This is a genomic window from Psychroserpens sp. AS72, from assembly GCF_038900375.1.
In the GTDB taxonomy this organism is placed as follows: domain Bacteria; phylum Bacteroidota; class Bacteroidia; order Flavobacteriales; family Flavobacteriaceae; genus Psychroserpens.
Genome location: NZ_JBBMRC010000008.1, coordinates 1 through 57,671, shown reverse-complemented (window position 1 = coordinate 57,671; position 57,671 = coordinate 1). Strand labels below are relative to the sequence as shown.

Here is a 57,671-nt window from a genome sequence, read left to right as displayed (position 1 = left end):
TATCGTTTTGAGAATCGTTGTTTGGGTTGAGTATGAGTCCGAAAAAATCTGATTGTCCAAAATCATCTCTACTCGTTAATTGCCTCATTATTTTTGATGGATCATCATATAAATATGCAGCAACGTAAATCGCTTTATCATCATAAGTCATTTTTATAACTGTACGATTTTCTAAAGAATCCTTAACTCCAGCATCTGGTCTAAACTGTGTAAACCCTTTGGCTTCTTGAGCAGTTTGCCAAACAGCATCATCTAAAATGCCATCTATTTTTGGAGGTGTTGTGGTTCGTTCTATTTGTAATTGCTTCTTTTCTTGTGCATAAGATAATGTGCATAGTAAAAAAAAGGCAGCAAAGAATGATTGAAAATTCATTGATTTATTGATTGATGATTAGTGTCTTATTCTAATAAAGACACCAAAAAATTTAGCGTGTTACAGTCAGGTGTTACAAATCTAATTATGAAAGGGCTTAATTTTCATAAACAAACGTTAAAATGAATGTTATTGTTATGGTTTAGTCCATATGAGTGTAAGTTTTGTGTGATTTTTTTTACTTACTTTTATTAATTATAAATTCTAATAGACGATGCCATATAAAAATTTTGAAGAATATAACATGCAAGTCACAGACGATGTGAAAAAGCGTTACCAGCAAATTATTGAAGATTTGGGAGAAGATACAAAGCGAGAAGGCTTGTTGAAAACTCCAGAACGTGCCTCAAAAGCAATGCAGTTTTTAACTCAAGGTTACAATCAAGATGCTGCCAAAATTTTAAAAGGAGCCATGTTTAAGGAATCCTATAACGATATGGTAATTGTTAAAGATATTGAGTTGTATTCGCTTTGTGAGCATCATATTCTTCCTTTCTTCGGAAAAGCGCACATTGCATATATTCCTAACGGACATATTGTAGGTTTAAGTAAGCTACCAAGAATTGTAGATGTTTTTGCTCGCAGACTCCAAGTACAAGAACGATTGACGCATCAAATTTTAGATTGTATTAATGATACGCTAAAACCTGCAGGAGTTGCAGTCGTTATTGAAGCTTCTCATATGTGCATGATGATGCGAGGTGTTCAAAAACAGAACTCTGTAACTACTACATCAGGATTTAGAGGTGCTTTTGAAAACATAGAAACTAGAACCGAATTTTTAAATCTTATCAACGCTAAGTTGTCATAGTTTCAATTTTGGAATGTTTTTTGCTTTATAGTTAATAAATTACAATACAATTTATGACATTAGAGAACACATCAAAAACAAAAAAATTAGCATTTAGTATCTTATTTGACGCTTTAGGTTATGTTTCATTTATTTTCCCACCATTTGATTTTGTTTGGGCACCAGCATCTGCTTGGTTAATGACCAAACTTTATAAAGGTAGAAAAGGAAAAATAGCTGCAACTATCTCATTCGTTGAGGAAGCTTTACCATTTTTTGACGTTATCCCAACATTTACACTTATGTGGTTATATACATTTGTTTTTTCTTCGGAAAAGGTAACGGAAGAGACTATTATTGATGTTAGTTAAATCATTAATCATTTGAATGAATATTAAACCATTAATCTTTATTATTTTATTTTTGAGTTTACAGTGTTATTCTCAGCACTCAGAAAGATTAATAAATCTAACGTCTAATTTAAAGCCATCAGATACTATTCATATTGACTTAAAGTATAGCAATGGAAACCAAAAAGAGATTGGTACTGTCTATGAATATGAATTTGGCGATTATATTTATTCTTATTACTCAGGAAAACGGATAGAATATTATAGAGATGGATCTATTGCTGTAGAGCATAAATATGATGATTTCGGAATTTTACTTTCTTGTAAATATTATTATGGTGATGGTAATTTATGGTTTGAGACTCAAACACTAAAAATTGATTCAAATGCTATAGATTTGAAATCGTTTTTTGAGAAAGAAAAGCACTTGACTATAACTGTTAAAGACAGTGATTTTAGATATGACAATGTGAAATGTGATTATTATCTAAAAAAAGAAGGTCAGAGAATTAATGGTAAAAAAGTTGGTATTTGGAAAACATATAATACAGATGGAAGTATTAAAAAAGTGAGCTCATACTAAAAATTACTTTCCATAAAACCCCTTCCTAATCCAAACAAATACAAAGATCATCATTGAATACCCAATAAAAAACGGGATGATATAATCCTTCCATCCTAAGACCAAAAAGATTGCAATAAGTAATAGTTGAAATCCTAACCCGAAAGTAGAAATAGCAGTCATGAGCCAATTGGGTGTTATTTTTCCTCTGGATGCATTCTTGTCTAGAGCGTAAATAGCGTTGTCAAAGTTTCCGTAGAGAATTTTATAAAGTCTAAATAGAATATTGACATGACTTTGTTTTTCACCTTCTAAAGCTTGAGGTGTTTTGTTTTCAAAAACTCTGCTTGTCGTATCACCATCAAACTGATTTCTTAAAATCACATAGTAGTAATTGTACAACGTGCCTTGAAGTTGTAAACCAATAAACGCCAAAATAGTCATCCATAAATGCAAATCGGTAATATACCAAACAGCCATTAAAATAATAGCATTCAAAATAATATCTGCAACCGAGTCTAAATAACGTCCTACATACGAAGGTGTCTCTTTTATTCTCGCCAATTCACCATCTGCAGCATCTAAAATAGATTTGAAAATTAAAAAGAAAGCAGCGAGCCAGAAATAACCTAAAAGTATACAAGCAACTCCAATTAATCCAGAAATGATAAATGCAATAGTAACGTGAATAGGAGTGAAGCTAGTGTTTTTTAATGATTTAGCGATACGTTTAGCTATAGGTCTTCCATAATCTGAAAGATCAATGAATTTATGCGCTTTGGGTAATTTTGACATGTTTAATCATGAAGACAATAGTGCTGTGGAATATACCAAGTGAGTATTCAAAAAAAGATTCTTCTAATTCTGTTTTGTAAAGATAAGGTTAATAGAATGTTTAATAACACAATCTAAAACACAAAAAATCCCACTAGTTAGTGGGATTTTTTTATAAGTCAAAAAGAATTACAACGTATAATTCAATCCAAAACTAATATTGCGTCCCATATTTAAAATACCATCGGCTTTTAATCTCGATAAATGATTAATGTATTTCTCATCTGTAATATTAGTTGCAGATACAGAAACCTCTAAATCATTTTTAAAGACTTTAATCGTGCCACCAAAACCAGCACTTAATAGATTATAAGCAGCAGTAGGCGTTTCAAAAGCACTCACATTATTTTGATTAAATGTTGAGCTGTACTTTACAAAAGCATAACCTTGCTTAAACCATTCTTTTTCAAATTCAACACGTAGTGTATTGTGTAATGAGTTTGCAGGAATTAATGGTAAATAACTATCATCTTCTAATTGTCCTGTAACGGTTTCAAAGCTCGTTTCAACATGTAACCAATCTAGTGGATGTGGATGGAAATGAAATCCAAATTCTCCACCATACAATCTCGCATTATCTTGTAGATAAACATACACAGGATCTTCATTAATAAAGTTACCATCAGGACTTAAAAAAATATAATCGTTTATGCTATTATAAAAAGCATTAGCGAAAATCTCGACGTGTTCATTTTTATACTCTAAAGCTAAATCAACTTGAAGATTTTGTTCGTTGTTTAAATCTAAGTTTCCAATTTCATAACGGTTGGTTCCTTCGTGTGTTCCGTCTGATGCTAATTCTGCTAAATTTGGTGCTCTAAATCCGCTAGCCAAATTTAAACGTGCTGTCACATTTTTGAAGAGATTTGTTTTCATTCCGAAGGCACCATTAAAGCTATTAAAATCTTTATTAATGCGATCATTTATAGTAATAGACCTATTGTCAAATCGTGCGCCTAATTGTATGTCAATAGTTTCAAAATGAATGTGAGATGTTGCTAAAACACCAATATCATTTGTAGTAGCATTTGGTATTAACAACTCTTCACCATAATTTGTATTAACTTGGTTCATTCCTTGTACACCAACAATAGTCTCAAATTTACCAATATGTGGAAGATGATATTTTGCATCATAATTAAACGTTTTTAACTTCATATGAAGTGCTGCAGCTTCGTCTTCTTCATGTACTTCCTCTTCATGATCGTCGTCTTCATGTTCATCTTCATCACCATGATGATGATCTTCAAATTCCTTTCTGTCATTATACAAATAACCAATCGTTAGGTCTAAACTAGAATTGTTAAAAAACACTGTAGATTTTGAACTAAAAATATGATTTGTCAATTCCTGAAAGGGCTCAAGAGGAGTTCTATTTGTATTTTGATCGCCAATGTCTTCTGGAATTCCTAATTTAGATTGGTTGATATTGTAGCGTAATTCGGTTTTAAATTTATTTTTTTGATATCCAATACCTGCTTTAAAATCTTGTTCTCTAAAACGCGTATTTGTCACTCTGTAATCTTGAGTTTCATAATCTGAATGCTCTGAAACACTTCCTCTAAAAATGTATTTAAAATCTGATCCAGACGATTTATAACCAGCACTAGTATTGTAACCTTGCGTGTTTGTAAAATAGGTGGCTCTTATGTTTCCTTCGGAAGAATTTTCTGCAGAAAAACGTTCAGGATTTAAATACAAAACACCTCCTAAAGCATCACTACCATAGAGTAGGGAAGCAGGTCCTTTGATCACTTCAACGCTTTCAACTCCTGCATCGTTGAGTCCTAAACCATGTTCATCTCCAAATTGCTGATTTTCTAATCGCACGCCTTGTGCATACACCAAAACACGATTAGAACTCAAACCTCTAATTACAGGTTTACCAATGCTCAAACCTGTGCTCACGCTAGAAACTCCTGCGATGTTTGTAATACCTTCGGAAATGTTTACAGCTCCACTTGCTTTCATTTCTTTAATACTTTGTCGCTCCACTTTCATCACGTTTTCACTCTGAAGTTTATGAAAAGGTGTTGAAATAATAATCTGCTCCATTTCAATAGCAGACGGATTTAATTGAATGATTAAAGGTTCTGACACTGGAAATGAAATCGTTTTAGCAAACGTTTCATAACCAACAAACGAAATGACGAGTTTATGATTTCCGGAGGGAATATTATCAATAGAAAATTCTCCATTTTCATTAGAATTTGTGCCTTTTTCTAACTGCGGAAAATAGATATTTACAAAAGCTAGGCTTTCATTTGTTTGAGCATCTGTAATGTTACCTGTTAATGTATGTTGTGCAAAAAGTGGTTGCATTGCCAGTATACCTAGCAATACAAAGTATGTTAAATTTTTCATTTGTATAATTTATAGTTAATAATAAAAACTGCCTATGTGGTTTTTACCAACAGACACTGTGTATTTAACTATAAATTGGAGGACCTCGAAGTGAGAATTGAAGTCTTTGATAATCACTTAGAAATTGATATTGAGATGCTGTTATTTGTTTGATTTTTATAGGAATGTATAATTCATAATTCTCTATAGAAAACGTGTAATGATTTGTAATTTTGAAATTGTAGAAACTACAGTCGGCATCTAAATTGTGTAGATGTGTTTGAGAATAATCTGTACATACGTCATGGTTATGATGACTAAAAGCATGTGTAAATTTTACAACAGTTGGCAATGCTAACGCTACAATTAAAATGAGTGTTGCAATGCTGTAAGTTATATGTTGTTTGTGTTGTTGCATTAATCTAAAAATCGACCGAGTCCAAAACGTCTTAGCATTTTCTTTTCAAATTCCCAGAAAAATTTAAACTGGCCAAAAAGCCAACCAAAACTAACTAAAAGTATTTGATAGAAAATAAGTCCAATGATAATAAATAATACCCAATACAGAATAGGGTTTAAGTTTTCTTTAGTAATTCCTATGGCTCTAATAATTGGTTTACCTACAAATAAGGAAGAGGATCCTGTTACTGCAAAGACTATAAATATTCTAATGATTTCCCAACGAAAGTCTACAACCCATTTATTTTCTAATTTTTTAAAAATAAATAAAACGAGTTTTAAAAGTGCAATAAAAACAATTACTGCAAGGATAATAGTTGCAATAATATGGTATGTTTTTGTAAAGATGAGCGCGAGTTTATAACTACTGTAGCCCAAACCTATAAACCCAAGTAATGGAAATAGTAATTGCCAATTATGTTGAATCTCCCAATTCTTTTTAAATCCTTTTAACATAGAGTAATTTCTCTGCAAAGATAATTTAAATTCTAGGAACAAATGAGGATAATCGTTGCTTATAGGTTAATTGAAAGTAAGTAAAATAGTTAAATAGTTTATAATTAACATCGTAGCCATAATCTATATTAGGATTATAATCTATTCGTAATTCGTAAAGATTAGGATCATATTTTTGTGGCTGTAAAACTCTATTGTTCCATTCTATAACATTAACAGCGTTTCTAGCTTCCATATAGGATTGAGAATAATAGCCTTCTGGTCTAGCCATAGATGCTAGCCATGTATTAAATCCAGGTTCTATAATGGTGATTTCATATTCTATATCATCGTTTGCTATTCGTACAATATCTTCTTCAGGAACGTTTGTTAAATCGGTTTCTGAAGCTGATTGATAAGAGCCACAACTTACAAGAAGTAGTGTTAAGATAAAAAGTTGAGTAATACGTTTCATTGTGCTATTTATGTTTTAAAGTTACAAAAATCATTCCGAAGCAAAAGGGATCAAAATCATTTCTTTGTTATGAATACCTCAAAAGTATAGCGAAAGTAATAGATAGTAAAACTACAATGAGTGAATGCTACGTATCAATGAGTAACGTGTCAATTTAGGATTAGTTGACACCAAAAACCTATGTTATATAAACTAGAGGGCTAACTGTTTTTTAAATGTGAGGATAAACGTTGTGCCTTCATTTAAAGTACTTTCAACATCAATTGTTCCTCCAAGAGTCTCCATTTGAGTTTTAGTAATGTACAATCCTACACCACGAGAATCTTCTCTCTTAGTACCATGAAACGTTTGGTAGATCTCAAAAAGCTGATTTTTGTATTTATTGATATCAATTCCTATTCCATTATCTGAAACCAAAATTTTGAGTTCATTTTTAGTATGAACAGATTGTAACATCACTTTAGAGCTACGATTGTCTGCTCTGTATTTGATTCCATTTAAAATTAAGTTATAAAGAATACTTTCTAAGTAAGATCTATTAACATTAATAAAATCATCTTTCCTAAGAGAATTGTAAATAGCAATTTCATTATGAGAAATATCCATTTCTAAGCTATTGATCACCTTTTCGGCACAATTGTAAAGATTAATACGTTCATTAAGCTCTTTAGAATTTGATTTAGATTTTATACTTATAATGTCATCTAAATCTATAATTGTTGTGGTAAGTGCTCCGGAAATCGTCTTAAGATGATCTACAAGTTCTATTTTTTCTACTTCGGAATGAGCTTCGTCATAAAACTCTAATATATTTTTGAAATTTCCTATATGAGTCTTCAGGTTGTGAGATACAATATGTGTGAAATTATGTAATCTTTCATTTTGACTGGTGATGAGTTGAAGATATCTTTCCGACTGTTCTTCTTTTTTCTTTCTGTAAGTTATATCGGTATGTGTACCAATAATTCGAGTTGGTTTTCCTTTAGAATCTCTTTCAACGACTTTTCCTTTATCTAAAATCCATTTGTAATTACCATCACGACAGAGAATACGATGTTCGTTTCTATAAACTTCTAATGACCCATTTACATGTGCATTAAAATCGTTAAAATAAGTTTCAGAATCATCTGGATGTACTCTGCGATTCCACTCAGTTGGAGAATTTGTTAGGTCATGTTCTTTAAAACCAAGAATCATTTTTGACTCTTTAGAGTAAAAAACTTCATTATTAATGACGTCATAATCCCAAAGACCAACGTTAGTATTTTCTAGGGCAATTTGCCATCTCTTATCATTAATAGAAGCTTTGTTCTCAATGTTATTTTGAGAGTTTAGTTCTTTTGTTTTCCAAAACATGTCGTAGGCTTTTTTATTAAGACACTTCTTTTTTAATGCCGTCACCTTATAACTTGTAAAAATATGGTTTATTTTCTAGGATGAAGATTTAGAAAGACTTTTTTTGATCAAATCCTATAAAACATTAAAAATTACATTTTATAAAACACTCAATAATAAGTGCTTAAAATGTTATGTGACATTATAGGTAGATATGATTCTGGTAGGAGTAAATAATTAATTTTTAAAATTTCCGAAGAAAAAAAATATAAAAAACACATTATTTTTGATGTTAATTGGTAGCAACGATTTTAAATGTTGTCCCTTTTCCTAATTCGCTTTCTACTTTAATTTGACCATTAAAACTTTCTATTTGATTTTTGATAAGATATAAGCCTACACCTTCTGAGTCTGTATTAGGATGAAACGTTTTATAAAGTCCAAAAATGTCTTTTCCAAATTTATCGAGATCAATTCCTGTACCATTATCAGAGACACTTAATTCAATCGTTTTATGGTCAAACCTGCTGTCAATATTTATGATTGGATCTCTATCTGGATGCTTATATTTTAAAGCATTGGTGAGTAGATTTTGAACTATACTTTCAAAATAGGATTTATTGTATTTAATATATAATTTTTCGTTGACGTTATTGTTGATTGTAGCATTAGATTTTTTTATTACAAAATCTAACATATTTAAAATTCGATCAACTTCTTTAGCGATGTATATTTTTTCTATACGTTTATTCTTGTTGGTTTGTACAGATACAATATTACTTAAATCACTTATTGTTTTACTCAATGAATTTGAGAGTGTAAGCATGTGATTAAAGATGTCATTTTTTTCATTCTCATCGGTTTCTTCTTGATAAAAGTCTAGAAGAATTTCGAGATTACCTGTGTGTTGTTTAAGATTATGGGTTACAATATGTGCGAAATTTTTAAGTCGGTTATTTTGTTTTGAAGCAATGGAAAGAGCGTTATTAATTTTCTTCTCATTATTTTTAAGTTCTGTAATGTCTGTATGAGTCCCTATTACTCTTTTGCATTTACCATTGTTTGTCCACTCAACGATTTTTCCTCGATCTCTAATCCATTTGTATTTACCGTTTTCACATCTTACTCTATGAACATTTTCATACATTGTTTTGTGACCATTGAGGTGGTCTTGAAAATCTTGAAAATATTTAATTTTATCATCTGGATGTACACGATTATTCCAGTCTTGAGGATCTTTACCAAAATCGGGATTTGTAACGCCTATTATTTGCATGGAGCCTTCAGAGAAGTATACTTGGTTTTCTTCGGCATTGTATTCCCAAACACCTATGCTTGAGAATTCTAGAGCAAGTTTAGATTTATAGACCTCTTTGAAGTCTGGATTTTTAGAACCATTTAGAAGTCCCATATTAAAAAAAGCCATAACGATATATTTAAGAATATCGTTAGGGACTTCAATTCTTGGTTAACAAAATGTTAGTTAGAGGATTAAATGTAGTTATTTACCTTTAAAGAAGCAAATTATATAGGATTTTTCTATCGCCTTGGGTGAAATTCCATAAGCGCATCTTTAAGATGAGATCTATCAACGTGCATGTAAATCTCAGTTGTGGTAATGCTTTCATGACCAAGCATAAGCTGTATAGCTCTTAAATCGGCACCATTTTCTAAGAGATGTGTAGCAAAAGAGTGTCTAAAGGTGTGTGGAGAAATGATTTTATTTAAATTAATTGCTTTTGCAAGATCTTTTATAATAGTAAAAATCATAGCTCTTGTTAATTGTTTACCTCTATTATTTAAAAACAGAGTGTCTTTATATTCTGGATGAATAGTAATATGTGTTCTTATGTCTTTCCATATATTAATATACTTTTGAGTATTTAAACCAATTGGTACAAAGCGTTGTTTGTCTCCTTTACCAGTTACCTTTATAAATCCTTCATCAAAAAACAAATCTGAAATCTTCAAATTAGTAAGTTCACTAACTCGAAGTCCGCAGCTATAAAGTGTTTCTAATATGGCTCTATTGCGTTCTCCAATTTTAACACCATTATATTCTTTAGTTAAATCAATAGCGCTAATAAGGGCATCAATATCATCAATAGATAGTGTGTCTGGTAATTTTCTACCAATTTTTGGGGACTCAATTTGATCTAAGGGGTTTGTTTTACGGTAATCTTCAAAAACCAGATAATTAAAAAAACTACGTAAGCCAGAGATAAGTCGGGATTGAGATCTAGAATTTAATTGTTTTGAAACATGGTAAACAAAAGCTTGAACTTGTTCGTGATCTATATGAATAGGAGAGACCGAAATGTCATTAGTATCAAGATAGCTAATTAATTTTTCAACATCTAACTCATAGTTTAAGATGGAGTTACTAGATAAGCCTCTTTCAATCTTAAGGTAGTATTTATAATCGTTAAGAGCATTTTGCCATTTCATATATAGAACCAATTAAAGGTCGCAATGTTTTTTGATAAAAATAAGTAAATAACTGGCAATTTTATAGTAATAAAAGCTAGAATTGGAGCATTTAAGAGCAATTTAATGTTAATAACTTTGTTTTTTACACTACTGAAAACATGGTGATTACAGAGTAATGTTCATAAAATTGTTAATAACATATAAAAATATGTTGATAGTCTGAAAAAAAAGCGTTTAGTTTGTACTAATCAATTTTAAAACTTTTTATTATGAAAAAATTAATGTTATTAGCTGCCGTGGCAGTATTTGGATTATCGAGCGCGAATGCTCAAGAAGTTGCTTTTGGAGCATTGGGTGGTTTATCTATTCAGTCGTTAAGTGTTGATCTAGGTGGAGGTTTAGATGCTACAGATTCTGAAACTGGTTTCCACATTGGTGCTTTTGCTGATATTGGAATTTCTGATGAATTTAGTGTACAACCTGAATTGACTTATTCTATTGCAGGAGATTTCTCTATGTTTAGCGTTAATGCTATTGCTAAGTATTCTGTTTCTGAGGAGTTTAATATTCAATTAGGACCTCAAGTAGGTTTTGCAGGTGGAGATGCTTTTGATGCTTTAGGAGATGATGATATTACTTCTTTAAATTTGCAACTAGCTGCAGGTGCTGGTTACGATATTAATGAGAATATTTTTGTTCAAGCACGTTACGGTTTTCAATTAAATGATCACTATACAGGTGATGGTGATTTTAGCTGGCAAGTTAATACTATTAGCTTAGGTGTTGGATATAAATTCTAAACTAATTATAGTATACAATAGAAGAAGGAAACCTAACAGTTTCCTTTTTTATGCGTAAAAAACGACATTATACCGTTGAAAAGCATAATATTATCGATTAAAAGCTAAAATTAAGTGAAATTTTTCTTGCATAGTATTATGATTAGGTATATTTTTGCCGACCAATTAAAATATTAAATCTCAAATTAATTAAACTTAAAATTAAACTTTATTATTATGAAAAAATTATTACTTATGGCTGCAGTAGCAGTTTTCGGATTTTCAAATGTAAATGCTCAAGATGAAAACACAACAGGTGGTTTCGCAGAAGGAGATGTTTATGTTTCAGGTACAGTTGGATTTACTAGCCAATCTCAAGATGAAGCTAAAACTAACAATTTATCTTTCTCTCCAACAGTTGGTTACTTTATCAGTGAAAACATTGCATTAGAATTTAACTTATTAGTTGGTTCTTCTAAACAAGAATTTGGTGGAGCAGAAGATAAGCAGTCTCAATTTGGTGCTGGTTTAGGTGCAACTTATTTCTTTACACCATCTGAACAATTTTCATTCACTTTAGGTGCTGGAGTTGCTTACGTAAGCTCTAAAGAAGAAGAAGCTGGATTTGACGATGATTACAAAGTAAACACTTTAGGTTTTGCTGTTGCTCCAGGTGTTAACTATTTCGTATCTGATTGTATCGCTTTAAGAGCGTCAATTGGTGCATTATCTTACACGAGCTCTAAAGCTGACGTAGATGGAGCTGAAGCTCTTAATACATTCGCATTAAACTTAGATTTATCTGATATCAACTTTGGTATTACTTACAAATTCTAATTATTAGAATTCATAAAATTTTTAAAAACCGAAGCATAACCGCTTCGGTTTTTTTATGCCCAAATTTTAATATCTTTACTCTATGAAGAAACTTATCATCATTAACGGTCCAAATCTTAACCTATTAGGTAAGCGTGAAACTAATATCTACGGAAATATGACGTTCACAGAATTCTTTGACCAAACCATTAAAAAATTCCCTAATGCTAAATTAGAACATTTTCAATCTAATATAGAAGGCGAGTTGATAGATAAAATTCAAGACGTTGGATTTAGTTATGACGGTATTATTCTCAACGCAGCAGCTTATACACATACTTCTGTTGGTATTGGTGATGCTGTCAAAGCTATTACAACTCCAGTGGTAGAAGTTCATATCTCTAATACATTTTCTAGAGAGGAATTTAGACATCAATCTTATATCTCACCAAATGCAAAAGGTGTTATATTAGGTTTTGGCTTACAGAGTTATGAGTTGGCAATCCAAAGTTTTTTGGATGATTAATTAATACATTAATGAGTTAAAAACTAATCATGAAATACGTCGTTACACTTTTTAGTTTGTTTTTCTTTTTTTCTATTCTGAAATGTAACGCGCAATCCAATGTAGACTTCGGAATAAAAGGAGGTCTAAACCTCACGTTTTTTAAAGTCCCTGAAGCCCAATTTGGAAACACTATTCAAACCGAAACAGGTTATTATGGAGGTGTTTATGTCAATTTTGAAATTAATGATGCTGTGTCTCTTCAGCCTGAACTATTATATGTTCAATTAAATGACTTTAAGTTTATTAATGCTCCCATCTATGCAAAATTTCAATTATCAAATAAATTGAGCTTTTTGGCTGGTCCGAGTCTTAACTATTTTTCAGATTTCTTTATCAATAAATTTAAAGTAAGAGGTGATATTTCTACAGCTTATAACATCACAGAAAATTTTGATCTACATTTAAAGTTTGTTGTCGGTTTCACTGAAGTGGCACCAAATGGATTGTTTATAGGAGCTGGTTATAAATTTTAATACCTTAATTAACATTTTCATAAATTAGACTATACTTTTTTTAAAATATTATAATTATTAAAAGCGATCTCTTTTTAGCAAATGAGTCAATTTTTTGATGAATAAAAAACCCTTGTTTTTATTGGTTATACTATAAATTTTGGCTAAAATTTTAACCTTCGTTAAACCAATGTTAAACATGCCAATGCCTATAATTCTCCTTCCTAATTTTACTGTTATTAACCCAAAAATAATAAACAATGAAGAAGGTAATTTTAATTACAACAGCAACATTATTATCATTAATTAGTGCAAATGCACAGTCAGATTCAAGAGAGGTACAACTAGGAGTAAAGGGAGGTGTAAACTTTTCTACAATAACTGGAGATGATCTTGGAGACTTAGATTCTAGAACTAGTTTTAACGCAGGTTTAGTTGCCGAAATACCAATATCTAATCGTTTCTCTTTTCAACCAGAGGTTTTTTATTCAGGACAAGGATTTGATATTAGAGAGGTAGATCAGGATAATGCTTTTGATACAGATGAAAATGTAGAGTATCAATTAGATTACATCCAAGTACCACTTTTATTAAAAGCTTATATAGTAAAAGGTTTAAGTGTAGAGGCAGGACCTCAATTTGGATTTAAAATTCATGAAGAATTTGATTTTCAGCCAAACAGTGATGGAGGCGATATAGAAATAAATTCTGATGACTCCTATGTTAAAGATTTTGATACCAGTGTTGCATTTGGTGCTTCGTATAAGTTTGACAATGGTTTTTTCTTTAACGGTCGTTATAACTTAGGTGTTACAGATATTTTTGATGACGGTACACTGTTTGAAGGTGTAGATGCTAAAAATGATGTTTGGCAATTTGGAATTGGTTTTATGTTTTAAATACAATTCAAAATTTTTGCAAAAAAAAAGTTCCAGATTATTCTGGAACTTTTTTTTGTATTACTATCTTAAATGTTACAAATGTATCACTTCACCATAAGCAGCTGCAACAGCTTCCATAACCGCTTCACTCATTGTTGGGTGAGGGTGAATAGCTTTTAATACTTCATGACCTGTAGTTTCTAGTTTACGACCTAAAACAGCTTCAGCAATCATATCTGTAACTCCAGCACCAATCATATGGCATCCTAACCATTCGCCATATTTAGCATCAAAGATTACTTTAACAAATCCGTCTTTTGCGCCAGAAGCACTCGCTTTTCCTGATGCAGAGAATGGGAATTTTCCGACTTTAATATCTAAGCCTTGTTCTTTTGCTTGTTTTTCGGTCAAGCCTACACTTGCAATTTCTGGAGAACAATAGGTGCAACCTGGCACATTTCCGTAGTCAAGTGCTTCAACATGCTGACCTGCAATTTTTTCTACACATAAAATACCTTCGGCAGAAGCCACGTGAGCTAATGCTTGACCTGGAGTTACATCACCAATAGCGTAGTAACCAGGAATATTTGTTTGGTAGTAATCGTTTACTAAAATTTTGTCTCTATCTACAGCGATACCAACATCTTCTAAACCGATATTCTCGATATTAGATTTGATACCTACAGCAGATAATAAGATGTCTGCTTCAAGAATTTCTTCTCCTTTACTAGTTTTTACAGTCGCTTTAACGCCTTTTCCAGAGGTATCAACATGAGTCACTTCTGCAGATGTCATAACTTTAATTCCGCTTTTCTTAAACGAGCGTTCTAATTGTTTAGATACGTCTTCATCCTCAACAGGAACTATATTTGGTAAATATTCAACAACAGTGACTTCAGTACCTATAGCGTTGTAGAAATATGCAAATTCTACTCCAATAGCACCAGAACCTACAACAATCATTTTCTTTGGTTGTTTGTCTAGTGACATTGCTTCTCTATATCCAATAACCTTTTTTCCATCTTGTGGTAAACTAGGTAATTCTCTAGATCTTGCTCCAGTAGATATTATAACGTGATCTGCACTGTATTCTTTACCGTCAACTTCAACTTTTTTACCAGTTTTTAATGTTCCGAAGCCTTCAATAACATCAATTTTGTTTTTCTTCATTAAAAACTTAACTCCATTACTCATGCCATCTGCAACACCACGACTACGTTTTACAATAGCGTTGAAGTCTTTGTCATATTCTTTAACAGAAAGACCATAGTCTTCTGCATGTTTTAAATATTCAAAAACCTGAGCAGATTTTAGTAAAGCTTTTGTAGGTATACAACCCCAATTTAAACAAATACCACCTAAGTGTTCTTTTTCTATAACTGCAGTTTTAAATCCTAATTGCGAAGCTCTAATTGCTGCTACGTAGCCTCCAGGACCACTACCAAGTACTATAATATCGTATTTACTCATGAGTTTATTTTTGTCATATAATTAAGGCTACGAAGTTACAAAACCAAATTGTAATATTAAAGGTCATCTGTAAAATGTCTTCGACCTTTTTCTTTGCTAAATTTTTTTGTGTTGTAAGTTGAAGATTGTCCTTTAGGAATCGACAATGATTCCCAATGTTTTCCTTTGGTTAATTTGCCTAGAAAAACAAGCTGTCCAATGTGATAAGCATAGTGTGCTAATTGACGATTTATAGCTTCGGTAACCGTGTGACCTTGGTTTCTAATATATATAATATGATCTAAATCTTTACTGGTTAAAGGTGTTATCGCATTAAATAAACAATCCCAACCTTGATTCCAATAGTTGATTAATTCTTCTTTATTCTGAAATGTATCTTTAAATTCATTGTCGCGATGTCTCCATTCTTTTTCGCCATCTTCAGTTAAAAAATTGGTCCAACGACTTAGCATATTGCCTACAATATGTTTTACTATGATAGCAATAGAGTTGGAGTCTTCAGCAAATTCATGTTGCAGTTCTTCAATTGATAATTGAGCAATAGTTTTGTCACCAAGACTTTTATAGTATTCAAATTGTTTTATAACACTAGTTAAATATGAAGTTTCCATGTATTTGAATTTTGTACTATAAAAATAGCGATACAAAATCTATGACACTATAGTTTATGATAGTTAGAAATTATATCGCTATTATATATTTTTAGTCTGAAGTTTATTCCGCAGGAACAAACGTCAAAGCATCACCATTAATACAATGACGTTTACCAGTTGTTTTTCTTGGTCCATCATTAAACACGTGTCCTAAATGTCCACCACAAGTGGCGCAATGTTCTTCATCTCTGCTATAACCTAGTTTGTTATCAGATCCAAAAGCGACATTACCTTTAATCTCACGATCAAAACTTGGCCATCCTGTACCAGAATCAAATTTATGTTCACTTTTAAATAAAGGAGTTTTACAAGCTGCACAATGGAAAGTGCCTTTGCGTTTTTCATTATTTAATTCGCTACTAAATGGACGTTCAGTTCCAGCTTGCCTTAATACATAATAGGCATCGCTAGATAATTCTTTTTTCCATTCGGCATCTGTTTTACTAACAGGAAATTCTTTTTCTTTTTTAGTTTCTGTTTTCTGAGCAGAAGAATTACAACTAAAAAATAAGGCAATTGTTAATATTGTTATTATCTTTTTCATAGAATAAAAATAGGGATTGTTTTAGTTTTTCCTTTTGGTCGTATGAAATTTTAATTCATTACGAAAACGATTTAGTTTTATCATAAGTATAACATTGTGTAAATCAATGTAATTTTTTCACTAATAATTAGTAAGTTTATAGACTAACATAAAAAAAAAGGAATGAGAATAATGCATATTAGCGCAGAATGTTATCCAGTAGCAAAAGTTGGAGGTTTAGCCGATGTAGTAGGAGCTTTGCCAAAATATCAAAATGCTATTGGAGCCATGAGTAGTGTTATTATGCCTTTATACAATAATGCATTTACCAATAAGCATAAATTTATATCAATACATGATTCTCAAATAAGTTTAGGAAATACTAAAGTAGATTTTAGCGTGTTAAAATTAACTGAATCTATTTTAGATTTTGATATACATTTTATTCACATCAATGGATTGCTTTTCAAAGACTATGTGTATTCAGATAATGATACAGATCGTTTTTTAGCTTTTCAAATAGCTGCTTTAGATTGGATTCTAACGTTAAATGACAAACCAGACTTTATACATTGTCACGATCATCATACAGGTTTAATCCCTTTTATGACTCAAGAAAGTTTCAAATATGAATCTTTAAATAAAACACCTACAATTACAACAATCCATAATGCTCAATATCAAGGATGGATGTCCTACGAGAACTTGTACAAATTACCAAGGTTTAATATTGAGAGAGTTGGATTGATAATGTGGGATGGGATGATTAATCCATTAGCAGCAGCAATTAAGTGTGCTTGGCGTGTAACTACTGTATCTCCTAGTTACATGGAAGAATTAAAGCATAATGCTAACGGACTTGAGTTATTATTAAGAGCTGAAAGTGCTAAAGCAATTGGAATTTTAAATGGGATAGATTCTGAAGTTTGGAATCCAGCAACAGATACTTATATCATTGAAAATTATAAAAAAACATCAATAGAAGCTGGTAAAAAAGCAAATAAGAAATGGTTATGTGATCAATTTAATTTGGATGAAAGTAAACCTCTATTTGCATTTATAGGTCGTTTAGTAGGTGAAAAAGGTGCCGAACTTTTACCTTATGCACTAGATTATGCTTTACGTTCAAAAGATATCTCAGTAATTGTTTTAGGATCTGGATCAAAAGATACCGAAAGACAATTATTTGAATTAATACCTAGACATACAGGGAATTATAATGCCTTTATTGGTTATGATGAAAAGCTGTCACACATTATTTATGCTGGAGCAGACTTTTTATTAATGCCTTCTCGTGTTGAGCCTTGTGGATTAAACCAAATGTATTCATTAAGATATGGAACCGTTCCAATTGTAAGACGCATTGGTGGATTAAAAGATACGGTTGTAGATATTGGTGACAATGGTTTTGGTATTTGTCATAATGAAGTTTCAATACAAGATATTGTTGTAGCAATTAGTAGAGGAAAAGATTTTTATAAACACCAAAAAGAATTTAAAGCAAACAGAAAACATATTATGAGCATAGATCATTCTTGGAAGGTCTCTGCTAAAGCATACATAAACTTGTATAATTCAATTAACTAAACTAAACGATAGCTATGATAAACGATAAAGTATTGTCAATTATACTTGGTGGAGGCCAAGGATCTAGATTATATCCTCTAACTGCTAATAGATCCAAGCCAGCAGTACCAATTGCAGGAAAGTATAGGTTAGTAGATATTCCTATTTCTAATTGTATTAATTCTAATATCAAAAGGATATATGTGTTAACACAATTTAATTCTGCATCTTTAAATCAGCATATTAAAAACACCTACCATTTTAGTTTTTTTAGTAGTGCATTTGTTGATGTTTTAGCGGCAGAGCAAACAATGCAAAGCGATAAGTGGTTTCAAGGAACTGCAGATGCTGTAAGACAAAGTATGCATCATTTTTTGGCTCACGATTTCGATTATGCGTTAATACTTTCAGGAGATCAATTATATAATATGGATCTAGAAGATATGATTGCAAAACATAGAGAAAGTAATGCAGAAATAACGATTGCTACCTATCCAGTAAACGCTAAAGATGCTACAGGTTTTGGTCTTTTAAAAACGAATGATGAAAACGTAGTGACATCTTTTATAGAAAAACCAGCATCAGAATTACTGCCAGATTGGACCTCTGAAGTTAGTGATGAAATGAATAAAGAAGGTAGAAATTATCTAGCTTCAATGGGTATTTATATTTTTAATAGAGATCTATTAATAGATTTAATGAAAAATCCAGATACTAATGATTTCGGTAAAGAAATTATTCCTCAATCCATACATAATCATAAAACATTAAGCTATCAATATGAAGGCTATTGGACAGATATTGGTACCATAGAATCCTTTTTTGAAGCTAATTTAGGATTAACAGATGATATCCCTAAATTTAATTTGTATGATGAAAATAGAGTTTATACAAGAGCTAGAATCTTACCTACCTCTAAGATTTCTGGAACAACAATAAACAATTCTGTAATTTCTGATGGTTGTATTATACATGCTGAAAAAATAGAACGATGTGTTATTGGTATTAGATCAAGAATTGGTAAAAATTCGTTAGTTCAAAACACATATATGATGGGTAATGATACCTATGAGTCTCTAGCAGATATGGAAGCTAATCATATTGAAAACCTTTTAGGTATCGGTAATAATTGTTTTATAAACTATTGTATTGTAGATAAAAACTGTAGAATTGGTGATAATGTTAGAATCGAAGGAGGGAAACATTTAGAAGATAAAGAAACAGATAGCTATCTCATTAAAGATGGAATTGTAGTTATAAAAAAAGGTGCTACTATTCCTAAAGGCACAATAATTAAATAAATTTTATTCCCAAACAATAGATGGCAGAAGTTATAGCACACAGTCTTTTTACAGATTTTGATATCAACCTTTTTAAATCTGGAAAGCATTATCGCTTATACGAAAAATTTGGTTCCCACATTACAACCGTCGATGGTGTAGAAGGTGTTTATTTTGCAGTTTGGGCTCCAAGTGCAAAAATGGTTTCTGTGATTGGAGATTTTAATTTTTGGACTGAAGGCCAACATAAGTTGAATGTACGTTGGGATTCTAGCGGAATTTGGGAAGGCTTCATTCCTGGAGCAGGAAAAGGCACTCATTATAAATACAAGATACTTAGCAGTAATAACGATATAAAAACCGAAAAAGCTGATCCTTACGCAAGACGTGCAGAACACAATCCTAGTACAGCGTCAATTGTTTGGGATGACAATTACAAATGGAAAGATACTAAATGGATGAAAAAGCGAAAGAAGCATAATGCTTTAAACGCACCATTTTCTGTCTATGAAGTACATTTAGGTTCTTGGAAAAAGCAAGTTGAAGAGAATCGTTTTATGTCTTATGTAGAACTGGCAGATGAATTAGTCAGTTACGTAAAAGAGATGAACTTTACGCACGTTGAGTTAATGCCAATAATGGAGTTTCCTTATGATCCATCTTGGGGTTATCAGGTTACCGGTTACTTTGCTCCAACATCACGATTTGGTTATCCCGAAGAATTTAAATTATTAGTCGATAAATTACACCAAAACGATATTGGGATTATTCTCGATTGGGTACCATCGCATTTTCCAGAAGATGCTCACGGACTAGGATTTTTTGATGGTTCTGCGCTTTATGAACATCCAGATAGGCGAAAAGGATATCACCAAGATTGGAAGAGTTTAATTTTTAACTACGGAAGAAACGAAGTCAAGTCCTTTTTAATAAGTAATGCCATTTTTTGGTTAGATCAGTACCATGCAGATGGCTTTAGAGTTGATGCAGTTGCCTCTATGCTATTTTTAGATTATAGTAGAGAAGATGGAGAATGGGAACCTAATATGTATGGCGGACGAGAAAATCTAGAAGCCATGTCATTTCTTCGCGAAATGAATGAAGCTGTGTATTCAGCATTTCCAGATGTGCAAACTATTGCTGAAGAATCTACAGCATTCCCAATGGTCTCCAAACCAACATTTCTTGGAGGTCTAGGTTTTGGTATGAAATGGATGATGGGTTGGATGCACGATACGCTTGAGTATTTTGGAAAAGAATCAATTTATAGAAAGTACCATCAAAATGACCTCACATTTTCTATGACCTATACATTTACTGAGAATTTCATGTTGCCTTTAAGTCATGACGAAGTTGTTTATGGTAAAAAATCTATTTTAGGTAGAATGCCAGGAGATGAGTGGCAACGATTTGCAAACTTGAGATTACTCTATAGCTATATGTTTACGCATCCAGGAACAAATGTATTGTTTCAAGGAAGTGAATTTGGGCAAAGTTCAGAATGGAATTTTGAGCAAAGTCTAGATTGGTTTTTATTAGAATATGCACCACACAAAGGTGTTCAAGAGTTATATAAGGATTTAAATACATTTTATAAATCTCAACCAGCATTATATCAAAAACAATTTTCTGCGGAAGGTTTTGAATGGATCGACTACAATGATCACGAAAATTCAATTTTGACATTCATTAGAAAAGGAGATAAGCCAAAAGACGATTTAATAGTGGTTTGTAATATGACACCAAGCCCACAAGAAAAATACCGTATCGGACTTCCGAAGAAAGGAAAACTAAAAGAAGTATTTAACAGTGATCTAAAAAAATATTTTGGGACTGGAGACTACAAAAATAAATTGTTAACGTCTAAAGCTGTGGCACATCATTTTAGAGATAATTCTGTAGAAATTTGTTTACCACCTTTAGGGATGGTGGCTTTTAGGTATGGGAAGTAGAGGTAGTAGAAGTTTGTGTGTTATCAAGCTTTTATCCAGAAAATCAAATTTTTTTTTAGATGAAAATTAAATCACTCATGATAATAGTTATAGTTTTTACTATTTTCAATTCATGTGATAAAACGCAAAATGATAGTAATACTTTTTTCTTAAAAGGAAAAATAGAAGGTCCCAAAACGGAATATATGGTCTTGCGTTATTTTGATAGCTCCAACGTATATGTTGCTGATACATTGCGAATTAAAAACGGATTATTCTCAACAAAAGGGCATGTAATCAACACTCAAAGGGCTTCATTGTCAAGCAATTTATCGGGTAGGTCTATCGAAGACCCTAACAATTTAATGTTTTTTTTAGAACCAAATGAAATTGATATTGTTGTTAAGGAAGGACAATTTGCAAATGCAAAAATTAGTGGCTCAAAAACTCAAATTGAAAAAGAAAATTTAGATAAATCAATAGACCCTCTTCTCAAAAAATTTGAAATTTTAAAACGTAAAAAAGATAGTCTTTACAATTCCAAGAAAGAAACCAGTAACGAAGATTATGAAAAAGAGATTGAAAATTTAAATGCAGAAATGCTGAAAATACAGGACGAGTTAAGAGCAGTGGAACTACGTTATTCAGCTAATAATCCAAAATCATATTTGAGTGCAGATATAATAGACATATACAAAAGAAGAATATCTCTTGACTCTGTTAAAGCATTATACACCAAATTAGACCCAATAATAAAAGAGTCATCCTACGGTTTACGAATCAAAGACCAAATTCGAGTTGTCAATTCCGGAGATGTTGCACCTAATTTTTCTCAAGAGGATGTAAATGGCAATATGTTGGATCTAAATCAATTCAAAAGTAAAACAGTTTTATTAGACTTTGGTGCAAAATGGTGTGTCCCATGTGTGAAAAATCATCCAGAATTAAAGAGAATGTATGATAAATACCATTCAAAAGGTTTTGAAATTATAGGCGTATCGTTAGACATCGATAAAATTATCTGGAAGGAAAACGTATTAAGTGAAAAATTAAACTGGTATCATGTTTATGAAGGAAATTTTAACTTAGGAAAAGAAGGCACTATTACTAGAGCATACTCTGTCGTGCCTGTGCCTGCATATATACTTATTGATAAAAATGGTATTATTGTTGATCGCTATGTTGGAGCTGATAATGATAATAAAAGCCTAACTGATCTGGAGGATAAACTAAATGAATTACTAACTTCGAATTAATTTTTAAATAGAAAATAAAAACGTTTACTAAAAGCATGTATAATTCATAACTCTTCCTGAATCAACTCAAACATTCTATAAATCTTATTTTCTAGACCAATATACCAAAACATTCCCACCACAACCACATCCTCGAAATCGTTATAGTTAACAAATCCTAACAATAACTATTTACAATACTTTTATACGTCCCTTTTTTTCCGTTTTTTTACATGTTTCATGCAAGAGATATAGCTTATGATTGTAAATACAGAATTAGAAAATAAAGGAAATTTAGTTCCTTCAAAAATAATTAACTTTAAAAAGGACGTAGATACACTCTATTTTTCTACAGAAAATGATGTTGTCCTACAACTCACAGTCCTTAGAGATAGTGTGTTGCGTTTTAGATATACAACTACTGGTACGTTTGATAATGATTTTTCATATGCAATCACAAAATACGCAAGCACAGGTTACAACCATTTAGAAATTGAAGAGACTAAAACCAATTATGTCATCACTACAAAAAAGTTGATCTGTCACATTTCCAAAGAAAACCTAGGTGTCAAAATATATGATGCTATTGATAATGTACTGATTAACGAAGATGAAACAGGTTTCCATTGGGAAGAGAGTTACGAGTATGGTGGTGACGTCGTGAAGATGAGTAAAGTGTCTAAAGATGGTGAAAGTTATTATGGACTTGGTGACAAGCCTAGCCACTTAAATTTAAAAGGAAAACGTTTTGAAAATTGGGCAACAGATTCTTATGCCTACGGAAAAGATACAGATCCAATCTATAAGTCCATTCCATTTTATACAGGCTTACACAACAAAAAGGCATACGGTATTTTCTTTGATAACTCGTTTAGATCGTTCTTTGATTTTGCTCATGAACGTCGTAATGTAACGAGTTTTTGGGCACTAGGAGGTGAGATGAATTACTATTTTATCTATGGTCCTAAAATGACCGAAGTTGTAGAAAGCTACACAGATCTTACAGGAAAACCACATTTGTTGCCACCACTTTGGGCTTTAGGGTTTCATCAATGTAAATGGAGTTATTACCCAGAATCTAAAGTAAAGGAAGTCACTTCAAAATTTAGAGATTTAAAAATACCATGTGATGCCATTTATTTAGATATCGATTATATGGAAGGTTTTCGTTGTTTCACTTGGAACAAAGAACATTTTCCAGATCCTAAACGAATGGTGAAAGAATTGGCAGACGACGGATTCAAAACAGTCGCCATCATTGATCCAGGAATTAAGATTGATAAAGAGTATTCTGTTTTTAAAGAAGCTTTAGAAAAAGACTATTTCTGTAAACGTGCAGATGGTCCATATATGAAAGGTAAAGTATGGCCTGGAGAGTGTTATTTCCCAGATTATACAAATCCAGAAGTTAGAGAATGGTGGTCTGGATTATTTAAAGAATTAATAGAAGATATAGGCGTAAAAGGTGTTTGGAATGATATGAACGAACCTGCAGTGATGGAAGTTCCTAATAAAACATTTCCAGATGATGTACGTCATGATTATGATGGGAATCCTTGTAGCCATAGAAAAGCGCATAATATCTACGGAATGCAAATGGCAAGAGCCACGTATCAAGGGCTTAAAAAGTTTGCATATCCTAAACGTCCATTTGTAATTACACGATCTGCATATTCAGGAACACAACGTTATACGTCTACTTGGACAGGAGATAACGTTGCTACTTGGGAACATTTATGGATTGCCAATGTGCAAGCACAACGTATGGCCATGTCTGGATTTAGTTTTGCAGGAAGTGATATTGGTGGTTTTGCAGAGCAGCCACAAGGCGAATTATTTACACGTTGGGTGCAATTAGGAATTTTTCACCCGTTTTTTAGAGTCCATTCTTCTGGAGATCATGGCGATCAGGAACCTTGGACGTTTGGAAAAGAAGTGACAGATATTGTTAGAAAATTTATTGAGATAAGATATCAGCTTTTACCATACTTATACACTGCATTTTGGAAATATGTAGAAGATGGGACTCCAATATTAAATTCGTTGGTGCTTTATGATCAGGATGATGTACAAACACATTACAGAACAGATGAGTTTGTATTTGGTGACCATATTTTAGCATGTCCAATTTTAGAGCAAAATGCAAAAGGAAGACGTATGTACTTTCCAATTGGAAAATGGTATGACATCTGGACAGATCAAGTGATTAATGGTGGACGCGAAATGTGGGTAGACTCAGATTTGGATTCAATGCCAATATTTGTGAAGGAAGGAGCAATCATTCCGAAGTACCCAATACAACAATATGTTGGTGAGAAAAAGATCGAGACGGTTGTTTTAGACGTATATTATAAAGAAGGTAAAGAGCGTTCTCAATTATTTGATGATGCACATGATGGTTATGATTACACTAAAGGACGTTACAGTTTAAGAACATTTAAATTAACTGGTAAACCTAATGAGTTAATTATTCAGCAGCATAAAGAAGGGAAGTTTGATGCCGACTATGAAACGTTTGAAATTAAAATTCATGGATTGCCATTTGAGATTTCTGAAATTCAAGTAGATAACGTCATAATTCCGTTAGAACGTATTGAAACTAATGGAATTTCAATACTGAGAATCAATAAAGAATTTTCAGAATTACACCTAATTGGTACCATATAATTGGCATCAATTTTGTTTAAAATGTGACAAAATTTAATGTATTGTGTCAAAGTTATATAGAATCATTTTGTAAATTTAGCTAACACAATAAAAACCATTGAAAATGAAAATAAAAAATAATATTGTAGCTGTAGGAATCATAGCATTATTTCTTTCCTGTACTACAAATCCATTTACCGGAAATAAAACTTTGGCATTAGTGCCTAATTCCCAATTATTTCCTACTGCTTTCGCTCAATATGATCAGTTTTTAACTGAAAATAATGTGATAACTGGTACTTCTGATGCAGAAATGATAAAGCGTGTAGGACAAAGAATAGCTGTAGCTGCAGAACGTTGGTTAAACGCTAATGGTCATCAAGGTTATTTAGATGATTACAAATGGGAATATAACTTAGTAAATGATAATACGGTTAACGCTTGGTGTATGCCAGGAGGAAAAATAGTTTTTTATACTGGGATTTTACCTATTGCACAAAACGAAACAGGTATTGCAGCAATTATGGGACATGAAGTTGCACACGCATTGGCTAATCATGGTCAACAACGTATGAGTGCTGGTATGTTACAACAAATTGGTGCAGTAGCAGGAAATATTGCTATTAAGGATGAGCAATCTCGTAACTTATTTAATCAAGCTTATGGAGTTGGTAGTCAAGTAGGTGTGATGTTACCGTTCAGTAGAAGTCATGAAACACAGTCTGACGAAATTGGGTTGTATTTAATGGCTATTGCTGGTTATAATCCTTCAGAAGCTGCAGAGTTATGGAAACGTATGAAGGCAAATAGTGGAGGAGAAGCTCCACCTGAGTTTTTAAGCACACATCCATCAAACGATACAAGAATCAATAACTTAACACAATGGGCTCCAAAAGCCAAAGCTGAAGCTAAAAAATTTGGTGTCGATTCATTTAGACCTTTAGGTAACTTTTAATTGAATCACTTGTAAAGCATAAAAATTATAGTAATTTCGAAGCTGTCCAATAATGGGCAGCTTTTTTATTTATTAACTATGGCAAACCTAGAAAAAGGGAGCAAAAAACTTCTGAATGCTTGGGCATTTTACGATTGGGCAAATTCAGTATATACCTTAACTATTGCGTCTTCGATATTCCCTCTTTTTTATGCATCTTTATTTGCAACTAAAGATGAATTAGTAGCAGCTTTTGGTTATGAAATGAAACAAGAGACTTTAATTACTATTGTGACTGCATTTACCTTTTTAGTTGTTGCAATCTTGTCTCCAATTTTATCAGGAATAGCAGATTATGTTGGTAATAAGAAGAATTTTATGAAGTTCTTTTGTTATGTTGGTTCTGCAGGATGTATTGGTTTATATTTCTTTGATAGAAACTACATACATCTGAGTTTGCTGTTTTATTTTATGGGACTTATTGGGTATTGGGGAAGTTTGGTTTTTTACAACTCTTATTTACCAGACATTGCGCATCCAGAGCAACAAGATAGTATTAGTGCTAAGGGTTTTTCTATGGGATATATTGGTAGTGTTTTATTACTTATAGCAAATTTAGCTATGGTCATGAGCCAAGATACTAAAGAAGGCGCTATTGAGATGATGAAATACTCTTTCATAACTGTTGGTGTTTGGTGGGCCTTATTTAGCCAATATACGTTTTATGTGTTACCAAATGGAACTTCACCAGGTCATAAAGTTACTAAGGCTATTCTTTTCAATGGCTTTAGAGAATTGAAATTAGTATGGTTACAATTAAAACAAAACTTAAGGCTTAAACGGTATCTCTATGCCTTTTTTGTGTTTAGTATGGCAGTCCAAACTATTATGCTTATTGCAACATATTTTGGTGAAAAAGAAATTGAGTGGGCTTCAGAATCTGAGAAAACAACAGGATTAATTGGTAGTATTTTACTTATTCAATTGATAGCAATATTAGGAGCATTCTTGACATCTAAAGCGTCATTTAAATTCGGAAATATTAAAACTCTAATTGTCATCAATTTCATTTGGATGTGTATATGTTTTTATGCATTTTACATGAAATTACCTATGCAGTTTTATTTTGCAGCAGCATTAGTTGGTTTAGTAATGGGAGGTGTGCAGTCTTTGGGACGTTCTACCTATTCAAAATTTCTTCCAGAAACAGAGGATACAACTTCCTATTTTAGTTTTTATGATGTGGCAGAAAAAATTGGAATCGTCATTGGTATGCTCATCTTTGCAGTTGTATCAGAATATTGGTCAATGCGCTACGGAATTTTATTTCTTTTCGTTTTCTTCCTAATAGGAATAGTATTATTATTAAGAGTCCCTAAAGAAGCTAATTAAAATTGTATGTTTGTAGGATAAAACTGTAAATTTATGACTATGAAAAAACTCAACCTTATTTTTTGCCTTGTTATTGTAAACTTAACATTTAACTGTTCTAGTGATTCTTCAGATGGAGATGATCCTATTGATTGTACTGAAGCTACGCAAGCTGTAGCAACAGCGCTTTCAGATTTTAATGATGCTAACGAACTCAATTATGCTGATAAATGCAACGCATATAAAACAGCATTACAAAACTTACAACAATCATGTGGAGATGAAGGTGTTGATATTCAGGCTATTATTGATAATTTAGGAGATTGTACACTTGTAATTTCTAATCCTACAAATGAAGCATTAATGACTGCTAATCTTGATGGTGAGCAGTTTGATGTTATGAAACCAAACGGTTATAACTTATTTAATAGTGCAATTGGTATGGTAACGTATTCTTATGCTAATGATGATGATTATATTCGAATTCAGGGAAATTCTACATACCAAAATATTACACCAAGTGAATTTACAAAAGAAATTACAATTTGGATTCCAGAAAGTAGTTGGAGTGTAGGTACATATAATTTAGCAGATGGTGTCGTATATGATGACAATGGTGTGATGCCAACACCTCATTATGGTATCGTTTATTTTAATAATGATGATTATCCTCAAGCGTTTGAAAATGAAGGGTCAATTACAATTACAGAATTTAATCTAGTTGACAGAGTCATTCGTGGAACGTTTGAATTTACGTACAGAAGATCTGGAGATGCTGGAGAAATAGGACCTTTTAATTGTACTAATGGTACTTTTGACTATTCTTTAGATGCTGACTATTTTGATTAAAGACTATTAACACACATTAAAAAGACCACTATTTATGTTTTAAATAGTGGTTTTTTCATTTCTAAGCCAACTCATATTTTGTTGTATTGCATTCTTAAATATATTAGTATGTTTGTATAAACCCAATTTGAATTTATTATGAAAAAGTTATTTGCGTTATTATTGTGTTCAGCATTCTTAATGGTTCTGTCATGTGAAGACGAACCTTTAGAAGGAGATTTTGGAACCGGAGGATTAACATGCGAAGTTGCAGTTGCTAATACAACACAAGCAGCATTAAATTTTTTATCAGTTAATGTTGATAATTATACACAATTATGTATTGCATATCGTAATGCATTGCAAGAACAAATTTTAGCTTGTGGTGATGCTGATGGTAGTTTGCAAGCTGCAGTAAATGCTTTAGGAGATTGTAGTGATGGTGTAGAAAATGATTGTGATAGTGCACAAGCGGCAGTTGATAATGCTGAATTTGCATTTGATAATGCTACGGCAGATAATTATACAAGTCTTTGCAATGCTTATAAAGTAGCGCTTGAAAATGAAATAGTACAATGTGGAGATGATGATGGAAGTATTCAAGCTGAGATTGATGCTTTAGGTGATTGTATATTCGTAAATCCACCATTATATGAAATAGGAGATATTGGTCCAGCTGGTGGATTTGTTTTCTATGTTGCTCCCAACGGAGGAGGAATGGAAATAGCACCAATTTCAACGCAATTTCAATCACAATGGGGTTGTTATAGTACAGATATAACAGGAACTCAAAGTGCCTTTGGAACTGGTATAAGTAATTCTGAATTAATATTAATGTATCATAACGATATTGATTTTTATAATAATCCAGAGCAATGTCAAGCTGTAGATCCAATATCAGGAATTTTAGTTCAAAGTACAGGTGATGTTGCTGCTAAACATTGTGATGATTTTGTTTTTAATGGATTTAATGATTGGTATCTTCCTTCAATAGACGAATTGCATCTTGCATATGTAAATTTACATACACAAGGCTTAGGAGATTTCTCTACAACGTTTTTAGCGAGTTCTACACAAGACCCTGAAAATCATTGGGAATTCTTAATTGTAGATTTTGATGATAATGGTGTAATTTGGGGAGACGGAAAAAGTGATTTGGTTAATTATAGAGCAATTAGGTCATTTTAATATACATATTTTATGATGTATTGAGAACAATGATTTAAACCTTTTATATAGCTCAGTCAATTTATCTGAGTATTTTAATTTTTTAAATTGAACGTTTAAAAAGCCACTAACTAATTTGTTAGTGGCTTTTTAGTTTAAAGATGTACTTATAGTATTTTCATTTAAATTTAAGATAAATTAGTATGTTTGTATAAACCCAATTTGAATTTGTTATGAAAAAGTTATTTGCGTTATTATTGTTTTCAGCAGTCTTAATGTTTCAGTCATGTGAAGACGAACCTTTAGAAGGAGATTTTGGAACCGGAGGATTGACATGCGAAGTTGCAGTTGCTAATACAACACAAGCAGCCTTAAATTTTTTATCAGTTAATGTTGATAATTATACACAATTATGTACGGCTTATCGTAATGCATTGCAAGCACAAATTTTAGCTTGTGGTGATGCTGATGGCAGTTTGCAAGCAGCTGTAAATGCTTTAGGAGATTGTAGTGATAGTGTTGGAAGTGATTGTGATAATGCACAAGATGCTGTTGATAATGCTGAATTTGCATTTGATAATGCTACGGCAGATAATTATACAAGCCTTTGTAATGCTTATAAAGTAGCGCTTGAAAATGAAATAGTTCAATGTGGAGATGAAGATGGAAGTATTCAAGCTGAGATTGATGCTTTGGGTGATTGTACACAGGTTGTACCACAAGTGGAAATTAGCGTATTTGCTGGTACATTACTAATAGAGTTTGATATGGTAAATGTAGTAATTGATGGTAATATTCTCAAAGTAACAGGAGAAACATCTTTAGCTGCAAATTATATGGTTTATTTTGAAATTGAACAAGGTCAAACTGGAGTTGATGTTATAAATTCTACATTTGAATTGACTCTAACATCTGTTTTCTTTCCTTCAACTCAAGGTTTTGAAGATTATACTTCAAATATTACAGTGAATACAGATGGTGTACTAACTGGAACTTTTGGAGGTGTTGTAACAAATGCAGATGGAGGAGACTTAAGCTTATCATCTGGTATGATTAATATTACGTATTAGAAAAAAGAGATTATTAATACAAAAGCCACTAACAATTTGTTAGTGGCTTTTCTGTTTAGTTATCTGTCGTATGAAATTCAATTAAATAGGGTTTTAAACGAATCCCGTTTTCTAATCTAAAATTGGAGACTAAAAGTTGATAGTTCTTATTTGGTTCTAATGTGATGCTAAAAGTATAGGATTGATTAGCGTTAGTCCATATTCTACTATTATTATCAACTTTAGGATAGTTTGTTTTGCCTAGTGGTCCATAATCAAGACTATTTTGAATTCCATTTAACGTTTCAGAAAAATTAATAGTTATCGTATTGAGAGATGGAGAAACTGTTGTGCTTCCATTTTCAAATTCAGAGATACTCATGACTGTAGGTCTTTTCAGTTCGTAATCGCGTTTAATTTCTGCTAATGTTTTAGGGAAAAATCCCGAAACATCAACTATACGTGCAATTTCTTTTTCATCATAAAAGTCTAATTCAATTAAATCTTTAATAGCTTGTGTTTTATCGCTACAGGAATTATAATAACGTTCACTTATTTCATAACCAACGTAATATCCTAAATCTCTTTCTTTTAATTCGTTTCGATTTTCTCCCCAAAGCCAATTGTAATTATTCTCAGGAGCATATAAATCTTCAATAAATTTATTAATAATAGCCTCAGTGTTTTCTTTTCTAAAAAGAAGAGCAGGAGTATTGGATTTTTCATCAGTAACCTTACAGGAAATAAATTCTGCAATCCCTTCATATAAGCACATTGCCAAAAGGTTTTCTACTATTTCAGTTTGTTGTGTATGGATGTATTCGTGTGTGCACAGTAATGGTAAATTTTCTAATGGTTTGTAATTTTTATAATAGGGTTGTCTCCATTCTGGTAATTCATTTACAATGGTGCTGTCATTACCTAAAGCGAGTTCGCTACCTATTAACACATTATTCCATTTAGCTGTTCCTCCTGTTCTAAATACTCCAACAGTGAAATAAATAGTTGAAGGCTTTAAATCTGGATATGCAGTTTTTAATTTTTTAATATTATCCAAAATTGCAGTTTTGTTGTCCTCAATTTTAGACATGTTAGGACGTATAGATTCCCAAAATTCAGGATAGGAGTGAATGGCTTCTATATATTGTGCTCTAGAATAACCACGAGCATCAATAATATCTTTGAGACCTTGGCTAGCATTTTCGATATAAATGTCTTGTAGAAGTTTATATTGTAATATGGTATCATTGGTTTGTTTTATTTGGTCAAAAGCGTTCCAAAAATTATCAACATCTGTAGTTACAATTTTTTGATGAGGTTCATTTTTACAACTAAAAAATATTAAAACAATTAGTAAGAAAGTTAGATGTCTCATAGTATAAATAATGGTTTGTTGATATAAAATAGCCACAACCTGAAAAACAAGTTGTGGCTAAAGTGAATTATTGATTGATGAATTTAATTTTCTATACTACCAGAACCTGTAACTTTAGAGTCCTCTTTAGTAGGGTTACCTCTATATTCAATATCACCAGAGCCAGTGACTCTTGCTTTCAATTCTCCAGTGCAAACTACCTCTGCATCACCAGAACCTGTTACAGATACGTTTGTATTAACTGTTTTAAGATTAAAGCCGTGAAAATCTCCAGAACCTGTTACTTTGGCGTTTAAATTTTGGGTTGACCCTTTTAGAGTTAAGTCTCCAGAGCCTGCAACACTTCCTGTTACATTTTTAGATTGAATATTTAAAATAACATCTCCAGAACCAGATAATGACGCCTCAAAACTAGTTGAGTTAATTTGATCTTCACTCCATAGATCACCAGATCCAGAAAGTGATACAACATCAATATCCTTAAAAGGAATGGTAATCTTAATAGTTTTATTATTACTAGGATTTAGGTTCTTACCTTTTTCAGTTTTGATTACTAATTTTCCGTTTTTTACTTCTGTAACAATATACTGTATGAGGTTAGATTCTCCTTCTATTTTAATTTCACCTTCAGTTCCAGATACTAAGACGTAATCAAAACTTCCTGCACAATGCACAGCATCGTAATCTGATGTGGTTCTTGTTACTGTTGTCATATTACCATTACCTTTTATTTTTTTTCCGCCCCATTGTGCTTGAGAAAATGTAAAGCTTAATAATGCTGCAATTAATACGATTGATTTTTTCATGATGTTATATTTTTTTTAATACTTGTATTAGTTTCTTTTAAATGTCACACTTCCGTATTCAGATTTTATGTTGATTAGGTTAGGACTGTTGGCATCTCCATGAAAACCTTTGTAATATTTGTCTGACGATTCAATACGTTTCTTGGTGAATTCAAAGTTATCTGCATCACGAAGAGAAGCGTATTCTAAGTCGATATCAAATCTAAAATTGTAAGCAGGTTGATATCCAATTGTGATACCGTTGTAGTCTGATTCTATTTCTATATTACCTGCATTGGCAGACATATTATCAATTTTAATAGAACCATAATCGGCTTTAATATTTACATTTTTATGAATGTTTCCTAATCTAACTGTTAAGTAATCACCATTGCCAGATACATTATTTGCGTTGTTAACTTTTAAAGATCCATAATCACAATTGTAGGTGATGTTTTCTGCTATTTCAATTTCAGATTTAGTATAATCTGCATTGATAGAAAGATCTTTAGTTTTTCCTACGGTATATCCACTATAATCTGCATCAATGCTTCCTCCATTTATATATTCAAAATAAGAATTATTGGTGTAGTCAAACGAGATATCATTATTAGATGCCATGAGTTCCTTAGTTGTAATCTTTCCGTAGTCACAATTAAGTATGGCACGACCTTCTAGCTTGTCTAAATCTATGCTTCCGTAGTCATTATTCAAATCCACATTATTTGTAATCGGCATTTTGATAAAATAATTGATAGACATGTTTACATTATTGTTTTTCCCCCAGTTCCACCAAGAGTTCGATTTACTTTTACTAAACAATGTTTTTGCAGATACCATTGAGTTAGAACTAGAAAACTCTACATCAATATCATTAAGCTTTTCATTTACTTTTTCTAAATCGTCACCGTTTGTTTTTATTCTCACTTCAAAAGTGATTGTAGAACCTTCATAAGTTGTAATATTAATGTTACCGTAGCTATTATCGACTTTTAAAGTCGCATTAGCACTCACATTAAACTCTTTTTTTATCGTTTTTTCTTTGGTATGTTTACCATTGAATTTTTCATGTGTAGTTGCAAATACAAGTGTAGGCACTAAAATAAATGCGAATAATAATTTATATAGTAGTGTTGTTTTCATTTTGGTGTAGTTTAAAATTTTTGACTTCTTCTATGTGTTCTAATACGGTTTGTAAAACATCTATTCTGTTTTGAAAATTGGCAATCATAGCATAAATAACACGCTTGTCATTACCACTTTCATTTAAATCAATTTTTAGAGTTTGATATTCATTCTCTAAAATTTTTAGTTCTTTCATTGCATCGTTAACCATCTCTTCTGTTTCTGGAGAACGAAGTGCTTCGAGAGATGCAACTTCTTGTGCAATAGCAGTAGTGAAAAAGGATTGCGTTTGAGATAACTCTGGAGATACACTTGCCAAATCCATTAGTTCATTACTTTGTTGCTGTTGCATCACAGTAAAAACACTAAAACAAAGTACTATAGATGCTGCAACTGCTAAAAATGGTTTCCAGTAATTGGTCTTTTTAGGAGTATGATCTACAACAGTATTATTTTGTTGTTTTAATTTTTCTAAAAACCTATTCTCATGACCAGCATTTGGCATGTCAACATCAAAGTCACCTTCGAGGTTGTTAAATAGTTTTTTAATTGAATCTTTTTCTTTCATTAGATACTTTTTATAGTCTTTCGACTTATGTTATTAGTGAACCAATGGCTCTAATTTTTTTCGTAAACTGTCTTTTGCTCTCGAGATCATAGTTCTGCAATTTGCTGCGGAAATATCCATAATCTCACAAATTTCATCATAGTCAAAACCTTCAATTAAATGAAGCGTTAAGCAGGTTTGATAATTATCTTTGAGCTTTTTCATGGTCTCCAGAACCTGATTGGCTTTAAGGGTTTTAAATTCATAGTCTTCCGGAATACCAGAATCTTCTTCCACCTTATAAAGAACATCATCTAGAGCAACGTCTTGGTATTTACTATTTTTCTTATAATGATAAATACTGTTGTTAATGACGATTCGTTTTAGCCAAGAACCAAAAGTTTTAATCTCTTTAAGACTATCCAACTTTGTGAACGCTGTTAAAAATGAATCCTGCATGATGTCCTCTGCCTCAAAACTATCTTTCACAATACGAAAAGAAGTGTTGTACATCGCTTTGTAATATCTATTATAAACCTCCATTTGTGCATGTTGGTTTCCAGATTTACATAGTTGCAATAATTGCTCTATATTTTGGTTGGTTAGTGTCAAAAAACAAATGCTTTATTATAGAGATGAGAAGTTAAATACATTGTTACACTTTTATAAATTTTTTTTCTTACTTCGGAAATTTTAATATTTAAGACAATGGCATAACTATTGAAATTAGATAAAGGTATATAATTGCGCACACTTGTTAAGTGTTTGATTTTCAGAATAAAACGCAATTATCGTAATTAATATAAATCATGAATTCTGTCCTTTTAATGACAGAATGACTAAAAAAATAATATGGCGAAGTCTAAATTTTTAAAGCTTGACAGTTTGTCATTTCAGGATTTTGATGAAAATTCAGAATTAATCCCGTTAATGACTCCTGAAGACGAAGAAGAAATAAACAACGAAGTTCTACCAGAAACCTTACCAATTTTATCATTGCGTAATACGGTTTTATTTCCTGGTGTAGTAATTCCAATTACTGCAGGACGAGATAAATCTATAAAACTAATAAACGATGCAAACAAAGGAAGCAAAGTTATTGGTGTCGTGTCTCAAAAAGATGAAACTGTTGAAGATCCTGGAGCAAAAGATATTTTTAAAACAGGAACAGTAGCACGTATTTTAAAAGTGCTAAAAATGCCAGATGGTAACACTACAGTTATTATTCAAGGTAAAAAGCGTTTTGAAATACAAGATGTCGTGGCCGAAGAGCCATACATGACAGCTACAATAAAAGATGTAAATGAAGCAAAACCTGCAGTTGACAATAAAGAGTTTACTGCTATTATTGATTCTATAAAAGACTTGTCTTTACAAATCATTAAGGACAGTCCAAACATTCCATCAGAAGCGTCTTTTGCAATCAAGAATATTGAGAGCAATTCGTTTTTAGTGAATTTTGTATCTTCTAATATGAATCTTTCCGTAAAGGAAAAACAACAATTATTAGAAATCAATGACCTTAAAGAACGTGCATTAGCTACGTTAAAATATATGAATACTGAAGTTCAAAAATTAGAACTTAAAAACGATATTCAGTCAAAGGTTCAAAGTGATATGAACCAACAGCAACGTGAGTATTTCTTGCATCAACAGATGAAAACCATCCAAGAAGAATTGGGTGGAGGCGTGTCTTCTGGAGAAGAAATTGAAGACATGCGCATACGTGCTAAAAATAAAAAATGGGATGATAAAGTCGCTGAGCATTTTGATAAAGAATTAGCGAAAATGCGTCGTATGAATCCGCAAGTAGCTGAGTATTCTATTCAGCGTAACTACTTAGATTTGTTTTTAGATTTACCATGGAATGAGTTTTCTAAAGATAAGTTTGATTTAAAACGTGCCATGAAAATTCTTGATCGTGACCATTATGGATTGGACGATGTGAAGAAACGTATCATAGAGTATCTCGCAGTTTTAAAATTGCGTAACGATATGAAATCACCAATTTTATGTTTGTATGGACCTCCAGGTGTTGGTAAAACCTCATTAGGAAAATCTATTGCAGAAGCTCTAGGTAGAGAATATGTACGTATGTCACTTGGTGGATTGCGTGATGAAGCAGAAATTCGTGGTCATCGTAAAACTTATATTGGTGCGATGCCTGGACGAATTATTCAAAGCTTGAAAAAAGCTGGAACATCAAATCCTGTATTTGTTTTAGATGAAATAGATAAATTATCAAATTCTCACCAAGGTGATCCATCTTCAGCTTTATTAGAAGTTTTAGATCCAGAGCAAAACAGTGAGTTTCATGATAACTTCCTAGAAATGGGATATGACTTATCTAAAGTGATGTTTATTGCAACGACTAATAGTTTAAATACTATTCAGCCTGCATTATTAGATCGTATGGAAATCATTAATGTAACGGGTTATACTATTGAAGAAAAGGTTGAAATTGGTAAGCGACATTTGCTTCCGAAGCAATTACGAGAACATGGATTAACAGATAAGCATCTTAAAGTAGCTAAGCCACAATTAGAAAAAGTGGTTGAAGGTTACACAAGGGAATCTGGTGTTCGTGGATTAGAAAAACAAATTGCTAAATTAGTACGTCATGCAGCTAAAAATATAGCCATGGAAGAAGATTATAATCTTAAAGTTACTAATGAAGATATCATTGAAGTTTTAGGAGCTCCAAGATTAGAACGTGATAAATATGAAAATAATGATGTCGCAGGTGTTGTCACAGGATTAGCGTGGACTAGAGTAGGAGGTGATATTTTGTTTATAGAATCTATCCTCTCTAAAGGTAAAGGTAATCTAACAATTACTGGTAACTTAGGTAAAGTGATGAAAGAATCTGCTACCATTGCTATGGAGTATATCAAAGCAAATGCAGAAGAATTTGGTATTGATCCAGAGGTTATTTCAAAATATAATGTGCATATTCACGTGCCAGAAGGTGCTACTCCAAAAGATGGTCCAAGTGCAGGTGTGACAATGTTAACTTCTTTAGTATCTTTGTTCACACAACGTAAGGTCAAAAAGAGTTTAGCAATGACTGGTGAGATTACTTTAAGAGGTAAAGTGTTACCAGTTGGTGGTATAAAAGAAAAGATTCTAGCAGCAAAACGTGCAAGAATTAAAGAGATTTTACTTTGTGAAGATAATAAAAGAGACATAGATGAGATTAAACCTGAATATTTAAAAGGGTTGACGTTTCATTATGTAAAAGACATGAGTGATGTCTTAAAACTTGCATTAACCAATCAAAAAGTAAAAAATGCTAAAAAACTTTAAATTAATAACTTCAGTAATTTTGGTAACGGCTTCTAGTTTAGGAGCTGTTGCCCAAACTGAAACTCATAAAGATGTCATCTTAGATGGTAAAGCAGCAAAACTTAATGTGAAAACTGGTGAAGTTATATTAGTAGGAGCTGAAAAAGTTACAACTAAAGATTCAATCATTAAAAAAGTTGTAAAGACGAAATCTAATGATGAAGCTAAGACCTCTACTAGTGTAAATGATAAAAAGATAGTTAAAGGCAAATCTGAAATTGAAGCAAATTTATTAACCAATGCCAATTTCAATAAGGTTAAATCAAGTGATGCTTCACAACCAATTTATACAAGTAGACCTGATACTTTAGTTAACTATTATAAAAACAAAAAAGCTCTTGTTACAACAGATGAGGTTATGATGTCACAAGATGTTTATATCACAACTGATTCTGATAGCATTAATTCAACTAAAGCTAACGGAACAACTAAAATGTCTGATAGTGAGCTTCTGAAAATTAAAGAAAAAGCAACAGCAATGGTTTATGAAGTTTCAGAACCTACTACTTATAAAGACAATACTTCAAATTTTCATAAAGTAATTAAAGGAGAAACTTTATATGCACTCTCAAAACGTTACAATACAACTTTAGGCGATCTCAAAAAAGCAAATAATTTAGAAACAACACTTATTAAGATTGGACAAGTCTTGCGAATTAAGAATTTTGATTCTTATAATTTTGAACAAACTTCTGGTGATTGGACAGTTTCAAAAGGAGATACTTTATATAATATTGCCAAAAGAAATAATACAACTGTAGCGTCCTTAAAGTCCTTAAATGGTTTAGAAAGTAATCTTATAATAATAGGACAAACACTTCGTCTAAAATAGAAATTTTTCTTTTCAAAAAATAAAACAGACATACGTTCGTTTTAAACCTGAGTTCAACCAAATATTTGTTTTCAGTTTGAATTAATTTTTATTTACTTTGCACACTTATATGCTAAAGAAAATTACCACGTTTATTTGTCTGTTTTTAACAGCTTTTACTTTTGCACAAGTAGGTGGTGAGTCTACATATCAATTTCTCAACCTTATATCTTCGCCTCGTCAAGCTGCACTAGGAGGAAAGACCATTACAAATTATGATTATGATGTTACAAGTGGATTATTTAATCCTGCATCTATAAATCCTGAAATGGATAACCAATTAGCCCTCAACTATTCAAGTTATTTAGGCGGAATAAGTTACGGGACAGCAGCATACGCATATACTTGGGATAGACATGTGCAGACTTTACACATTGGTATGACCTATATTAACTACGGAAGTTTTGATGGTTACGATCTTAATGGTGTTTCTACAGGAACTTTCACAGGTAATGAAGCAGCCTTATCTGCTGGTTATGCATATCAAATTCCGTATAGTGATTTTTATTTAGGCGCAAATTTGAAATTAATCACATCAAAATTAGAACAGTATAACTCAATAGGTATTGCAACAGATCTAGGAGCAATGTACATTAATGAACGCCTAGATTTTCGTGCTGCATTAGTGGTTAGAAATTTAGGAACTCAAATTGTCACTTATGCTGGTCTGCAAGAAAAATTGCCGTTTGAAGTCTCATTAGGATTATCACAAACTTTAGAAAATATGCCTTTACGTTGGCATTTAACGTTTGAAAACTTACAAGCTTGGCCACTCGGTTTTTCTAATCCAGCAAGAGCAACTACAGATTTAGATGGGAATCAAACTCAAGAAAAAGTCGGATTTCTAAATGAAGTATTAAGACATACTATAATAGGAGCAGAGTTGTTTCCAGAAAGAGGATTTAACATCAGATTAGGTTATAACTTTAGAAGAGCAGAAGAATTACGAATTGTAGATCAACGAAATTTCTCTGGATTATCGTTTGGTGTAGGTATTAAAATGAATAAAATGCGATTTAATTTCACACATGCAAGGTATACAGGAGCTAGTAATGCCAATTTCTTCGGAATACAAATAGATTTGAGATAATGCAAAAAATTACAATAGCCATTGACGGATTTTCATCCACTGGAAAAAGTACAGTTGCAAAACAACTCGCTAAAGCTTTGGGTTATGTATATGTGGATTCTGGAGCAATGTATCGTGCTGTAACTTTATATGCCATGCAAAATGGTTTTATTGAAACCGGTTGTTTTGATAAAGAAGGTCTTATTTCCCAACTAGATAATATAAAAATCAGTTTTAAATTTAATGCAGAAAAAGGCTTTGCTGAAGTGTATCTCAACGGAGAAAATGTTGAGAAAGATATCAGGTCTTTGGAGGTTTCTAGCTTTGTAAGTCCAGTCGCAACCGTTTCAGAAGTTAGAGAACAGTTGGTCAAACAGCAACAAAATTTCGGTAAAGACAAAGGTGTTGTCATGGATGGTCGTGATATTGGTACTGTCGTGTTTCCTGATGCAGAGTTGAAGTTGTTTATGACCGCTTCCGCAGAAAAAAGAGCTCAACGTCGTTATGATGAATTGTTAGAGCGAGGTGATGATGTGAGTTATGAAGACGTTTTACAAAATGTACAATCGCGAGATCATATAGATTCTACACGAGAAGATTCTCCATTAACAATGGCAGAAGATGCGATTAAGGTAGATAATTCTAGTATGAATTTGGAAGAGCAATTTCAGTTTGTACTAAAACTTTCCGAAGAAAAAATAAAAGCTAAATCATAAAAAAAAGCGACACTAGGTCGCTTTTTTTTGTCTTAAATTATGTCAAACCTATAAGTTTGGAATAATTAATTCTTGATCAGGATGAATCACATCAGGATTCTTTAAGATATCTGAGTTTGCAGCAAAAATAGTTTGGTACTTTGAAGCATTACCATAATATTGTTTCGCTATTTTCCCTAAAGTTTCTCCGCTTTTCACTGTATGTCTAGCATACACAGACGTATCTGCTACTTTAATATCTGCCATAATATCTGCTGGGTTTTCTCCACCTGCAACTTTAATAGTATCCCAAAGTAAATCTTTTTCGTATTGTGTTTTTGCTGTTCCAGTTACTTTTAATACACCGTTTTCTTCTTTTACATCACCATTTTCGATGTTTAATTTTTGTCCTAAGTCTAATACGCTTTGGTATTTTGCTCTAACCATAATAATAATTGTTTTTAATTAAGTGTTAATACTAACGTAAAGATACCAAATTATGTGCCAAGAATTAACAACAGGAATATTCATTTTTTAACATTTTTTTATTCTGAAATTCAACAGGTTAGACAATTGTGAAATTATTTTGTTTTATAGTAAATAATATGTATTTTTGCACTCCTTTTTGGCGGACTATAGAAAGACAAAAGGAATACATATAAACTTAAATAACGCTTCTGTGTGTTATCGCTTGATTCTTTCAAAGCATACAGAATACAAATTTTAATTCAGCACATGTCTGAAAAAGAAACAACAAAAGCAGAGGTAGAAACTACCGAAGCAACAACTGCAACTGTAGAGACTACAGAAGCAACAGAAACAACAACTGTTGAAACTCCAAAAGAGGAGAAAGTAAATCCAGAACAATTCTTAAAAGATTTTAATTGGCACAATTACGAAGAAGGAATTGATCCTGTCGATGAAAAGCAATTAGAAGAGTTCGAAAAATTAGTATCAGAGAATTTCGTTGACACATTAGATGACGAAGTTGTTGAAGGTACAGTTATTCATTTATCTGATCGTGATGCTATTATTGATATCAACGCAAAATCTGAAGGTGTAATTTCTCTTAATGAGTTTCGTTACAATCCAGATTTAAAAGTTGGTGACAAAGTAGAAGTATTAATTGATGTTCGTGAAGATGCAACAGGACAATTAGTATTATCACACAGAAAAGCTCGTGTAATTAAAGCATGGGATCGTGTAAACAATGCACATGACACTGGAGAAATCGTTAATGGTTTTGTAAAATGCAGAACTAAAGGTGGTATGATCGTTGACGTATTTGGTATTGAAGCTTTCTTACCAGGTTCTCAAATTGATGTGAAGCCTATTAGAGATTACGATCAGTATGTAAATAAAACAATGGAATTTAAAGTTGTGAAAATCAACCACGAATTCAAAAACATTGTAGTATCTCATAAAGCGCTTATTGAAGCTGATATTGAGGAGCAGAAAAAAGAAATCATTAGTCAATTAGAAAAAGGTCAAGTATTAGAAGGTATCGTTAAGAATATTACGTCTTATGGTGTGTTTATTGATCTTGGAGGCGTTGATGGATTAGTTCATATCACAGATTTATCTTGGTCTAGAATTAATCATCCTAATGAAATCGTAGAATTAGACCAAAAATTAAACGTGGTAATCTTAGACTTCGATGAAGATAAGTCTAGAATCCAATTAGGTCTTAAGCAATTAAGCAAGCATCCTTGGGAAGCTTTAGGTGAAGATGTAAAAATTGGAGATAAAGTTAAAGGAAAAGTTGTAGTTATTGCTGATTACGGTGCATTCGTAGAAGTAGAAGAAGGTGTAGAAGGATTAGTTCACGTAAGTGAAATGTCTTGGTCAACACATTTACGTTCTGCTAACGATTTTGTAAAAGTTGGTGATGAAATAGATGCAGTAATCTTAACTTTAGATAGAGAAGATCGTAAAATGTCTCTTGGTATTAAGCAATTAACACCAGATCCATGGACAGATATTACAACTAAATATCCAGTAGGTTCTAAACATTCTGGTATCGTACGTAACTTCACAAACTTTGGTGTTTTTGTTGAATTAGAAGAAGGAATTGATGGGTTGATTTACATCTCAGATTTATCTTGGACTAAGAAAATTAAGCATCCAAGTGAGTTTACAAATGTAGGTGATACACTTGATGTTGTTGTATTAGAATTAGATGTTGAAGGACGTAAATTATCTTTAGGTCACAAACAAACAACAGATAATCCTTGGGATAAGTATGAAACTGAATTCGTTTTAGGATCAGTACATACTGCTGAAATTGGAGAAATCGTTGACAAAGGAGCAACTATTGACTTTAACGAAGACATCGTGGCATTTGTACCACAACGTCATTTAGAAAAAGAAGATGGTAGCAAGCTTAAGAAAGGTGAATCTGCAGAGTTTAAAATTATTGAATTCAATAAAGAATTTAAACGTGTAGTTGCTTCTCATACAGCAATCTTTAGAGAAGAAGAAATAGCAAACGTTAAAGCAGCAGTGAAGAAGCAAGAAGCTCAAGCAGCCGAAGCAAAACCAACTTTAGGTGATGCTAACGAAGCTTTACAAGCGCTAAAAGATAAATTAGACGGGAAGAAATAAATCCTTGAAATTTTATATATTGAAAAGCCTCTCAGAAATGAGAGGCTTTTTAGTAATAATTTTATTACAACGTATACGTGGTAATGTTTTTTTTATTACTTTTAGTACATGTAAATATTATATATTTACATAAACATCCTGATTAAATTTATTAGAGAAGTTAGAGTTTCTACTAATGTTTTTAATCTTCCAAATTTGAGCCAGAACTTTTTCCAGGGATTTGGCTCTTTTTTTTGTTCTGTCATTTCATATGTACACCTCCTTTCATCGTTTTATTAAAATTACTTATTAGAATTTTGATTAAGCAAAAAAAATAAATATTATTTTCAATGTTATTAACAATATTATTAACAACGTTAAGGCTTTGTATTTAAAGGGTTTTAATGAAAATAAACATTATATTTGCATATACGGATGTGTTTTTTTATAATAAAAAAAGGAAGATTTGATGAAGAAAAAAGCAAAAAAAGAAGATTTAGAAATTAAAATTCGAGTAATTGAAGAGATAGCATTGGATAATAAGCGTCAATTTTTAACTATGATTGATAAAAGGTTGAAAAGCGAAGAATATGGAATGAGTAAATATCAACTTTCAAAGTTATCTGGTGTATCGGAGAGTACAATTAGTAGATATTTTAGTCAAGAGACTGATATAAGTATTACAAATTTTTTCAAGATTTGTCATGCACTAAAGTTTAATCCATACTTAATACCTTTTGAGTTGGATACTGAAGAGTTTAATACCTTTGATGCTTATTATAATGAATATCTAAGAAAGACTTATTTGAAAGATAACTAAGTTTTTTTTGATTTTTTACATTAACTTTGTTAACCAAATACGTTTGGAAATCTCATGAGTCAAAAAGTATTACTTAATGCTAAAGCCATAAACATCATTCTTCATCGATTGGCTTGTCAGCTTATTGAAAACCACAATGACTTTTCTAATACTGTACTTATAGGGTTACAACCTCGAGGAAAATTTCTTGCAAATCGTTTAGCTGAAATGTTAAGAACCGATTATAAAATTAAAAACATACAATTGGGCCATCTCGATATCACGTTTTATAGAGACGATTTTAGACGTGGTGAGAAAATTTTAGAAGCCAATACAACTGATATCAACTTTATTGTAGAGAATAAAAATATTGTATTTATTGATGATGTGTTATATACAGGACGTAGTATTAGGGCAGCTTTAACGGCAATCCAATCATTTGGAAGACCTAATGAAATTGAGTTACTCACATTAATAGACAGACGATTTAGCAGACACCTACCAATACAACCTAATTATAGAGGTAGACAAGTAGATGCTATAAATGAAGAAAAAGTAAAAGTAAACTGGATAGAGAACGAAGGCGAAGATGCTGTTTATTTAATTAATAATTAAAAATTGCAGAATCAACTGAAGACTGCAAACTGAATACTAAAAAAATGAGCGAACTAAGTGTCAATCACTTATTAGGAATTAAATATCTCAATACAAAGGATATTCAATTAATTTTTGAAACGGCAGATCATTTCAAAGAAGTGATCAATAGACCAATTAAAAAAGTGCCTTCGCTTAGAGATATTACAATTGCAAATCTCTTTTTTGAGAATTCTACACGAACAAAATTATCTTTTGAACTTGCCGAAAAACGGCTATCTGCAGATGTGATTAATTTTTCTGCATCACAATCTTCTGTAAAAAAGGGAGAAACTTTAATTGATACGGTTAACAATATTCTATCTATGAAAGTAGATATGGTTGTCATGCGTCATCCAAATCCTGGAGCAGGCGTATTTCTGTCAAAACATGTCAATGCAAGTATCATTAATGCAGGAGATGGAGCACATGAACATCCAACACAAGCATTGTTAGATAGTTATTCTATTCGTGAGCGTTTAGGAGATGTTAAAGGTAAAAATGTCGTGATAGTTGGTGATATTTTGCATAGTAGAGTAGCTCTTTCAAATATTTATGCTTTAAAATTACAAGGTGCAAATGTGATGGTTTGCGGACCAAAAACCTTGCTTCCAAAATATATTAAAGATTTAGGAGTAAAAGTAGAGACCAATTTAAGAAAAGCTTTAAATTGGTGTGACGTTGCAAATATGTTGCGCGTACAAAATGAACGAATGGATATTAGTTATTTTCCATCAACAAGAGAATATACACAACAATATGGAGTTAATAAAGCACTTTTAAATTCATTGGATAAAGAGATTACCATTATGCATCCAGGTCCAATTAATCGAGGTGTTGAGATTACAAGTGATGTGGCAGATTCTGATCAAGCTATCATTTTAGATCAAGTACAAAATGGTGTAGCGGTTAGAATGGCAGTCATTTATTTATTAGCATCCAAAATAAAACATTAAATCATGATTATAGATCAAGACGGTAACACAACCATTATAACGCAACAAAAAGCATCAATTATAGAACTTGTCAAGAAAATTGACATTCTTTATGATCGTTATAAAAACAATAATATCATTGTAAATATTACAAAGTTGGATGATGTAAAAACATCAGATGTTGTAGAGTTTTTACAATTATCAAATAAACACCGAAAAGCGAAGCACTCTTTTGTAATTGTTGCAAATAATGCAAATATTGACGAAATGCCAGATGAAATCATAGTTGTTCCTACAACTAAAGAAGCAAATGATGTTATTGAAATGGAAGTTATGGAACGCGATTTAGGATTCTAGAAAAAAGTTTGGTTGTTGAGTTGTTTGTCGTTAAGCTGTTTCGACTCCACAACAAACAACTAAACATCTTAACAATATATGAAATTAACCATTCTCGGTTGCTATAGCGCTACACCAAAAGTAAATACTAATCCTACTGCTCAAGTTTTAGAGATTAAAAATCATACATTTTTAATTGATTGTGGAGAAGGTACGCAAGTTGAGTTACGAAGAAATAAAGTAAAGTTTAGCAGAGTAAAACATATTTTTATTTCCCATTTACATGGTGACCATTGTTTTGGATTGGCTGGTTTGATTTCTACATTTAACTTGTTAACTCGAGAAGCAGACTTACATATTTATGCACCAAAAGGTCTAAAGGAAGTCATTACAATGCAAATGAAATTATCAGATTCTTGGACCAATTATCAATTGATTTTTCATGAGTTGACTTCAACTTCTTCAGAATTAATTTTTGAAGATGAAAAAGTTGAAGTGTATACTATACCATTAAATCATCGTATTTATACCAACGGATTTCTTTTCAAAGAAAAACTAGGCGATCGTAAGCTAGATATGAACGCTGTTTTAAATGCAGATATTGATGTGGCATATTACCGAAAGCTGAAACAAGGAGCAAATGTTCCAGATAATGATGGTAATTTGGTTGAAAATTCATTGGTTACCAAAGCTCCAAAACCTCCAAAAAGTTATGCGTTTTGTAGCGATACGCTTTACGATGAATCTATAATACCTATTATTAAAGATGTAAATGCGTTGTATCACGAATCTACGTTTTTAGAAAGAAATGCAGCTTTGGCCAAACCCACAAAACATTCAACAGCTAAGCAAGCAGCTACTATAGCTAAGAAAGCTAATGTTGGCACCTTAATTTTAGGACATTACTCTACGAGGTATGATAGTCTCCATGAATTTAAAGCAGAAGCAGAACAAGTTTTCCCTCACGTAGAATTATCTAGAGACGGTAAACAATTTGAGTTTAATTAAACTCATTTAAATCTGTCATCCAAATAATTGCTTCATCTAAACTCATACATCTTTTCATACTTTTCTTAAAAAAATGTTTTTCTAAAGAAGAGTTGAGATAACTAAAATCGGTATAAGAAACAATTGCAGTTGCGATTAAAAAATCATACTCATTATTAAATTCAGCCCATAATTGAGGGTCAAATGAATAGGAATTAATCCGATTTGCTATATATCCAATTTTGATATCATTTCTTATTTCTTCGGAAAAATTAGTGATAATTTCTCCAGCTAGTTCGTGGTTTACATGAATACCTTCATTTAATTCTGAAATAGCAAAATGTTTTGTGATATAGAAATTTCCGAAGGGCAGCTCTACTTTTTTGTAATCTAAAAGTTTAGAGTATTTACTGTTTTCAAAAGTCATTAAATAGGGATTATTGTTTAAATTTATGGTAATTATTTAAACCTTAATAATAAAAGTCAAATTAATCTCAATTCTATTTTCTAATGAATACAGACTTAGGCAATTATAGAAAATCTTATGAAAAGCAAGAACTTCTAGAAACTAATGTGAGTGATAATCCTATGGAGCTATTTCAAAAATGGTTTCATGAAGTCGATGAGAACTTTAATATTGGAGAAACTAATGCGATGACTATTAGCACAATAGGTTTAGATGGCTTCCCAAAGAGTAGAGTAGTGCTCTTAAAAAAGTTTACCTATGAAGGTTTTATTTTCTACACAAATTATGAAAGTGAAAAAGGAAAAGCCATTACAAATAATCCAAATGTATGTCTTTCTTTCTTTTGGCCAGCTGCTGAGCGACAAATCATCATCAAAGGAAAAGCAGAAAAGATTGCAGAAAATTTAAGTGATGGTTATTTTGAATCTAGACCTAGAGGTAGTCAATTAGGTGCACTTGTCTCTAATCAAAGTAACGTGATAAAAAATCGTGAAGTTCTTGAAGATAAACTCAAAACTTTAGAAGCAAAATTAGAAGGACAAGAGATTGAACGACCAAAATTTTGGGGTGGATTTATTGTAAAACCTGTTGAAATAGAATTTTGGCAAGGTCGTCCTAATCGTTTGCATGATAGATTACGTTATCAATTAGATGATGATTTCAATTGGAATTTAGATCGTTTATCTCCATAAAACATATTATAAAAACGTCGACCAAATACATTAATTGTAGGAATTTACGTTAAATAAAATGTATTTCAACGAATAATTACACGTTTAAACTTCTTTTTATAGAATTACTGTGTATATTGTCGATGAAATTAATGATTATATAGATATCCCCAAGTTTACATAATCAGTTTTATTAACAAACCAATTTAGATCCCAAATCTAAATACCTAATTAACCTACGTTATGAGAATTTCAAGATTCTTACCTTTATTGGCAGTATTTACGATGTTATCGTTTTCGTCATGTTCCTCTGAAGAGTTTCCAAGTGAAACAATTGACAGTATGGCTTTACCTGCAGCACCTGCAGCAAAAACTATTGAGATAGAAATTTTAGAGCTTATAAATGCTCATAGAATTAATGAAGGTTTAACTCCTTTAAATAATCATAATACAATTAAGGCTGTAGCTTATACTCATACAGATTATATGATAGAATCAAGCAATGTTGGTCACGATAATTTTTTCCAAAGAAAAAATAGTTTGATTGATAATGCAAATGCAACTAGAGTTTCAGAGAACGTAGCATATGCTTACAGTTCTGCTCAATCTGTTGTTAATGCTTGGTTAAATAGCGAAGGACATAGACATAATATAGAAGGCGATTTTACAGATTTTGATATTTCCGCAGAACAAAACGAAGAAGGTAAATGGTATTTCACAAACATTTTCATTAAAAGATAATTAGTTGACACATAAAAATTGATTAATAGCAAATCATTATTTTTAAGCCACAGTTAGTAATACTAATTGTGGCTTTTTTTTATTCTATATATTTACTGAAATTTGCTTTATGAGAAATCAATGTTTTGTTTTAATTGTTTTATGTACATCATTAGCTATTGCACAATCTACTAAAAAGGACATTGATGATGAGTATCTAGATAAAATGTACATTAAAAGTGATAGTACATTAGCAACTGAATTTCAAAGATTCGCTATAGACTTATTTAAAAAAGGAGGACAACTCAATGATTCAATTTTTAAGGAAACAGAACGTCATAGAGTAGGAGTTTGCTTAATCTATAAAGATAGAGCTGATGTTAATAAGGAAGTTGAAATAACCTTAAATACATTAAGTTACAAAGATCTACGTACCAAAGATTTTCATAAAAGTATTTACTACGGAAAAGGTCGCGAAGGATTTGCAAACTTCTATGTTGATCATGATACAGATGAGCAAATATCTATGATAAATGAAGCTGTTAACTCTTATTTAAAGCAGGATTCTATTCCTAGAGATCATCCTGCTTATCAATTTGCACGAACGTATGTTAATGAAGATGAATACTATGAAAAGTTTTTTAAAACAGATAAACTATCTACGCTAGTTATTGGATCTACTTATGCTTATCTAAGACAAAATGGAAATTATATTATTCAAATTGAAGGAGGTCCTGATAAAACTTTGCATGAAGATACCGAAGAATTGTATGTGACCGATTATTTCGTCAATGATTGGTATACTATAAGTGTATTTATTATTGACGACTCCAATAACAAGGCTTATAATCGGACTTTTAAATATTAAATGATATTACTGAAAATAAAAAAGCAGACTCGATTAACAAGTCTGCTTTTTAGCAAATTTAGATTAGAGGGTACTAATTTTATTCTTTCAAGATATAGAAGTATGAACGTCTATTTTCTTGATGCTCTGCTTCGGTACATTTTACACCATTAGAACATTTGTTAAGCAATTGAGATTCACCATAACCAATAGCACTTTCAATACGTTCTTTAGCAATACCTCTAGAAATTATATAATCCATTGTAGATTTTGCTCGTCTATCAGACAATTTTTCATTGTACTTATCACGACCACGACTATCTGTATGTGCTTCAATTTTAATCACCATAGTTGGATGAGCTCTCATAACATCAACAATATTTTCAAGTTCATATTGTGCATCAGTTCTAATGTTTGATTTATCAAAATCAAAGAAAATTGGGTTGATAACTATTTGACTTTCAAAAAGTAAAGGTTCTAAGTATAAATCAGCTTCAGTAACTTTTTCATGTTCATTATCTGTAGTGATTTTTTTTTGATCATCTTTAAAATCTTCTTTACTACCAATGATGGTATATGTTTTATTACAATCTACTTTAAACTCATAAGCACCATTTTCTGTGGTTACAATTTCAGAAATAACTTTACCAACTTCATTAATAAGTTTTACGGTTACACCTGGTAATATTTCATTATCGTTTTGATTTCTAGAAATACCTTTAATAATTTGTTCACAAAATGAAGCATCAAAAGCATAAATATCATCACTACCTTTTCCATCTGGTCTATTAGATGAGAAATAACCTGTGTGATCATTTTTCTCTTCGGAAATGTTCTTGAAATACGCAAAATCGTCATAACCACTATTGTAAGGTGCACCTAAGTTCTCTGGCTGCTCTTCGTTATCTTCATCTTTTAGTAGATTAGACTTAAAAATATCTAAGAAACCAAGGTTCAAATGTCCATCAGAAGAGAAGTAAAATGTACTATCTTTTGCTATAAACGGAAACATCTCTCGACCTTCTGTATTAATTTTTTCTCCAAGATTTCTAGGTTCAGAGTAGGTGTTACCACCTTCAATATCTACAACGTAAATATCAGTATTACCTAAACCACCTTCGCGATCTGACACAAAATATAGTTGTTTATTATCTGGACTTAGCGCAGGATGACCTGTAGAAAATACATCGTCATTAAAAGGTAATTCCATAATATTTGTCCACAAAGTATCAACCAAAGTTGCCTTATAGATTTTAAGATGCGTCGTCCCTTTATTATCATATTTTACTTTCTTATGACCCTTACCAACATTATCTCTTGTGAAATACATGGTGTTACCATCGTTAGTAATTGCTATTGAAGCTTCATGAAAGTCTGTGTTTACACTTTCCGCAGAAAGAAAATTTGGAGTTCCATAAGTTACACTGTCTGATTTTTTATCAACTTTTAATTGATAGATATCTAAGTATGGTTCTTGATTCCAGCTATATACTTTTTTCTTATCTGTATTTCTAGAGGATGCAAAATATAATTGTCCGTTATGAATGTATGATCCAAAGTCTGCATACTTTGTATTAAAAGGTAAATTTTGAACCTTTACGAGTTTATTTTCTTCGGAATTTGCTAATTCATTATACTTAGCAATATTTTCAGGATTATAACCTTTTATTCTAGAGTCATTATTTTGAATCTCCATGAATTTTTTCATCCAAGAATCGGCTTCATCATATTTCCCTAAACTTCTTAAAGATTGTATATGCTTATAGATATACTCAGGATTAATATCCTTTTCATCATATTTTAAGGCTTTGTCATACCAAAATGCAGCTTTTTCAGATTTAGAATTGTTGTAATAACAATCTCCTAAACGTGTTAAAACGTGAAGACTAGTATCTCCTTTTTTTAGAACTTCTTGATAAAGTTCTGTGGCTTTTATATAACCATAATTGTCAAAAAACTTATCAGCAAGCTTTTCTTGGGCTATCATAACTGTGCTGCTTAGAGCAAATATTAAGATTAAAAACTTTGTTTTCATGTGACTTGTTTTTTAGAAGTATCTAGGGGATTTTATACGTTTGCTTTTAAAGATCTCAAACATGAGTAGTATTTCATGTGTACCACTTGTGTATGCTCTTAAATCTGAAATAGGATACTCATATGCGTAACCAATTCGTAATTGTTTTGATACCTGAAAATCGGCTATTGCTCCTAATGCAGCTGCACGTTCATTAATTCTATAAGCTGCTCCAGCCCAAAATTTTTCATAGAATAAAAAGTTTGCAGTAAGATCAAAAGATAGAGGAGCACCATTAGTTGCTTTTAAAAGTGCAGCAGGTTTAAATTTTGTGTTTTCACTTAAATCAAATACATATCCACCTGTGAAATAATAGCTAATTCTTTCTAAGGCTTGAAACTCAGCATCACCAGTATAATCTGTGTTTAAAATACGAGGAGCTGAAAGCCCTAAATACCATTTTTGACTGTGCCAATAAACACCAGTTCCAATATTTGGTTTCCAACGATTTTCAAACCCAAAAATAACAGGATCATTAGCTTGAGATTGTTGAAAATCGGCATCCAAACTATAACTTGTAAATCCAGCTTTAACACCAAACGCAAGTTTGCTTTTTTCACCAGTTGGAATCGTATAAGAGAAATCTCCATATAGATATGAGAAGTTTTGATATCCAAGTTCATCATTTATAAATGAAAAACCTAAACCAACTCTCTCATTTCTCATTGGTGCATGAATGGACAAGGTTTGAGTTTGAGGACCACCTTCAAGACCTACCCATTGACTTCTATGTAAACCTACAACACTTAGTGTTTCTCTACTTCCTGCATAGGCTGGATTTATTGAAATCGTGTTATACATATACTGAGTAAACTGAGGTAGTTGCTGAGCAACACTCATCCAGCTACTGAACAGTATAAATGCTATTATGTTAAACTTTACTAATTTCATATAGGTTAAGATTTATTTTGTTGAAACGTAGATTGGTCCGGTTTTAGGATTTAATCCACTGTTCTTTATATTTAATACATAGTAATATGTTCCTGTTGGGACAAAGTTTGAATTTCCTACGGAAGCATTTGATGACGTACCATTCCAATCATTTTGATAATTGAAATTCTCGTATATTTTTGCTCCCCAACGATTAAAGATTTGAAGCTCGTAAACGAATCCACAGTCTTCTGTACCTGTAATTGTAAAGAATTCATTAATACCATCAAAGTTAGCAGTTACAGCTTTTGAGATTACTAGGTCATCGTCACCACATGGGAAGACAACACATTCATCGTTAAGCGCAATTGTAACTGTTACTTCACCAGGACAGAAACCACCATAAGTATATGTGAATTCGTAATCGGTTAATTGATCATCAGTAAAATTACCATCTTCATCAAGTAATGAACTTGGGTTAAAGTAACTACCGTCAATAGTGACATCTCCATTAGTTACTGACCAAATACCATCTGGGTCATAATCACCGACTAATAAACTAAAGAGATCAAAATCAAAATCATCACCAATACATAAATCACCATCATTTGATTCAACGTCGTTTTCTACACTTACATTAATAGTTTGAGTGAAAACAGCTTCATTACCACAATCATCTGTGACAAACCAATCTCTAATGATTATATAATCCATGATTGTTCCATCATTTGTTGATGTTTCATTGAACTCAACAGTCATGTTTGTTGAACATGCATCTTCAAACACAAGTTCTGGTACTTCAGGAATATCACTACACACGACGTTAATGTTTTCTTCCAAATCACCAACTAATGTTGGAGCAGTAGTATCTTGTACAGTAATCGTTTGAATTAATAGTGTAGTATTCTCACATTCATCTGTTAATGTCCACGTTCTAGTTATTGTAGAATTGTTTGGACAATCACCTTCTGTAACCATATCTGTAAATGTTGCTTCAAGATTTGTAGAACAGTTATCAGCTTCATCTGTGACATCACCAGTTAAGCTAATGTCATTTATATCTTCATCACATTCTAAAGTCACATCTGCAGGAACTGTAAATGTTGGAGCAGTTGTATCTTGTATTGTTATAGTCTGTACTAATGCTGTTGCATTTTCACAGTCATCTGTTACAGTCCAAACTCTTGTAATTACATATGAATTAATACAACTTCCTTCTTCAATAGTATCTAAAAAAGTAGCATTAAGATCTGTAGAACAGTTATCAGCTTCATCTGTGACATCACCAGTTAATGTTACATCATTAATATCTGAGTCACACTCAAGTGTTACATCTGCAGGAACTGTGAACGTTGGAGCAGTTGTATCTTCTAATGTAATTGTTTGAACTAACGTCGTAGTATTTTCACATGCGTCAGTTAAAGTCCAAGTTCTAGAAATTATAGATTCGTTTGCACAATCTCCTTCAGAAACTGTATCAGAATATGTTGCTTCAAGATTTGTAGAACAATTATCAGCTTCATCAGTAACATCACCAGTTAATGAAATATCTGTAACATCTGTATCACATTCAAGTGTTACATCTGCAGGAACCGTAAATGTTGGAGCAGTGGTGTCTTGAATCGTAATTGTTTGTACTAAAGTTGTTACATTTCCGCAGTCATCAGATAAAGTCCAAGTTCTAGAAATTATAGATTCGTTTACACAATCTCCTTCAGAAACTGTATCAGAATATGTTGCTTCAAGATTTGTAGAACAGTTATCAGCTTCATCAATAACATCACCAGTTAATGAAATATCTGTAACATCTGCATCACATTCAAGTGTTACATCTGCAGGAACCGTAAATGTTGGAGCAGTGGTGTCTTGAATCGTAATTGTCTGTACAAGAGTTGTTGTATTCTCACACTCATCAATTAATGTCCAAGTTCTAGAAATTATAGATTCGTTTGCACAATCACCTTCTGTAACCGTCTCTGTAAATGTTGCTTCAAGATTTGTAGAACAGTTATCAGCTTCATCAGTAACATCACCAGTTAATGAAATATCTGTAACATCTGCATCACATTCAAGTGTTACATCTGCAGGAACCGTAAATGTTGGAGCAGTGGTATCTTGAATCGTAATTGTCTGTACTAAAGTTGTTGTATTCTCACACTCATCAATTAATGTCCAAGTTCTAGAAATTATAGATTCGTTTGCACAATCACCTTCTGTAACCGTATCTGTAAATGTTGCTTCAAGATTTGTAGAACAATTATCAGCTTCATCAGTAACATCACCAGTTAATGAAATATCTGTAACATCTGCATCACATTCTAGTGTTACATCTGCAGGAACCGTAAATGTTGGAGCAGTTGTATCTTGAATCGTAATTGTCTGTACAAGAGTTGTTGTATTCTCACACTCATCAATTAATGTCCAAGTTCTAGAAATTATAGATTCGTTTGCACAATCACCTTCTGTAACCGTATCTGTAAATGTTGCTTCAAGATTTGTAGAACAATTATCAGCTTCATCAGTAACATCACCAGTTAATGAAATATCTGTAACATCTGCATCACATTCTAGTGTTACATCTGCAGGAATCGTAAATGTTGGAGCAGTTGTATCTTGAACCGTAATTGTCTGTACTAAAGTTGTTGTATTCTCACACTCGTCAGTTAAAGTCCAAGTTCTAGAAATTATAGATTCGTTTGCACAATCACCTTCAGAAACTGTATCAGAATATGTTGCTTCAAGATTTGTAGAACAGTTATCAGCTTCATCAGTAACATCACCAGTTAATGTTACATCTGTTACATCTGCATCACATTCTAAAGTTACATCTGCAGGAACCGTAAATGTTGGAGCAGTTGTATCTTGAATCGTAATTGTCTGTACTAAAGTTGTTACATTTCCGCAGTCATCAGATAAAGACCAAGTTCTTGTGATTATAGATTCGTTTGCACAATTACCTTCAGCAATAGTATCAGTGTATGTTGCTTCTAATGCTCCTGAACATAAATCAGTTTCATCAGTAACATCACCTGTTAAAGTCACATCAGTTGGGTCTTGATCACATTCTATGCTTAGATCTGCAGGAACCGTAAATGTTGGTGCTGTAGTATCTTCAATGGTAAGCGTAGCAGTTAATGTTGTTGAGTTATCACACTCGTCAGAAATTGTATAAACAACGGTTAATGTTCCGCTTTGTCCACAAGTAATGACATAATTAGCAAAATCATAATCTGAAGTTACTGTTACAGAAATGTCATCTGCACAAGCTTGTAATGAAACAATGTTATTATCATTCCAATCACTTGCAAGTGTTGAATTTTCATCACCTACACATTCGATAGTTTCATCGTCAACATCACAATTTGTTAAATCTGGGATGGTTTCATCACCAAAAGTTAAAATGGCTGTAAGTACAGTTGAATTTCCACAATCATCAGTAATCGTATAATTCACAATAATAGTACCACAAGGACCACAGGTTGTATTTAAATTAGCAAAGTCATAATCTGAAGTCACTTGACCAGTAAAGTCTGTATCACAAGAATCTACAGCACAAGCTTCAAGTGCAGCAATATTTGCAGCATTCCAAGCGTCAGCAAGTGTTTCATTTTCAGTCTCGTCACATTCTAATGATGTGTTTTCTACTGTACAACCAGTTAAATCTGGTGCAATAGTGTCTTCTAAAGTTAATGTTGCTGTTAATGTAGTAGCATTATCACAATCATCAGTAATTGTATAGATAACAGTAATTGTACCACCAAGACCACAGGTTGTCACTAAATTAGAGTATGCAAAATCTGAAGTTACTTGACCATTAAAATCTGTGTCACATGAATCTGCACCACAAGTTTCTAATGCTGAAATATTAGCAGCATTCCACTCGGTTGCTAATTGTTCATTATTATCGCCAGAACATTCAATAGCTGTATCTGTAACAGAACAGTTATCTAAGTTTGGAGGTATTGTATCTTCTAATGTTAAAGTAGCTTCTAGAGTTGTAGCGTTACCACAATCATCTGTAATTGTATAGACTACTGCAATTGTTCCACCTTGACCACACGTTGTTACCAAATTAGAATAGGCAAAATCTGAAGTTACTTGACCGTTAAAGTCTGTATCACAAGTATCAGCACCACAGTTTTCTAAAGCAGTAATGTTAGCAGTATTCCAATCATTCGCTAATTGTTCATTATTATCGCCAGAACATTCGATAGCTGTATCAGTAACAGCACAGTCATCTAAGTTTGGAGGTGTTGTATCTTCTAGAGTTAAAATAGCATCTAGAGTAGATGCGTTACCACAATCATCTGTAATTGTATAGATGACAGTAATTGTACCACCTTGACCACATGTTGTTACTAAATTAGAGTATGCAAAATCTGAAGTGACTTGACCATTGAAGTCCGTATCACAAGTATCAACACCACAATTTTCTAATGCTGAAATATTAGCAATATTCCAATCAGTAGCTAATTGTTCATTATCGTCACCAGAACATTCGATAGCAGTATCTGTAACAGAACAATTATCTAAGTTTGGAGGAGTTGTATCTTCTAAAGTTAATATTGCAGTTAACGTTGTAGCATTATCACAATCATCAATAATTGTATAGATCACTGTAATTGTTCCACCTTGACCACACGTTGATACTAAATTCGTATACGCATAATTGGACGTTACAGTGACTCCAAGATCATCAGCACAGTTTTCTAACGCAGTAATGTTAGCCGTATTCCAATTGTTTGCTAATTGTTCATTATCATCACCAGAACACTCAATCGCTGTATCTGTAACGGTACAGTTTGATAAATCTGGAATTGTTCCATCATCAAAGGTAAGTGTCGCAGCTACTGTTGTAGTGTTTCCACAATCATCAGTAATTGTATATGTTACGTTTAATGTTCCACAAGGTCCACAGGTTGTGTTTAAGTTCGCAAAGTCATAATCTGAAGTGACTTGACCAGTAAAATCAGTATCACATGAATCTACAGCACAAGCTTCAAGTGCAGCAATATTTGCAGCATTCCACGCATCAGCAAGAGTTTCGTTTTCAGTTTCGTTACATTCTAAAGTTGTGTTTTCGACAGTACATCCAGTTACATCTGGTACAATTGTATCTTCTAAAGTTAGAGTAGCTTCTAGAGTAGATGCGTTACCACAATCATCTGTAATTGTATAGATGACAGCAATTGTACCACCTTGACCACAAGTTGTTACTAAATTAGAATATGCAAAATTTGAAGTGACTTGACCGTTAAAATCCGTATCACAAGTATCAGCACCACAGTTTTCTAAAGCTGAAATATTAGCAGTATTCCAATCAGTAGCTAATTGTTCATTATCATCACCAGAACATTCGATAGCTGTATCAGTAACTGAACAGTTATCTAAGTTTGGAGGTGT

Annotated in this window: 53 protein-coding genes (1 of these 53 running past the window's edge); 31 read left to right on the top strand and 22 right to left on the bottom strand. The window is 32.1% G+C overall.

The window, feature by feature from the left end; translation table 11 throughout:
- Positions 1 to 373: the start of a DUF5916 domain-containing protein gene (locus WNY78_RS14030; protein ID WP_342873840.1), read on the bottom strand. Its footprint begins 2,129 nt before the window's first position; the window shows 373 of its 2,502 coding nt (coding positions 1-373); its start codon is at positions 371 to 373; its stop codon lies off the left edge, out of view.
- Positions 374 to 587: 214 nt separating this feature from the next.
- Between WNY78_RS14030 and folE the strand changes: the two genes are divergently transcribed.
- From folE to WNY78_RS14015, 3 genes are read left to right on the top strand one after another with little or no spacing between them, the layout of a single operon-like run.
- Positions 588 to 1,184, top strand: a complete 597-nt coding sequence (gene folE / locus WNY78_RS14025) for a GTP cyclohydrolase I FolE (protein ID WP_342873839.1) — start codon at positions 588 to 590, stop codon at positions 1,182 to 1,184.
- Positions 1,185 to 1,237: 53 nt separating this feature from the next.
- On the top strand, positions 1,238 to 1,534 hold the full coding sequence (locus tag WNY78_RS14020; protein ID WP_342873838.1) for a hypothetical protein: 297 nt from the start codon (positions 1,238 to 1,240) through the stop codon (positions 1,532 to 1,534).
- Between the two features lie 16 nt (positions 1,535 to 1,550).
- Complete coding sequence (locus WNY78_RS14015) at positions 1,551 to 2,096, top strand: hypothetical protein (RefSeq protein WP_342873837.1); 546 nt, start codon at positions 1,551 to 1,553, stop codon at positions 2,094 to 2,096.
- Between the two features lie 3 nt (positions 2,097 to 2,099).
- Here WNY78_RS14015 and WNY78_RS14010 read toward each other — a convergent pair whose 3' ends face one another.
- The 8 genes from WNY78_RS14010 to xerA all read right to left on the bottom strand — a co-directional run bounded on the left by WNY78_RS14010 (position 2,100) and on the right by xerA (position 10,404).
- A complete protein-coding gene (locus WNY78_RS14010; protein ID WP_342873836.1) occupies positions 2,100 to 2,870 on the bottom strand; it encodes a CDP-alcohol phosphatidyltransferase family protein in 771 nt (256 codons plus the stop codon).
- Between the two features lie 168 nt (positions 2,871 to 3,038).
- Positions 3,039 to 5,273, bottom strand: coding sequence for a TonB-dependent receptor (locus WNY78_RS14005; RefSeq protein WP_342873835.1), 2,235 nt, complete (start codon positions 5,271 to 5,273; stop codon positions 3,039 to 3,041).
- Between the two features lie 64 nt (positions 5,274 to 5,337).
- Positions 5,338 to 5,670, bottom strand: coding sequence for a hypothetical protein (locus tag WNY78_RS14000; protein WP_342873834.1), 333 nt, complete (start codon positions 5,668 to 5,670; stop codon positions 5,338 to 5,340).
- Positions 5,670 to 6,167 (bottom strand): DUF6787 family protein, encoded by a 498-nt coding sequence (locus WNY78_RS13995; RefSeq protein ID WP_342873833.1) that lies wholly within the window; start codon positions 6,165 to 6,167, stop codon positions 5,670 to 5,672. The genes WNY78_RS14000 and WNY78_RS13995 overlap by 1 nt, the downstream gene beginning before the upstream one ends.
- Positions 6,168 to 6,192: 25 nt before the next feature.
- On the bottom strand, positions 6,193 to 6,621 hold the full coding sequence (locus tag WNY78_RS13990) for a DUF6146 family protein (protein ID WP_342873832.1): 429 nt from the start codon (positions 6,619 to 6,621) through the stop codon (positions 6,193 to 6,195).
- Positions 6,622 to 6,813: 192 nt separating this feature from the next.
- Positions 6,814 to 7,977, bottom strand: coding sequence for a PAS domain-containing sensor histidine kinase (locus WNY78_RS13985; RefSeq protein ID WP_342873831.1), 1,164 nt, complete (start codon positions 7,975 to 7,977; stop codon positions 6,814 to 6,816).
- A 271-nt stretch (positions 7,978 to 8,248) separates the two neighbouring features.
- Positions 8,249 to 9,382, bottom strand: coding sequence for a PAS domain-containing sensor histidine kinase (locus WNY78_RS13980; protein ID WP_342873830.1), 1,134 nt, complete (start codon positions 9,380 to 9,382; stop codon positions 8,249 to 8,251).
- A 113-nt stretch (positions 9,383 to 9,495) separates the two neighbouring features.
- A complete protein-coding gene (gene xerA / locus WNY78_RS13975) occupies positions 9,496 to 10,404 on the bottom strand; it encodes a site-specific tyrosine recombinase/integron integrase (RefSeq protein WP_342873829.1) in 909 nt (302 codons plus the stop codon).
- A 251-nt stretch (positions 10,405 to 10,655) separates the two neighbouring features.
- Between xerA and WNY78_RS13970 the strand changes: the two genes are divergently transcribed.
- The 5 genes from WNY78_RS13970 to WNY78_RS13950 all read left to right on the top strand — a co-directional run bounded on the left by WNY78_RS13970 (position 10,656) and on the right by WNY78_RS13950 (position 13,900).
- Positions 10,656 to 11,186, top strand: a complete 531-nt coding sequence (locus tag WNY78_RS13970) for a porin family protein (protein ID WP_342873828.1) — start codon at positions 10,656 to 10,658, stop codon at positions 11,184 to 11,186.
- Between the two features lie 216 nt (positions 11,187 to 11,402).
- Positions 11,403 to 12,002: an OmpW family outer membrane protein gene (locus WNY78_RS13965; protein ID WP_342873827.1), complete on the top strand. Its 600-nt coding sequence runs from the start codon at positions 11,403 to 11,405 to the stop codon at positions 12,000 to 12,002.
- A gap of 82 nt (positions 12,003 to 12,084) precedes the next feature.
- On the top strand, positions 12,085 to 12,507 hold the full coding sequence (aroQ, locus tag WNY78_RS13960; RefSeq protein ID WP_342873826.1) for a type II 3-dehydroquinate dehydratase: 423 nt from the start codon (positions 12,085 to 12,087) through the stop codon (positions 12,505 to 12,507).
- Positions 12,508 to 12,536: 29 nt separating this feature from the next.
- Complete coding sequence (locus WNY78_RS13955) at positions 12,537 to 13,022, top strand: hypothetical protein (protein ID WP_342873825.1); 486 nt, start codon at positions 12,537 to 12,539, stop codon at positions 13,020 to 13,022.
- A 239-nt stretch (positions 13,023 to 13,261) separates the two neighbouring features.
- The gene (locus WNY78_RS13950) at positions 13,262 to 13,900 is read left to right on the top strand and encodes a porin family protein (protein WP_342873824.1); all 639 of its coding nucleotides are present in this window, start codon (positions 13,262 to 13,264) and stop codon (positions 13,898 to 13,900) included.
- A gap of 75 nt (positions 13,901 to 13,975) precedes the next feature.
- On the opposite strand, the gene lpdA is transcribed toward WNY78_RS13950, so the two are convergent.
- The 3 genes from lpdA to msrB form a co-directional block, all read right to left on the bottom strand.
- Complete coding sequence (gene lpdA, locus WNY78_RS13945; protein ID WP_342873823.1) at positions 13,976 to 15,352, bottom strand: dihydrolipoyl dehydrogenase; 1,377 nt, start codon at positions 15,350 to 15,352, stop codon at positions 13,976 to 13,978.
- A 56-nt stretch (positions 15,353 to 15,408) separates the two neighbouring features.
- Complete coding sequence (locus tag WNY78_RS13940; RefSeq protein WP_342873822.1) at positions 15,409 to 15,963, bottom strand: DUF1572 family protein; 555 nt, start codon at positions 15,961 to 15,963, stop codon at positions 15,409 to 15,411.
- 103 nt (positions 15,964 to 16,066) lie between these two features.
- On the bottom strand, positions 16,067 to 16,549 hold the full coding sequence (gene msrB / locus WNY78_RS13935; RefSeq protein ID WP_342873821.1) for a peptide-methionine (R)-S-oxide reductase MsrB: 483 nt from the start codon (positions 16,547 to 16,549) through the stop codon (positions 16,067 to 16,069).
- Between the two features lie 162 nt (positions 16,550 to 16,711).
- Here msrB and WNY78_RS13930 point away from each other — a divergent pair, with 162 nt between their 5' ends.
- The 10 genes from WNY78_RS13930 to WNY78_RS13885 all read left to right on the top strand — a co-directional run bounded on the left by WNY78_RS13930 (position 16,712) and on the right by WNY78_RS13885 (position 30,556).
- On the top strand, positions 16,712 to 18,115 hold the full coding sequence (locus tag WNY78_RS13930; protein ID WP_342873820.1) for a glycogen/starch synthase: 1,404 nt from the start codon (positions 16,712 to 16,714) through the stop codon (positions 18,113 to 18,115).
- 14 nt (positions 18,116 to 18,129) lie between these two features.
- Complete coding sequence (locus tag WNY78_RS13925; protein ID WP_342873819.1) at positions 18,130 to 19,395, top strand: glucose-1-phosphate adenylyltransferase; 1,266 nt, start codon at positions 18,130 to 18,132, stop codon at positions 19,393 to 19,395.
- 20 nt (positions 19,396 to 19,415) lie between these two features.
- The gene (glgB, locus tag WNY78_RS13920; RefSeq protein WP_342873818.1) at positions 19,416 to 21,326 is read left to right on the top strand and encodes a 1,4-alpha-glucan branching protein GlgB; all 1,911 of its coding nucleotides are present in this window, start codon (positions 19,416 to 19,418) and stop codon (positions 21,324 to 21,326) included.
- 59 nt (positions 21,327 to 21,385) lie between these two features.
- Complete coding sequence (locus WNY78_RS13915) at positions 21,386 to 22,561, top strand: TlpA disulfide reductase family protein (protein ID WP_342873817.1); 1,176 nt, start codon at positions 21,386 to 21,388, stop codon at positions 22,559 to 22,561.
- 237 nt (positions 22,562 to 22,798) lie between these two features.
- The gene (locus WNY78_RS13910; protein ID WP_342873816.1) at positions 22,799 to 25,207 is read left to right on the top strand and encodes a glycoside hydrolase family 31 protein; all 2,409 of its coding nucleotides are present in this window, start codon (positions 22,799 to 22,801) and stop codon (positions 25,205 to 25,207) included.
- A 103-nt stretch (positions 25,208 to 25,310) separates the two neighbouring features.
- A complete protein-coding gene (locus WNY78_RS13905; RefSeq protein WP_342873815.1) occupies positions 25,311 to 26,141 on the top strand; it encodes a M48 family metallopeptidase in 831 nt (276 codons plus the stop codon).
- A gap of 78 nt (positions 26,142 to 26,219) precedes the next feature.
- The gene (locus WNY78_RS13900; protein ID WP_342873814.1) at positions 26,220 to 27,512 is read left to right on the top strand and encodes an MFS transporter; all 1,293 of its coding nucleotides are present in this window, start codon (positions 26,220 to 26,222) and stop codon (positions 27,510 to 27,512) included.
- Between the two features lie 39 nt (positions 27,513 to 27,551).
- Positions 27,552 to 28,340, top strand: a complete 789-nt coding sequence (locus WNY78_RS13895; RefSeq protein WP_342873813.1) for a hypothetical protein — start codon at positions 27,552 to 27,554, stop codon at positions 28,338 to 28,340.
- A 138-nt stretch (positions 28,341 to 28,478) separates the two neighbouring features.
- Positions 28,479 to 29,507 (top strand): hypothetical protein, encoded by a 1,029-nt coding sequence (locus tag WNY78_RS13890; protein WP_342873812.1) that lies wholly within the window; start codon positions 28,479 to 28,481, stop codon positions 29,505 to 29,507.
- 212 nt (positions 29,508 to 29,719) lie between these two features.
- A complete protein-coding gene (locus WNY78_RS13885) occupies positions 29,720 to 30,556 on the top strand; it encodes a hypothetical protein (protein ID WP_342873811.1) in 837 nt (278 codons plus the stop codon).
- Between the two features lie 55 nt (positions 30,557 to 30,611).
- Here WNY78_RS13885 and WNY78_RS13880 read toward each other — a convergent pair whose 3' ends face one another.
- The 5 genes from WNY78_RS13880 to WNY78_RS13860 form a co-directional block, all read right to left on the bottom strand.
- Positions 30,612 to 31,910, bottom strand: a complete 1,299-nt coding sequence (locus WNY78_RS13880; RefSeq protein ID WP_342873810.1) for a DUF2268 domain-containing putative Zn-dependent protease — start codon at positions 31,908 to 31,910, stop codon at positions 30,612 to 30,614.
- A gap of 83 nt (positions 31,911 to 31,993) precedes the next feature.
- Positions 31,994 to 32,716 carry a head GIN domain-containing protein gene (locus WNY78_RS13875; protein WP_342873809.1) on the bottom strand — a complete coding sequence of 241 codons (723 nt, stop codon included), beginning with the start codon at positions 32,714 to 32,716 and terminating at the stop codon, positions 31,994 to 31,996.
- Positions 32,717 to 32,743: 27 nt separating this feature from the next.
- Positions 32,744 to 33,838, bottom strand: coding sequence for a hypothetical protein (locus WNY78_RS13870; protein WP_342873808.1), 1,095 nt, complete (start codon positions 33,836 to 33,838; stop codon positions 32,744 to 32,746).
- Positions 33,816 to 34,388 (bottom strand): hypothetical protein, encoded by a 573-nt coding sequence (locus WNY78_RS13865; protein ID WP_342873807.1) that lies wholly within the window; start codon positions 34,386 to 34,388, stop codon positions 33,816 to 33,818. The genes WNY78_RS13870 and WNY78_RS13865 overlap by 23 nt, the downstream gene beginning before the upstream one ends.
- Before the next feature lie 33 nt (positions 34,389 to 34,421).
- Positions 34,422 to 34,979, bottom strand: a complete 558-nt coding sequence (locus WNY78_RS13860; RefSeq protein ID WP_342873806.1) for an RNA polymerase sigma factor — start codon at positions 34,977 to 34,979, stop codon at positions 34,422 to 34,424.
- A 240-nt stretch (positions 34,980 to 35,219) separates the two neighbouring features.
- Here WNY78_RS13860 and lon point away from each other — a divergent pair, with 240 nt between their 5' ends.
- The 4 genes from lon (at position 35,220) to cmk (ending at position 40,368) form a co-directional block, all read left to right on the top strand.
- Positions 35,220 to 37,673 carry an endopeptidase La gene (gene lon / locus WNY78_RS13855; protein WP_342873805.1) on the top strand — a complete coding sequence of 818 codons (2,454 nt, stop codon included), beginning with the start codon at positions 35,220 to 35,222 and terminating at the stop codon, positions 37,671 to 37,673.
- Positions 37,657 to 38,544, top strand: a complete 888-nt coding sequence (locus WNY78_RS13850; RefSeq protein ID WP_342873804.1) for a LysM peptidoglycan-binding domain-containing protein — start codon at positions 37,657 to 37,659, stop codon at positions 38,542 to 38,544. The genes lon and WNY78_RS13850 overlap by 17 nt, the downstream gene beginning before the upstream one ends.
- Before the next feature lie 109 nt (positions 38,545 to 38,653).
- Positions 38,654 to 39,673 (top strand): type IX secretion system protein PorQ, encoded by a 1,020-nt coding sequence (gene porQ, locus WNY78_RS13845; protein ID WP_342873803.1) that lies wholly within the window; start codon positions 38,654 to 38,656, stop codon positions 39,671 to 39,673.
- Positions 39,673 to 40,368, top strand: coding sequence for a (d)CMP kinase (cmk, locus tag WNY78_RS13840; RefSeq protein ID WP_342873802.1), 696 nt, complete (start codon positions 39,673 to 39,675; stop codon positions 40,366 to 40,368). The genes porQ and cmk overlap by 1 nt, the downstream gene beginning before the upstream one ends.
- 48 nt (positions 40,369 to 40,416) lie before the next feature.
- Here the strand turns inward: cmk and WNY78_RS13835 are convergent, their stop codons facing one another.
- Positions 40,417 to 40,794 (bottom strand): LysM peptidoglycan-binding domain-containing protein, encoded by a 378-nt coding sequence (locus WNY78_RS13835; RefSeq protein WP_342873801.1) that lies wholly within the window; start codon positions 40,792 to 40,794, stop codon positions 40,417 to 40,419.
- A 288-nt stretch (positions 40,795 to 41,082) separates the two neighbouring features.
- On the opposite strand from WNY78_RS13835, the gene rpsA reads away from it, so the two are divergent.
- The 6 genes from rpsA (at position 41,083) to WNY78_RS13805 (ending at position 46,641) form a co-directional block, all read left to right on the top strand.
- Positions 41,083 to 42,951 (top strand): 30S ribosomal protein S1, encoded by a 1,869-nt coding sequence (rpsA, locus tag WNY78_RS13830; protein ID WP_342873800.1) that lies wholly within the window; start codon positions 41,083 to 41,085, stop codon positions 42,949 to 42,951.
- Between the two features lie 448 nt (positions 42,952 to 43,399).
- Positions 43,400 to 43,750, top strand: coding sequence for a helix-turn-helix transcriptional regulator (locus tag WNY78_RS13825; protein ID WP_342873799.1), 351 nt, complete (start codon positions 43,400 to 43,402; stop codon positions 43,748 to 43,750).
- A 54-nt stretch (positions 43,751 to 43,804) separates the two neighbouring features.
- On the top strand, positions 43,805 to 44,344 hold the full coding sequence (gene pyrR / locus WNY78_RS13820; protein ID WP_342873798.1) for a bifunctional pyr operon transcriptional regulator/uracil phosphoribosyltransferase PyrR: 540 nt from the start codon (positions 43,805 to 43,807) through the stop codon (positions 44,342 to 44,344).
- Between the two features lie 44 nt (positions 44,345 to 44,388).
- Positions 44,389 to 45,318, top strand: coding sequence for an aspartate carbamoyltransferase catalytic subunit (locus WNY78_RS13815; RefSeq protein ID WP_342873797.1), 930 nt, complete (start codon positions 44,389 to 44,391; stop codon positions 45,316 to 45,318).
- Positions 45,319 to 45,321: 3 nt separating this feature from the next.
- Complete coding sequence (locus tag WNY78_RS13810; RefSeq protein ID WP_342873796.1) at positions 45,322 to 45,654, top strand: ribonuclease Z; 333 nt, start codon at positions 45,322 to 45,324, stop codon at positions 45,652 to 45,654.
- 78 nt (positions 45,655 to 45,732) lie between these two features.
- Positions 45,733 to 46,641 carry a ribonuclease Z gene (locus WNY78_RS13805; protein WP_342873795.1) on the top strand — a complete coding sequence of 303 codons (909 nt, stop codon included), beginning with the start codon at positions 45,733 to 45,735 and terminating at the stop codon, positions 46,639 to 46,641.
- On the opposite strand, the gene WNY78_RS13800 is transcribed toward WNY78_RS13805, so the two are convergent.
- Positions 46,634 to 47,047, bottom strand: a complete 414-nt coding sequence (locus WNY78_RS13800) for a hypothetical protein (protein ID WP_342873794.1) — start codon at positions 47,045 to 47,047, stop codon at positions 46,634 to 46,636. The genes WNY78_RS13805 and WNY78_RS13800 overlap by 8 nt on opposite strands.
- A gap of 83 nt (positions 47,048 to 47,130) precedes the next feature.
- On the opposite strand from WNY78_RS13800, the gene pdxH reads away from it, so the two are divergent.
- The 3 genes from pdxH to WNY78_RS13785 all read left to right on the top strand — a co-directional run bounded on the left by pdxH (position 47,131) and on the right by WNY78_RS13785 (position 49,345).
- Complete coding sequence (gene pdxH, locus WNY78_RS13795; RefSeq protein ID WP_342873793.1) at positions 47,131 to 47,778, top strand: pyridoxamine 5'-phosphate oxidase; 648 nt, start codon at positions 47,131 to 47,133, stop codon at positions 47,776 to 47,778.
- A 222-nt stretch (positions 47,779 to 48,000) separates the two neighbouring features.
- Complete coding sequence (locus WNY78_RS13790; protein ID WP_342873792.1) at positions 48,001 to 48,498, top strand: CAP domain-containing protein; 498 nt, start codon at positions 48,001 to 48,003, stop codon at positions 48,496 to 48,498.
- Positions 48,499 to 48,607: 109 nt separating this feature from the next.
- Positions 48,608 to 49,345, top strand: a complete 738-nt coding sequence (locus WNY78_RS13785) for a hypothetical protein (RefSeq protein WP_342873791.1) — start codon at positions 48,608 to 48,610, stop codon at positions 49,343 to 49,345.
- Between the two features lie 79 nt (positions 49,346 to 49,424).
- Here the strand turns inward: WNY78_RS13785 and WNY78_RS13780 are convergent, their stop codons facing one another.
- The 3 genes from WNY78_RS13780 to WNY78_RS13770 all read right to left on the bottom strand — a co-directional run.
- A complete protein-coding gene (locus WNY78_RS13780) occupies positions 49,425 to 51,359 on the bottom strand; it encodes an OmpA family protein (protein ID WP_342873790.1) in 1,935 nt (644 codons plus the stop codon).
- 12 nt (positions 51,360 to 51,371) lie between these two features.
- On the bottom strand, positions 51,372 to 52,289 hold the full coding sequence (locus WNY78_RS13775) for a type IX secretion system membrane protein PorP/SprF (protein ID WP_342873789.1): 918 nt from the start codon (positions 52,287 to 52,289) through the stop codon (positions 51,372 to 51,374).
- A 12-nt stretch (positions 52,290 to 52,301) separates the two neighbouring features.
- Positions 52,302 to 57,671: gliding motility-associated C-terminal domain-containing protein (locus WNY78_RS13770; protein WP_342873788.1), on the bottom strand; the 5,370-nt coding region annotated here is incomplete at its 5' end.

Coding starts and splice junctions, on each gene's coding strand:
- folE (WP_342873839.1), top strand. CDS start 588: ATGCCATATAAAAATTTTGAAGAATATAACATGCAAGTCACAGACGAT.
- WNY78_RS14020 (WP_342873838.1), top strand. CDS start 1,238: ATGACATTAGAGAACACATCAAAAACAAAAAAATTAGCATTTAGTATC.
- WNY78_RS14015 (WP_342873837.1), top strand. CDS start 1,551: ATGAATATTAAACCATTAATCTTTATTATTTTATTTTTGAGTTTACAG.
- WNY78_RS14010 (WP_342873836.1), bottom strand. CDS start 2,870: ATGTCAAAATTACCCAAAGCGCATAAATTCATTGATCTTTCAGATTAT.
- WNY78_RS14005 (WP_342873835.1), bottom strand. CDS start 5,273: ATGAAAAATTTAACATACTTTGTATTGCTAGGTATACTGGCAATGCAA.
- WNY78_RS14000 (WP_342873834.1), bottom strand. CDS start 5,670: ATGCAACAACACAAACAACATATAACTTACAGCATTGCAACACTCATT.
- WNY78_RS13995 (WP_342873833.1), bottom strand. CDS start 6,167: ATGTTAAAAGGATTTAAAAAGAATTGGGAGATTCAACATAATTGGCAA.
- WNY78_RS13990 (WP_342873832.1), bottom strand. CDS start 6,621: ATGAAACGTATTACTCAACTTTTTATCTTAACACTACTTCTTGTAAGT.
- WNY78_RS13985 (WP_342873831.1), bottom strand. CDS start 7,977: ATGTTTTGGAAAACAAAAGAACTAAACTCTCAAAATAACATTGAGAAC.
- WNY78_RS13980 (WP_342873830.1), bottom strand. CDS start 9,382: ATGGCTTTTTTTAATATGGGACTTCTAAATGGTTCTAAAAATCCAGAC.
- xerA (WP_342873829.1), bottom strand. CDS start 10,404: ATGAAATGGCAAAATGCTCTTAACGATTATAAATACTACCTTAAGATT.
- WNY78_RS13970 (WP_342873828.1), top strand. CDS start 10,656: ATGAAAAAATTAATGTTATTAGCTGCCGTGGCAGTATTTGGATTATCG.
- WNY78_RS13965 (WP_342873827.1), top strand. CDS start 11,403: ATGAAAAAATTATTACTTATGGCTGCAGTAGCAGTTTTCGGATTTTCA.
- aroQ (WP_342873826.1), top strand. CDS start 12,085: ATGAAGAAACTTATCATCATTAACGGTCCAAATCTTAACCTATTAGGT.
- WNY78_RS13955 (WP_342873825.1), top strand. CDS start 12,537: ATGAAATACGTCGTTACACTTTTTAGTTTGTTTTTCTTTTTTTCTATT.
- WNY78_RS13950 (WP_342873824.1), top strand. CDS start 13,262: ATGAAGAAGGTAATTTTAATTACAACAGCAACATTATTATCATTAATT.
- lpdA (WP_342873823.1), bottom strand. CDS start 15,352: ATGAGTAAATACGATATTATAGTACTTGGTAGTGGTCCTGGAGGCTAC.
- WNY78_RS13940 (WP_342873822.1), bottom strand. CDS start 15,963: ATGGAAACTTCATATTTAACTAGTGTTATAAAACAATTTGAATACTAT.
- msrB (WP_342873821.1), bottom strand. CDS start 16,549: ATGAAAAAGATAATAACAATATTAACAATTGCCTTATTTTTTAGTTGT.
- WNY78_RS13930 (WP_342873820.1), top strand. CDS start 16,712: ATGAGAATAATGCATATTAGCGCAGAATGTTATCCAGTAGCAAAAGTT.
- WNY78_RS13925 (WP_342873819.1), top strand. CDS start 18,130: ATGATAAACGATAAAGTATTGTCAATTATACTTGGTGGAGGCCAAGGA.
- glgB (WP_342873818.1), top strand. CDS start 19,416: ATGGCAGAAGTTATAGCACACAGTCTTTTTACAGATTTTGATATCAAC.
- WNY78_RS13915 (WP_342873817.1), top strand. CDS start 21,386: ATGAAAATTAAATCACTCATGATAATAGTTATAGTTTTTACTATTTTC.
- WNY78_RS13910 (WP_342873816.1), top strand. CDS start 22,799: ATGATTGTAAATACAGAATTAGAAAATAAAGGAAATTTAGTTCCTTCA.
- WNY78_RS13905 (WP_342873815.1), top strand. CDS start 25,311: ATGAAAATAAAAAATAATATTGTAGCTGTAGGAATCATAGCATTATTT.
- WNY78_RS13900 (WP_342873814.1), top strand. CDS start 26,220: ATGGCAAACCTAGAAAAAGGGAGCAAAAAACTTCTGAATGCTTGGGCA.
- WNY78_RS13895 (WP_342873813.1), top strand. CDS start 27,552: ATGAAAAAACTCAACCTTATTTTTTGCCTTGTTATTGTAAACTTAACA.
- WNY78_RS13890 (WP_342873812.1), top strand. CDS start 28,479: ATGAAAAAGTTATTTGCGTTATTATTGTGTTCAGCATTCTTAATGGTT.
- WNY78_RS13885 (WP_342873811.1), top strand. CDS start 29,720: ATGAAAAAGTTATTTGCGTTATTATTGTTTTCAGCAGTCTTAATGTTT.
- WNY78_RS13880 (WP_342873810.1), bottom strand. CDS start 31,910: ATGAGACATCTAACTTTCTTACTAATTGTTTTAATATTTTTTAGTTGT.
- WNY78_RS13875 (WP_342873809.1), bottom strand. CDS start 32,716: ATGAAAAAATCAATCGTATTAATTGCAGCATTATTAAGCTTTACATTT.
- WNY78_RS13870 (WP_342873808.1), bottom strand. CDS start 33,838: ATGAAAACAACACTACTATATAAATTATTATTCGCATTTATTTTAGTG.
- WNY78_RS13865 (WP_342873807.1), bottom strand. CDS start 34,388: ATGAAAGAAAAAGATTCAATTAAAAAACTATTTAACAACCTCGAAGGT.
- lon (WP_342873805.1), top strand. CDS start 35,220: ATGGCGAAGTCTAAATTTTTAAAGCTTGACAGTTTGTCATTTCAGGAT.
- WNY78_RS13850 (WP_342873804.1), top strand. CDS start 37,657: ATGCTAAAAAACTTTAAATTAATAACTTCAGTAATTTTGGTAACGGCT.
- porQ (WP_342873803.1), top strand. CDS start 38,654: ATGCTAAAGAAAATTACCACGTTTATTTGTCTGTTTTTAACAGCTTTT.
- cmk (WP_342873802.1), top strand. CDS start 39,673: ATGCAAAAAATTACAATAGCCATTGACGGATTTTCATCCACTGGAAAA.
- WNY78_RS13835 (WP_342873801.1), bottom strand. CDS start 40,794: ATGGTTAGAGCAAAATACCAAAGCGTATTAGACTTAGGACAAAAATTA.
- rpsA (WP_342873800.1), top strand. CDS start 41,083: ATGTCTGAAAAAGAAACAACAAAAGCAGAGGTAGAAACTACCGAAGCA.
- WNY78_RS13825 (WP_342873799.1), top strand. CDS start 43,400: ATGAAGAAAAAAGCAAAAAAAGAAGATTTAGAAATTAAAATTCGAGTA.
- pyrR (WP_342873798.1), top strand. CDS start 43,805: ATGAGTCAAAAAGTATTACTTAATGCTAAAGCCATAAACATCATTCTT.
- WNY78_RS13815 (WP_342873797.1), top strand. CDS start 44,389: ATGAGCGAACTAAGTGTCAATCACTTATTAGGAATTAAATATCTCAAT.
- WNY78_RS13810 (WP_342873796.1), top strand. CDS start 45,322: ATGATTATAGATCAAGACGGTAACACAACCATTATAACGCAACAAAAA.
- WNY78_RS13805 (WP_342873795.1), top strand. CDS start 45,733: ATGAAATTAACCATTCTCGGTTGCTATAGCGCTACACCAAAAGTAAAT.
- WNY78_RS13800 (WP_342873794.1), bottom strand. CDS start 47,047: ATGACTTTTGAAAACAGTAAATACTCTAAACTTTTAGATTACAAAAAA.
- pdxH (WP_342873793.1), top strand. CDS start 47,131: ATGAATACAGACTTAGGCAATTATAGAAAATCTTATGAAAAGCAAGAA.
- WNY78_RS13790 (WP_342873792.1), top strand. CDS start 48,001: ATGAGAATTTCAAGATTCTTACCTTTATTGGCAGTATTTACGATGTTA.
- WNY78_RS13785 (WP_342873791.1), top strand. CDS start 48,608: ATGAGAAATCAATGTTTTGTTTTAATTGTTTTATGTACATCATTAGCT.
- WNY78_RS13780 (WP_342873790.1), bottom strand. CDS start 51,359: ATGAAAACAAAGTTTTTAATCTTAATATTTGCTCTAAGCAGCACAGTT.
- WNY78_RS13775 (WP_342873789.1), bottom strand. CDS start 52,289: ATGAAATTAGTAAAGTTTAACATAATAGCATTTATACTGTTCAGTAGC.